51 protein-coding genes, 1 pseudogene and 1 other annotated feature (1 of these 53 running past the window's edge) are annotated in these 57,671 nt (G+C 54.8%); of the genes and pseudogenes, 35 read left to right on the forward strand and 17 right to left on the reverse strand.

All coding sequences use genetic code 11. The annotated features are described in order from the left end of the window. The 12 genes from dnaA to Q1L34_RS00060 all read left to right on the forward strand — a co-directional run bounded on the left by dnaA (position 1) and on the right by Q1L34_RS00060 (position 15,127). Positions 1-1,407: a chromosomal replication initiator protein DnaA gene (dnaA, locus tag Q1L34_RS00005; protein WP_004869176.1), complete on the forward strand. Its 1,407-nt coding sequence runs from the start codon at positions 1-3 to the stop codon at positions 1,405-1,407. A gap of 4 nt (positions 1,408-1,411) precedes the next feature. Continuing rightward, a complete protein-coding gene (gene dnaN, locus Q1L34_RS00010) occupies positions 1,412-2,512 on the forward strand; it encodes a DNA polymerase III subunit beta (RefSeq protein WP_004869173.1) in 1,101 nt (366 codons plus the stop codon). A 138-nt stretch (positions 2,513-2,650) separates the two neighbouring features. Beyond that, entirely contained in the window at positions 2,651-3,724 is a 1,074-nt protein-coding gene (recF, locus tag Q1L34_RS00015) for a DNA replication/repair protein RecF (RefSeq protein ID WP_064357711.1), read from the forward strand. 28 nt (positions 3,725-3,752) lie between these two features. Beyond that, positions 3,753-6,167 carry a DNA topoisomerase (ATP-hydrolyzing) subunit B gene (gene gyrB / locus Q1L34_RS00020; protein WP_004869170.1) on the forward strand — a complete coding sequence of 805 codons (2,415 nt, stop codon included), beginning with the start codon at positions 3,753-3,755 and terminating at the stop codon, positions 6,165-6,167. A gap of 213 nt (positions 6,168-6,380) precedes the next feature. Then, a complete protein-coding gene (gene yidA, locus Q1L34_RS00025) occupies positions 6,381-7,193 on the forward strand; it encodes a sugar-phosphatase (RefSeq protein WP_004869167.1) in 813 nt (270 codons plus the stop codon). 271 nt (positions 7,194-7,464) lie between these two features. Beyond that, the gene (locus Q1L34_RS00030) at positions 7,465-8,595 is read left to right on the forward strand and encodes a BamA/TamA family outer membrane protein (RefSeq protein WP_160873578.1); all 1,131 of its coding nucleotides are present in this window, start codon (positions 7,465-7,467) and stop codon (positions 8,593-8,595) included. A gap of 236 nt (positions 8,596-8,831) precedes the next feature. Next, positions 8,832-9,521 carry a D-galactonate utilization transcriptional regulator DgoR gene (gene dgoR, locus Q1L34_RS00035; RefSeq protein ID WP_004869163.1) on the forward strand — a complete coding sequence of 230 codons (690 nt, stop codon included), beginning with the start codon at positions 8,832-8,834 and terminating at the stop codon, positions 9,519-9,521. After that, the gene (locus Q1L34_RS00040; protein ID WP_327204327.1) at positions 9,518-10,432 is read left to right on the forward strand and encodes a 2-dehydro-3-deoxygalactonokinase; all 915 of its coding nucleotides are present in this window, start codon (positions 9,518-9,520) and stop codon (positions 10,430-10,432) included. The genes dgoR and Q1L34_RS00040 overlap by 4 nt, the downstream gene beginning before the upstream one ends. A 141-nt stretch (positions 10,433-10,573) precedes the next feature. Further along, entirely contained in the window at positions 10,574-11,191 is a 618-nt protein-coding gene (locus Q1L34_RS00045) for a 2-dehydro-3-deoxy-6-phosphogalactonate aldolase (protein WP_004869159.1), read from the forward strand. Continuing rightward, positions 11,188-12,336 carry a galactonate dehydratase gene (gene dgoD, locus Q1L34_RS00050; RefSeq protein WP_004869158.1) on the forward strand — a complete coding sequence of 383 codons (1,149 nt, stop codon included), beginning with the start codon at positions 11,188-11,190 and terminating at the stop codon, positions 12,334-12,336. Before Q1L34_RS00045 ends, dgoD begins: the two co-directional genes overlap by 4 nt. Positions 12,337-12,511: 175 nt before the next feature. After that, positions 12,512-13,849, forward strand: coding sequence for an MFS transporter (locus Q1L34_RS00055; RefSeq protein ID WP_071934242.1), 1,338 nt, complete (start codon positions 12,512-12,514; stop codon positions 13,847-13,849). A 51-nt stretch (positions 13,850-13,900) separates the two neighbouring features. Continuing rightward, positions 13,901-15,127: a YidR family protein gene (locus tag Q1L34_RS00060; protein ID WP_004869154.1), complete on the forward strand. Its 1,227-nt coding sequence runs from the start codon at positions 13,901-13,903 to the stop codon at positions 15,125-15,127. Between the two features lies 1 nt (position 15,128). Here the strand turns inward: Q1L34_RS00060 and Q1L34_RS00065 are convergent, their stop codons facing one another. Next, on the reverse strand, positions 15,129-15,461 hold the full coding sequence (locus Q1L34_RS00065; RefSeq protein ID WP_015585467.1) for a YceK/YidQ family lipoprotein: 333 nt from the start codon (positions 15,459-15,461) through the stop codon (positions 15,129-15,131). Between the two features lie 242 nt (positions 15,462-15,703). Then, positions 15,704-15,777 (forward strand) — a sequence feature (ROSE (Repression Of Heat Shock gene Expression) occurs in the 5'-region of heat shock genes and acts as an RNA thermometer to modulate expression.). Here Q1L34_RS00065 and ibpA point away from each other — a divergent pair. From ibpA to Q1L34_RS00080, 3 genes are all read left to right on the forward strand, one after another. Further along, entirely contained in the window at positions 15,771-16,184 is a 414-nt protein-coding gene (gene ibpA / locus Q1L34_RS00070) for a small heat shock chaperone IbpA (RefSeq protein WP_004869150.1), read from the forward strand. (Overlaps the previous feature by 7 nt.) Positions 16,185-16,299: 115 nt before the next feature. After that, a complete protein-coding gene (gene ibpB / locus Q1L34_RS00075; protein WP_015585468.1) occupies positions 16,300-16,728 on the forward strand; it encodes a small heat shock chaperone IbpB in 429 nt (142 codons plus the stop codon). Positions 16,729-16,906: 178 nt separating this feature from the next. After that, on the forward strand, positions 16,907-18,568 hold the full coding sequence (locus Q1L34_RS00080) for a putative transporter (protein WP_004869146.1): 1,662 nt from the start codon (positions 16,907-16,909) through the stop codon (positions 18,566-18,568). Here Q1L34_RS00080 and Q1L34_RS00085 read toward each other — a convergent pair. Next, on the reverse strand, positions 18,536-19,282 hold the full coding sequence (locus tag Q1L34_RS00085) for a GntR family transcriptional regulator (RefSeq protein ID WP_004869145.1): 747 nt from the start codon (positions 19,280-19,282) through the stop codon (positions 18,536-18,538). The two genes, Q1L34_RS00080 and Q1L34_RS00085, sit on opposite strands and share 33 nt — an antisense overlap. A 298-nt stretch (positions 19,283-19,580) precedes the next feature. Between Q1L34_RS00085 and Q1L34_RS00090 the strand changes: the two genes are divergently transcribed. The 4 genes from Q1L34_RS00090 (at position 19,581) to Q1L34_RS00105 (ending at position 23,330) form a co-directional block, all read left to right on the forward strand. Further along, on the forward strand, positions 19,581-21,203 hold the full coding sequence (locus Q1L34_RS00090; RefSeq protein ID WP_004869143.1) for an alpha-glucoside-specific PTS transporter subunit IIBC: 1,623 nt from the start codon (positions 19,581-19,583) through the stop codon (positions 21,201-21,203). Continuing rightward, positions 21,200-22,522 (forward strand): 6-phospho-alpha-glucosidase, encoded by a 1,323-nt coding sequence (locus Q1L34_RS00095; protein WP_004869142.1) that lies wholly within the window; start codon positions 21,200-21,202, stop codon positions 22,520-22,522. Before Q1L34_RS00090 ends, Q1L34_RS00095 begins: the two co-directional genes overlap by 4 nt. A gap of 108 nt (positions 22,523-22,630) precedes the next feature. Then, positions 22,631-22,978, forward strand: coding sequence for a YidH family protein (locus Q1L34_RS00100; protein WP_004869139.1), 348 nt, complete (start codon positions 22,631-22,633; stop codon positions 22,976-22,978). Beyond that, a complete protein-coding gene (locus Q1L34_RS00105; protein WP_004869136.1) occupies positions 22,968-23,330 on the forward strand; it encodes a DUF202 domain-containing protein in 363 nt (120 codons plus the stop codon). Before Q1L34_RS00100 ends, Q1L34_RS00105 begins: the two co-directional genes overlap by 11 nt. A gap of 47 nt (positions 23,331-23,377) precedes the next feature. Here Q1L34_RS00105 and dsdA read toward each other — a convergent pair whose 3' ends face one another. Beyond that, a complete protein-coding gene (gene dsdA / locus Q1L34_RS00110) occupies positions 23,378-24,706 on the reverse strand; it encodes a D-serine ammonia-lyase (RefSeq protein ID WP_015585469.1) in 1,329 nt (442 codons plus the stop codon). Between the two features lie 17 nt (positions 24,707-24,723). Beyond that, the gene (dsdX, locus tag Q1L34_RS00115) at positions 24,724-26,061 is read right to left on the reverse strand and encodes a D-serine transporter DsdX (RefSeq protein ID WP_015585470.1); all 1,338 of its coding nucleotides are present in this window, start codon (positions 26,059-26,061) and stop codon (positions 24,724-24,726) included. 225 nt (positions 26,062-26,286) lie between these two features. On the opposite strand from dsdX, the gene dsdC reads away from it, so the two are divergent. Further along, positions 26,287-27,213: a DNA-binding transcriptional regulator DsdC gene (dsdC, locus tag Q1L34_RS00120; protein WP_015585471.1), complete on the forward strand. Its 927-nt coding sequence runs from the start codon at positions 26,287-26,289 to the stop codon at positions 27,211-27,213. A 66-nt stretch (positions 27,214-27,279) separates the two neighbouring features. On the opposite strand, the gene emrD is transcribed toward dsdC, so the two are convergent. From emrD to tisB, 4 genes and pseudogenes are all read right to left on the reverse strand, one after another. Continuing rightward, entirely contained in the window at positions 27,280-28,464 is a 1,185-nt protein-coding gene (gene emrD / locus Q1L34_RS00125; protein WP_004869124.1) for a multidrug efflux MFS transporter EmrD, read from the reverse strand. Between the two features lie 175 nt (positions 28,465-28,639). Beyond that, complete coding sequence (locus Q1L34_RS00130; RefSeq protein ID WP_004869121.1) at positions 28,640-29,473, reverse strand: DMT family transporter; 834 nt, start codon at positions 29,471-29,473, stop codon at positions 28,640-28,642. 69 nt (positions 29,474-29,542) lie between these two features. Beyond that, positions 29,543-29,989 (reverse strand): GNAT family N-acetyltransferase, encoded by a 447-nt coding sequence (locus Q1L34_RS00135; RefSeq protein WP_004869119.1) that lies wholly within the window; start codon positions 29,987-29,989, stop codon positions 29,543-29,545. Between the two features lie 90 nt (positions 29,990-30,079). After that, a pseudogene (gene tisB / locus Q1L34_RS00140) lies at positions 30,080-30,194 on the reverse strand (type I toxin-antitoxin system toxin TisB); the annotation flags it as partial. 549 nt (positions 30,195-30,743) lie between these two features. Here tisB and ivbL point away from each other — a divergent pair. From ivbL to ilvN, 3 genes are all read left to right on the forward strand, one after another. After that, positions 30,744-30,839, forward strand: a complete 96-nt coding sequence (gene ivbL / locus Q1L34_RS00145; protein ID WP_004869113.1) for an ilvB operon leader peptide IvbL — start codon at positions 30,744-30,746, stop codon at positions 30,837-30,839. A gap of 101 nt (positions 30,840-30,940) precedes the next feature. Then, positions 30,941-32,629: an acetolactate synthase large subunit gene (gene ilvB / locus Q1L34_RS00150; RefSeq protein ID WP_004869111.1), complete on the forward strand. Its 1,689-nt coding sequence runs from the start codon at positions 30,941-30,943 to the stop codon at positions 32,627-32,629. Between the two features lie 3 nt (positions 32,630-32,632). Next, on the forward strand, positions 32,633-32,923 hold the full coding sequence (ilvN, locus tag Q1L34_RS00155) for an acetolactate synthase small subunit (RefSeq protein ID WP_004869110.1): 291 nt from the start codon (positions 32,633-32,635) through the stop codon (positions 32,921-32,923). Between the two features lie 148 nt (positions 32,924-33,071). Here the strand turns inward: ilvN and Q1L34_RS00160 are convergent, their stop codons facing one another. Next, the gene (locus Q1L34_RS00160; RefSeq protein ID WP_327204328.1) at positions 33,072-33,863 is read right to left on the reverse strand and encodes a DeoR family transcriptional regulator; all 792 of its coding nucleotides are present in this window, start codon (positions 33,861-33,863) and stop codon (positions 33,072-33,074) included. A gap of 336 nt (positions 33,864-34,199) precedes the next feature. Between Q1L34_RS00160 and rbsK the strand changes: the two genes are divergently transcribed. The 7 genes from rbsK to uhpT all read left to right on the forward strand — a co-directional run bounded on the left by rbsK (position 34,200) and on the right by uhpT (position 42,535). Beyond that, a complete protein-coding gene (rbsK, locus tag Q1L34_RS00165) occupies positions 34,200-35,120 on the forward strand; it encodes a ribokinase (RefSeq protein ID WP_004869105.1) in 921 nt (306 codons plus the stop codon). A 27-nt stretch (positions 35,121-35,147) separates the two neighbouring features. Next, positions 35,148-36,464: an L-fucose:H+ symporter permease gene (fucP, locus tag Q1L34_RS00170; protein WP_004869104.1), complete on the forward strand. Its 1,317-nt coding sequence runs from the start codon at positions 35,148-35,150 to the stop codon at positions 36,462-36,464. 11 nt (positions 36,465-36,475) lie between these two features. After that, entirely contained in the window at positions 36,476-37,489 is a 1,014-nt protein-coding gene (locus Q1L34_RS00175) for an aldose 1-epimerase family protein (RefSeq protein ID WP_004869102.1), read from the forward strand. A gap of 82 nt (positions 37,490-37,571) precedes the next feature. Further along, positions 37,572-38,165 carry a response regulator transcription factor UhpA gene (gene uhpA / locus Q1L34_RS00180; protein ID WP_004869100.1) on the forward strand — a complete coding sequence of 198 codons (594 nt, stop codon included), beginning with the start codon at positions 37,572-37,574 and terminating at the stop codon, positions 38,163-38,165. Between the two features lie 17 nt (positions 38,166-38,182). Then, on the forward strand, positions 38,183-39,664 hold the full coding sequence (gene uhpB / locus Q1L34_RS00185; protein ID WP_162098188.1) for a signal transduction histidine-protein kinase/phosphatase UhpB: 1,482 nt from the start codon (positions 38,183-38,185) through the stop codon (positions 39,662-39,664). 9 nt (positions 39,665-39,673) lie between these two features. Further along, a complete protein-coding gene (locus Q1L34_RS00190) occupies positions 39,674-41,002 on the forward strand; it encodes an MFS transporter (RefSeq protein ID WP_004869097.1) in 1,329 nt (442 codons plus the stop codon). A 141-nt stretch (positions 41,003-41,143) separates the two neighbouring features. Continuing rightward, the gene (gene uhpT / locus Q1L34_RS00195; RefSeq protein WP_004869094.1) at positions 41,144-42,535 is read left to right on the forward strand and encodes a hexose-6-phosphate:phosphate antiporter UhpT; all 1,392 of its coding nucleotides are present in this window, start codon (positions 41,144-41,146) and stop codon (positions 42,533-42,535) included. Positions 42,536-42,583: 48 nt separating this feature from the next. Here uhpT and Q1L34_RS00200 read toward each other — a convergent pair whose 3' ends face one another. From Q1L34_RS00200 to Q1L34_RS00225, 6 genes are all read right to left on the reverse strand, one after another. After that, positions 42,584-44,422: an ATP phosphoribosyltransferase regulatory subunit gene (locus Q1L34_RS00200; RefSeq protein ID WP_004869092.1), complete on the reverse strand. Its 1,839-nt coding sequence runs from the start codon at positions 44,420-44,422 to the stop codon at positions 42,584-42,586. Positions 44,423-44,579: 157 nt separating this feature from the next. Continuing rightward, on the reverse strand, positions 44,580-45,848 hold the full coding sequence (hisS, locus tag Q1L34_RS00205; RefSeq protein ID WP_004869089.1) for a histidine--tRNA ligase: 1,269 nt from the start codon (positions 45,846-45,848) through the stop codon (positions 44,580-44,582). Continuing rightward, the gene (locus Q1L34_RS00210; RefSeq protein ID WP_015585474.1) at positions 45,845-47,197 is read right to left on the reverse strand and encodes an amino acid permease; all 1,353 of its coding nucleotides are present in this window, start codon (positions 47,195-47,197) and stop codon (positions 45,845-45,847) included. The genes hisS and Q1L34_RS00210 overlap by 4 nt, the downstream gene beginning before the upstream one ends. 254 nt (positions 47,198-47,451) lie before the next feature. Beyond that, on the reverse strand, positions 47,452-48,588 hold the full coding sequence (locus Q1L34_RS00215) for a histidine decarboxylase (RefSeq protein ID WP_004869084.1): 1,137 nt from the start codon (positions 48,586-48,588) through the stop codon (positions 47,452-47,454). Positions 48,589-48,625: 37 nt separating this feature from the next. Beyond that, complete coding sequence (gene hdcC / locus Q1L34_RS00220) at positions 48,626-49,972, reverse strand: histidine-histamine antiporter (protein ID WP_004869082.1); 1,347 nt, start codon at positions 49,970-49,972, stop codon at positions 48,626-48,628. A gap of 334 nt (positions 49,973-50,306) precedes the next feature. After that, positions 50,307-51,209 (reverse strand): LysR family transcriptional regulator, encoded by a 903-nt coding sequence (locus Q1L34_RS00225; protein WP_099144758.1) that lies wholly within the window; start codon positions 51,207-51,209, stop codon positions 50,307-50,309. A 105-nt stretch (positions 51,210-51,314) separates the two neighbouring features. Between Q1L34_RS00225 and Q1L34_RS00230 the strand changes: the two genes are divergently transcribed. From Q1L34_RS00230 to nepI, 3 genes are all read left to right on the forward strand, one after another. Next, entirely contained in the window at positions 51,315-51,767 is a 453-nt protein-coding gene (locus Q1L34_RS00230) for a DUF1198 family protein (protein WP_004869077.1), read from the forward strand. Positions 51,768-51,881: 114 nt separating this feature from the next. After that, positions 51,882-52,403 carry an SRPBCC family protein gene (locus Q1L34_RS00235; protein ID WP_327204591.1) on the forward strand — a complete coding sequence of 174 codons (522 nt, stop codon included), beginning with the start codon at positions 51,882-51,884 and terminating at the stop codon, positions 52,401-52,403. Between the two features lie 153 nt (positions 52,404-52,556). Continuing rightward, a complete protein-coding gene (gene nepI, locus Q1L34_RS00240) occupies positions 52,557-53,738 on the forward strand; it encodes a purine ribonucleoside efflux pump NepI (RefSeq protein WP_054828988.1) in 1,182 nt (393 codons plus the stop codon). A 74-nt stretch (positions 53,739-53,812) separates the two neighbouring features. Here the strand turns inward: nepI and phnX are convergent, their stop codons facing one another. Then, complete coding sequence (phnX, locus tag Q1L34_RS00245; RefSeq protein WP_015585479.1) at positions 53,813-54,622, reverse strand: phosphonoacetaldehyde hydrolase; 810 nt, start codon at positions 54,620-54,622, stop codon at positions 53,813-53,815. A 9-nt stretch (positions 54,623-54,631) separates the two neighbouring features. Then, a complete protein-coding gene (gene phnW, locus Q1L34_RS00250) occupies positions 54,632-55,735 on the reverse strand; it encodes a 2-aminoethylphosphonate--pyruvate transaminase (RefSeq protein ID WP_032718431.1) in 1,104 nt (367 codons plus the stop codon). Positions 55,736-55,874: 139 nt separating this feature from the next. Here phnW and phnR point away from each other — a divergent pair, with 139 nt between their 5' ends. Further along, entirely contained in the window at positions 55,875-56,594 is a 720-nt protein-coding gene (gene phnR / locus Q1L34_RS00255; protein WP_015585481.1) for a phosphonate utilization transcriptional regulator PhnR, read from the forward strand. 258 nt (positions 56,595-56,852) lie between these two features. Further along, positions 56,853-57,671, forward strand: the 5' portion of a protein-coding gene (gene phnS, locus Q1L34_RS00260) for a 2-aminoethylphosphonate ABC transporter substrate-binding protein (protein WP_015585482.1). 195 nt of this gene lie beyond the right edge of the window; the window shows 819 of its 1,014 coding nt (coding positions 1-819); its start codon is at positions 56,853-56,855; the stop codon falls past the right edge of the window.

Consider the following 57,671-nt stretch of genomic DNA (forward strand, 5'->3'; position numbering starts at 1 on the left):
GTGTCACTTTCGCTTTGGCAGCAGTGTCTTGCCCGATTGCAGGATGAGTTACCAGCCACAGAATTCAGTATGTGGATACGCCCGTTGCAGGCGGAATTGAGCGATAACACGTTGGCACTGTATGCGCCAAACCGTTTTGTGCTCGATTGGGTAAGGGATAAATACCTCAATAATATCAATGGACTCCTCAATGATTTTTGCGGTGCTGATGCCCCACAGCTGCGATTTGAAGTCGGGACCCGCCCGGCGGTGCAGGCGCAACGCGGTGCGGTAAATACGCATGTCGCGACCGCTACACCGGCAGCGCAGGTTCAAACGGCGCGCGTCGCGCCCACGATCGTGCGTCCTGGCTGGGATAACGTCCCGGCCCCGGCGGAGCCGACCTACCGCTCTAACGTCAACGTTAAGCACACCTTCGACAACTTTGTTGAAGGTAAATCTAACCAGCTGGCTCGTGCGGCGGCGCGTCAGGTTGCCGATAACCCGGGCGGTGCATATAACCCTCTATTCCTTTATGGCGGTACCGGTCTGGGTAAAACCCACCTGTTGCACGCGGTTGGTAACGGCATTGTTGCGCGCAAACCCAACGCCAAAGTGGTCTATATGCACTCGGAGCGTTTTGTTCAGGACATGGTTAAAGCGTTACAGAACAACGCTATTGAAGAGTTTAAACGCTACTACCGCTCCGTCGATGCCCTGCTGATCGATGATATTCAGTTCTTTGCCAATAAAGAGCGTTCTCAGGAAGAGTTTTTCCACACCTTTAATGCCCTGCTGGAAGGTAATCAGCAGATCATTCTCACCTCGGATCGCTATCCGAAAGAGATCAATGGTGTTGAGGATCGTCTGAAATCCCGCTTTGGCTGGGGGCTGACGGTGGCGATCGAGCCGCCTGAGCTGGAAACCCGTGTTGCGATCCTGATGAAAAAAGCCGACGAAAATGACATTCGTCTGCCGGGAGAAGTGGCCTTCTTTATCGCCAAGCGTCTACGCTCTAACGTACGTGAGCTGGAAGGGGCGCTGAACCGCGTTATCGCCAATGCCAACTTTACCGGCCGGGCGATCACCATCGATTTCGTGCGCGAAGCGCTGCGCGATCTGCTGGCGCTGCAGGAAAAACTGGTCACCATCGACAATATTCAGAAGACGGTGGCGGAATATTACAAGATTAAGGTAGCGGATCTGTTGTCGAAACGCCGCTCCCGTTCGGTGGCGCGTCCACGCCAGATGGCGATGGCGCTGGCGAAAGAACTGACCAACCACAGTTTGCCGGAAATCGGCGATGCGTTTGGCGGTCGCGACCATACCACCGTGCTACACGCCTGTCGTAAGATTGAGCAGCTGCGTGAAGAAAGCCACGATATCAAAGAAGACTTTTCCAATTTAATCAGAACATTATCCTCGTGACGCTATGAAATTTACCGTAGAACGTGAACATTTATTAAAACCGCTGCAACAGGTGAGCGGTCCCTTAGGGGGTCGTCCGACGCTGCCAATTCTCGGTAACCTGCTGCTTCAGGTCTCGGATGGCGCGCTGTCGCTGACCGGTACGGACCTCGAAATGGAAATGGTGGCGCGCGTTGCGCTGATTCAACCCCATGAGGCGGGTGCAACGACCGTTCCGGCGCGAAAATTCTTTGATATCTGCCGCGGCCTGCCCGAAGGCGCGGAGATTGCCGTTCAGCTGGAAGGCGATCGGATGCTGGTGCGTTCCGGACGCAGCCGTTTTTCGCTGTCGACCCTGCCCGCTGCCGATTTCCCGAATCTTGATGACTGGCAGAGTGAAGTCGAATTTACCCTGCCGCAGGCGACCATGAAGCGCCTGATTGAAGCCACACAGTTTTCGATGGCGCATCAGGATGTGCGTTATTACTTAAACGGCATGCTGTTTGAAACCGAAGGTGACGAACTGCGTACCGTTGCCACCGACGGACACCGTCTGGCGGTCTGTTCAATGCCGCTGGGTGAATCGTTGCCTAACCATTCGGTGATCGTGCCGCGTAAAGGGGTGATTGAGCTGATGCGTATGCTTGATGGCGGCGATACGCCGCTGCGCGTGCAGATTGGCAGCAACAATATTCGCGCCCACGTCGGTGATTTTATCTTCACTTCGAAGCTGGTTGACGGTCGTTTCCCTGATTATCGCCGGGTATTGCCGAAGAATCCGGATAAACATCTGGATGCGGGCTGCGATATTCTTAAGCAGGCCTTTGCCCGCGCGGCGATTCTGTCGAACGAAAAATTCCGCGGCGTGCGTCTCTATGTCAGCGAAAATCAGCTGAAAATCACCGCCAATAACCCGGAACAGGAAGAAGCGGAAGAGATTCTCGACGTTTCCTACTCCGGCAGCGAGATGGAAATCGGCTTTAACGTCAGCTATGTGCTGGATGTGCTTAATGCGCTGAAGTGCGAAAATGTGCGTATTTTGCTGACCGATTCGGTATCGAGCGTGCAGATTGAGGATGCGGCGTCGCAATCGGCAGCCTACGTTGTCATGCCCATGAGGTTGTAGAAAATATCGGGCTATCTTACTTGTTATTCTGGCTCCGGGCAGTGCTCGCAATCCTCACGTACTGTAGTACGCTGCGGTTGCTGCGCGCTGGCCGTAACCAGACTAACTGCGACGATAACGCCCTGGCTATGAGTTGATATGTCGCTATCCCGACTCCTGATTAAAGACTTCCGCAATATTGAAGATGCGGATCTCGCTTTATCTCCTGGCTTTAACTTTCTGGTTGGCGCCAACGGCAGCGGCAAAACCAGCGTGCTCGAGGCCATCTATACGCTCGGCCACGGTCGGGCGTTTCGCAGCCTGCAAATTGGCCGGGTGATTCGCCATGAGCAGGAGTCGTTCGTGCTACACGGGCGACTGCAGGGCCAGGAGCGTGAAATCTCTATCGGCCTGACTAAAGATAAACAGGGCGACAGCAAGGTCCGTATTGACGGTACCGACGGTCACAAAGTGGCTGAACTGGCGCACCTGATGCCGATGCAGCTGATTACGCCGGAGGGGTTTACATTACTCAACGGCGGCCCCAAATACAGAAGAGCGTTCCTCGACTGGGGATGCTTTCACAACGAAGCCGGATTCTTTACTGCCTGGAGCAATCTGAAGCGCTTGTTGAAGCAGCGTAATGCCGCGCTGCGCCAGGTTGGCCGCTATGCGCAGATACGTCCCTGGGATCTGGAACTGATACCGCTGGCGGAACAAATCAGCCGCTGGCGTGCCGAATATAGCGCCGCTATCGTCGAAGACATGGCGGATACCTGTAAACAGTTTTTACCTGAATTCTCTCTGACCTTCTCCTTTCAGCGCGGCTGGGAGAAAGAAACGGATTATTCCGAAGTGCTGGAGAGAAACTTCGAGCGTGACCGCATGCTGACCTATACCGCCCACGGCCCGCACAAAGCGGATTTCCGCATTCGTGCCGATGGTGCGCCGGTCGAAGATACTTTGTCACGTGGGCAGCTTAAACTCCTGATGTGCGCGCTACGACTGGCGCAGGGTGAGTTTTTAACCCGTGAAAGCGGGAGACGCTGTCTGTATCTGATAGATGATTTTGCCTCGGAACTTGATGACGCGCGGCGCGGGCTGCTTGCCAGCCGCTTAAAAGCCACGCAGTCACAGGTTTTCGTCAGCGCGATCGGCGCTGAACACGTAATGGACATGTCGGACAAAAATTCGAAGATGTTCACCGTGGAAAAGGGTAAAATAACGGATTAACCTAAGTTTAAATGAGCGAGAAACGTTGATGTCGAATTCTTATGACTCCTCCAGTATCAAAGTCCTGAAAGGGCTGGATGCGGTGCGTAAGCGCCCGGGTATGTATATCGGCGACACGGATGACGGCACCGGTCTGCACCACATGGTATTCGAGGTTGTGGATAACGCTATCGACGAAGCGCTCGCAGGTTACTGTAAAGACATCGTTGTCACTATCCATAGCGATAACTCTGTCTCCGTACAGGACGATGGCCGCGGTATTCCGACCGGTATTCACCCGGAAGAGGGTGTGTCGGCAGCTGAAGTCATCATGACCGTACTGCACGCAGGCGGTAAATTTGATGATAACTCCTATAAAGTCTCCGGTGGTCTGCACGGCGTGGGCGTCTCTGTCGTTAACGCCCTGTCACAGAAACTGGAGCTGGTGATTCAGCGCGATAACAAGATTCACCGTCAGATCTATGCCCACGGCGTACCGCAGGCACCGCTGGCCGTCACCGGTGATACCGAAAAAACCGGTACCATGGTGCGTTTCTGGCCGAGCTATGAAACCTTCACTAACGTCATCGAATTCGAATACGAAATCCTGGCAAAACGCCTGCGTGAGCTGTCATTCCTGAACTCAGGGGTGTCTATCCGCCTGCGCGACAAGCGTGATGGCAAAGAAGACCATTTCCACTACGAAGGCGGCATCAAGGCGTTCGTTGAGTATCTCAACAAGAACAAAACGCCGATCCACCCGAATATCTTCTACTTCTCCACCGAAAAAGACGGTATTGGCGTAGAAGTCGCGCTGCAGTGGAACGATGGTTTCCAGGAGAACATTTACTGCTTTACCAACAACATTCCACAGCGCGACGGCGGTACGCACCTGGCGGGCTTCCGTGCGGCGATGACCCGTACCCTGAACGCCTATATGGATAAAGAGGGTTACAGCAAAAAAGCGAAGGTCAGCGCCACCGGCGACGATGCGCGTGAAGGCCTGATTGCCGTGGTTTCCGTGAAGGTTCCGGATCCGAAGTTCTCCTCACAGACCAAAGACAAACTGGTCTCCTCCGAGGTGAAGACGGCGGTAGAGCAGCAGATGAACGAACTGCTGAATGAATATCTGCTGGAAAACCCGTCTGACGCCAAAATCGTGGTTGGCAAAATTATTGATGCGGCCCGTGCGCGTGAAGCCGCGCGTCGTGCGCGTGAAATGACCCGCCGTAAAGGTGCGCTGGACCTGGCTGGCCTGCCGGGCAAACTGGCAGACTGCCAGGAACGCGACCCGGCGCTCTCCGAACTGTACCTCGTGGAAGGGGACTCGGCGGGCGGTTCTGCGAAGCAGGGCCGTAACCGTAAGAACCAGGCAATCCTGCCGCTGAAGGGTAAAATCCTCAACGTCGAGAAAGCCCGCTTCGATAAAATGCTCTCTTCTCAGGAAGTGGCGACGCTGATTACCGCGCTTGGCTGCGGCATCGGTCGCGACGAGTACAACCCGGATAAACTGCGTTATCACAGCATCATCATCATGACCGATGCGGACGTCGACGGCTCGCACATTCGTACTCTGCTGTTGACCTTCTTCTATCGTCAGATGCCGGAAATTGTTGAACGTGGCCATGTCTACATTGCACAGCCGCCGCTGTACAAAGTGAAGAAAGGCAAGCAGGAACAGTACATCAAAGACGATGAAGCGATGGATCAATACCAGATCTCTATCGCCCTTGATGGCGCAACGCTGCACACCAATGCCAGCGCCCCGGCCCTGGCGGGTGAACCGCTAGAGAAACTGGTTGCCGAGTTCAATGCGACGCAGAAAATGATTGTTCGCATGGAACGTCGCTTCCCGAAAGCGCTGCTGAAAGAGCTGATTTATCAGCCGACGTTGAACGAAGCCGATCTGTCTGATGAGCAGACCGTGACCCGTTGGGTGAATTCGCTGGTGACCGACCTGAATGAGAAAGAGCAGCACGGCAGCCTGTGGAAATTCGATGTTCACGAAAATGCCGAGCTGCATCTGTTCGAACCGGTTATCCGCGTGCGTACCCACGGGGTGGACACCGACTATCCGCTGGATCACGAGTTTATCACCGGCGGTGAGTATCGTCGTATTTGCACGCTGGGTGAGAAACTGCGTGGGCTTATCGAAGACGACGCGTTTATCGAACGTGGCGAACGCCGCCAGCCGGTGGCCAGCTTCGAGCAGGCGCTGGACTGGTTGGTGAAAGAATCCCGTCGTGGTCTGTCTATCCAGCGCTATAAAGGGCTGGGTGAGATGAACCCGGATCAGCTGTGGGAAACCACCATGGATCCGGATAGCCGCCGTATGCTGCGCGTGACCGTGAAGGATGCGATTGCTGCCGATCAGCTGTTCACCACCCTGATGGGCGATGCCGTAGAACCGCGCCGCGCCTTTATCGAAGAAAACGCCCTGAAAGCGGCGAACATCGATATCTAAGCTTATCTGCTGGTCCCCGGTGGCGCGATGCCGGCCGGGGCGACGGAATATGCTGTCCGGATAGGGTGCCTGGCGCCACTATCCGGGCGTTCCGCTGGCCTAAAAGAGGAATTCCTCGTTTCGATCCTATCCTCGTTTTCCCCTTCTTCTGTTGCTGTTTTTTGAGCGGAATCGCGTTAGCATGGCCCAGGACTCATCTTACCTGGGGATCTCATGGCTATAAAACTGATTGCAATTGATATGGACGGTACGCTGCTGCTGCCTGACCATACCATCTCTCCTGCTGTTAAAACCGCGATTGCCGCGGCGCGCGCGCGTGGCGTCAACGTTGTGCTCACCACCGGCCGTCCGTATGCCGGTGTGCATAGCTATCTGAAAGAGCTGCACATGGAACAGCCGGGAGACTACTGCATCACCTACAACGGCGCATTAGTACAGAAGGCAAGCGACGGCAGCACCGTGGCGCAAACAGCGCTGAGCTATGATGACTACCGCTATCTTGAACAGCTTTCCCGCGATGTCGGCTCCCACTTCCATGCTCTCGATCGCAATACGCTGTATACCGCGAACCGCGATGTGAGCTACTACACGGTGCATGAATCCTACGTGGCGACGATTCCGCTGGTCTTCTGCGAAGCAGAAAATATGGACCCGAATATCCAGCTGCTGAAGGTGATGATGATCGATGAGCCGGCAATCCTTGACCAGGCTATCGCCCGTATCCCGGCGGAAGTCAAAGAGAAGTATACCGTGCTGAAAAGCGCGCCGTACTTCCTCGAAATCCTCGATAAGCGCGTCAATAAAGGAACCGGCGTGAAGTCTCTGGCCGATGCGCTGAATATCAAGCAGGAAGAGATCATGGCGATTGGCGATCAGGAAAACGACATTGCGATGATTGAGTTTGCTGGCGTCGGCGTAGCGATGGATAACGCGATTCCGACCGTGAAGGAAGCCGCTAACTTCATCACCAAATCGAACCTTGAAGATGGTGTAGCCTGGGCGATTGAGAAGTACGTTTTATCCTGACCCGATCTTCAGGCCCGATGATTTCGGGCCTGACTCCACCTTGACGATGCCTAAAATGAACCACTTCGTCATTTTTTGCCTCACTGCACGCCAGTCCGCACAGAAGTCTCCCCTTCATTATTGCAAATTCGATAAGCTTTCCTTCTTAAATTGATGAATCCGTACCGCCCTCGAAAAGTCATGCTGGATGCCAACTATACTCAAACCCGACGCGATTTCGCATTGCGGGCCGTCATCACCTTTATCCCGGAGAGAAACGTTTTTGAGCACGCTGCGTAGCGTCATTCTGTGTTGTACCGCATGCTCTTTTATCGGGCAGGCGCAGGCGCAAGCATTGAGCCGGGAACATATTGATGACTGGTTAAAAAACCTGGGCGCCAGCGACCAGTTCGATGCTTCGAAAGGGATCGACTGGGGCGTAATGCCCGGACCGTTCTACACGCCGGAGCTCGGTCTGGGAATCGGCACCGCGATTGTCGGCATGTATCGTCCCGATCCCGCCGATACCGTTAGTCAAAACTCGACGTTAACGCTCAGCGGTTACGCCAGTTCCACCGGCGCCTTTGGTATTAGCGTAAAAAACTACGCCTTTTTTGCCGACGATCTCTGGCGCATCTTCGTCGAAGGTTCGCTGGCCAATACGCCAACCTATTACTGGGGACAAGGTTTCACTGCTGCCGATAATGACGGTGGCAAAGAGAAATATACCGCGCAGGTACTGACGCTGCGGCCCACCGTGTATCGACAGCTGGTGGACAATGTGTATCTTGGCGTGGGCTGGTCACTGGCCGCCCAGAATGCCGATGAGATGGACCGCGACAATTTGCCCAAAATTGAAAGCACTCCTCAGGGGCCCTCGGTATTCAGCTCTGGCTTCAGCATCGATGTGAACTGGGACGATCGGGATTTTGTTCCGAACCCTCGTCAGGGCCAGTATGCGGACCTCCGCTATACCCACTATGCTCCGGGGCTGGGGAGCGATACCCGATTTGATGAATGGCATCTTCACTACAGCCGCTACACCGCGCTCAGCGAAAAAAGCGTCCTGGCCTGGGAGGCCGACGGAGTATTTACTCAGGGCGATGTCCCCTGGAGCATGCTGCCGCTTCTCGGCAGCGATGAACGCATGCGCGGTTATTATCAGGGGCGCTATCGCGATAAAAATGTGCTGAGCGCCCAGCTGGAGTATCGTCGCCAGCTGACCTGGCGCCATGGCATTGTTGCCTGGGTTGGCGCAGGGACGATGGGACCTTCCGTTGATTCTCTGAATGACGGCCGTTGGCTACCGACGGCGGGCGTTGGCTATCGCTTTGAATTTAAACCTCGGGTGAATATTCGCCTGGACTATGGTATCGGCAAAGGCAGCAGCGGCTTTTACTTCCAGGTTGGTGAAGCCTTCTGATCGTTTTGTACCTCGCCCTCTTATTCTGACTTCCCTTCTGACTGCGGCCTTCCGGTTCGCTTTTTTTATTTTATCAATTGTTCTTTTTGTGATCTAAATTGTAGTACAACATTGTTGTTTGGTACTACTATGTGGCACGGCAGATGGCGAAGAGCATCACGTTTGTACTGCAAAGGTGAGGTAAAAACCGGCAGTCAGGGTAAAGTAAGGCAGAGTGACTTCTTAAAGGACATGCCATGAACCTGACTAAAACCGACCGCATCATAGTGACGCTGGGTCGCCAGATTGTAGGGGGCAAGTACGTTCCCGGATCGGCACTGCCGGCTGAAGCGGAACTGTGTGAAGAGTTTGAAACCTCACGCAATATTATTCGCGAAGTGTTTCGCTCTTTGATGGCGAAGCGGCTGATTGAAATGAAGCGTTATCGTGGTGCTTTCGTCTCGCCGCGTAACCACTGGAATTACCTGGATACCGAGGTGCTGCAGTGGGTGCTTGAGCATGATTACGACCCGCGCCTTATCGGCGCTATGAGCGAAGTCCGTAACCTGGTTGAACCGGCCATCGCCCGTTGGGCTGCAGAGCGCGCAACCTCGAGCGATTTGGCACAAATTGAAGATGCGCTCAACGACATGATCGCCAACAACCAGGACCGGGACGCGTTTAACGAAGCCGACATTCGCTATCACGAAGCGGTGCTGCAGTCGGTCCATAACCCGGTGTTACAGCAGCTGAGCGTGGCAATCAGCTCGCTGCAGAGAGCGGTATTTGAACGAACCTGGATGGGGGATGAAGGCAACATGCCGAAAACCCTCCAGGAACATAAGGCGCTGTTTGATGCCATCCGGCATCAGGATAGCGAAGCGGCGGAGCAGGCGGCGCTCACCATGATCGCCAGCTCAACACGAAGGCTGAAGGAAATCACATGACATCTCGCTACATCGCAATTGACTGGGGATCGACCAATCTGCGCGCCTGGCTTTATCAGGGCGATGAATGCCTGGAGAGCAGGCAATCAGAAGCTGGCGTCACTCGCCTGAACGGCAGGTCCCCGGCGGCGCTGTTTAGCGATATAACCGAAAACTGGAGGGATGGTGCGACTCCGGTAGTGATGGCGGGAATGGTGGGCAGTAACGTGGGATGGAAAACCGCCCCTTATCTGCCGGTTCCCGTCAGTTTTTCGGACATTGGTCAGCAGTTGACGGCCGTTGGCGACAATATCTGGATTGTCCCAGGCCTGTGCGTCTCTCGTGATAATCACCATAACGTGATGCGCGGTGAAGAGACGCAGCTGCTCGGGGCGCAGACCCTTTCATCCACTTCTGTTTATGTTATGCCCGGCACCCATTGTAAATGGGTGCAGGCCGACAGCCAGCAGATCCATGATTTTCGCACCGTCATGACCGGTGAACTGCATCATCTGCTGCTGCGCCATTCTCTGGTCGGCGCAGGGTTACCGGAGCAAATATTCGCACCCGCCGCATTCCGTGCCGGGCTCGATCGCGGGCTGACGTCTCCTGACGTATTGCCACAGCTTTTCGAGGTTCGTGCGGCCCATGTGCTGGGTTCGCTTCCACGTGAGCAGGTCAGTGAGTTTTTATCCGGCCTGCTGATTGGCGCTGAAGTGGCCACGATGAGTGAACAGTTTGCCGGGTCGCAGGCGATAACGCTGGTTTCAGGATCGTCGTTGGCCTCGCGCTACGTTCAGGCATTTCATGCTCTTGGGCGCGACGTGGCGACGGTCGATGGCGATGCGGCATTTCAGGCGGGTATACGCTTCATTATTCAATCTGCCTCCTTGCTAGATCCGGGCGCGATTCGTCCCGCTCCTTATCCCTGACGCGCCCGCTGGGCGCAGTGTTCCAGTCTGTTCCTGAGCGACGGGGCTACCCGATCGCTGAATTGAGTGTACGTCTGAGGATTTTCAGGCGGGCGTCTTGACGCATTCTTAATGGCTTTGTGTAACTAAGGAGCATCGCAAATGCAGTGGCAAACAAAGATTCCACTCATCGCAATTCTGCGCGGCGTGACGCCGGAAGAGGCGCTGGCCCACGTTGGCGCAGTGATTAACGCCGGATTCGACGCCGTCGAAATCCCGTTGAACTCTCCCCGTTGGCAGCAGAGCATTCCGGCGATTGTTGAGGCGTTTGGCGAACAGGCGCTGATTGGCGCAGGTACCGTGCTGCAACCGGAGCAGGTTGATGAACTGGCGAAAATGGGCTGCCGGCTTATTGTGACGCCCAACATTCAGGCAGACGTCATTCGCCGGGCGGTGGGCTACGGCATGACCGTCTGTCCGGGATGCGCTACGGCTACCGAAGCCTTTACCGCGCTTGACGCAGGCGCGCAGGCGCTGAAGGTCTTTCCATCCTCTGCGTTTGGGCCGGACTATATCAAGGCGCTGAAAGCCGTATTACCGCCGGAGATTCCTGTGTTCGCCGTTGGCGGTGTAACGCCGGAGAATTTGTCGCAATGGATTGATGCCGGTTGTGCCGGTGCCGGGCTGGGCAGCGATCTTTATCGCGCCGGACAGTCCGTCGAGCGTACCGCCCAGCAGGCAACCGCATTTGTTAAAGCGTATCGGGAGGCAGTGCAATGAAAATAACCAAACTCACCACCTATCGTTTACCCCCGCGTTGGCTGTTTCTGAAAATTGAAACGGATGAAGGCGTTGTTGGCTGGGGTGAACCGGTGATTGAAGGACGTGCGCGTACCGTGGAAGCGGCCGTTCACGAGCTAGGGGAATATCTGATTGGCGCGGATCCGGCACGCATCAACGATCTGTGGCAGGTGATGTACCGGGCCGGTTTTTATCGCGGTGGCCCCATTCTGATGAGCGCCATTGCCGGTATTGACCAGGCGCTGTGGGATATCAAAGGTAAGGTGCTGAATGCGCCGGTCTGGCAACTGATGGGAGGCCTGGTACGTGACAGCATCAAAGCTTACAGCTGGGTGGGCGGCGACCGTCCTGCTGAAGTCATTGATGGTATTAAAAAGCTGCGTGAAATTGGTTTTGATACCTTTAAATTAAATGGCTGTGAAGAGATGGGCGTGATTGATAATTCACGCGCGGTGGATGCGGCGGTGAATACCGTGGCGCAAATTCGTGAAGCGTTCGGCAACGAAATTGAATTTGGTCTCGATTTTCATGGCCGCGTTAGCGCCCCGATGGCCAAAGTTTTAATTAAAGAGCTGGAACAATATCGCCCGCTGTTTATTGAGGAGCCGGTGCTGGCAGAGCAGGCGGAATATTATCCGAAGCTGGCGGCACAAACGCATATTCCTATTGCGGCCGGTGAGCGGATGTTCTCACGTTTTGAGTTTAAACGTGTGCTGGAGGCGGGGGGGCTGGCTATTCTGCAGCCGGACCTGTCACATGCCGGCGGTATTACCGAATGCTATAAAATCGCCGGGATGGCGGAAGCGTACGATGTGGCGCTGGCGCCGCATTGCCCGCTGGGACCCGTGGCGTTGGCTGCCTGCCTGCATATCGATTTTGTCTCGCGCAATGCGGTATTCCAGGAGCAAAGCATGGGGATTCATTACAACAAGGGTGCCGAGCTGCTTGATTTTGTGAAGAATAAAGAGGACTTCAATATGACCGGCGGTTTCTTTAAACCGTTAATGAAGCCGGGGCTGGGTGTAGAAATTGATGAGGCCCGGGTAATCGAACTCAGCCAAAATGCGCCGGACTGGCGTAACCCGTTGTGGCGGCATGAGGATGGCTCCGTCGCGGAATGGTAAATGCTCTTCATATTTCACGCCACAGGTGCGTTGGCTGCGATTGCGCACCCCGGTCACTTACTAATGTAAGCTCCCGGGGATTTGCAATCTTGCCGCCTTCCTGCAACGTGAACTATTTAGAGCATTCGTAAGCAAAAATATAAATTTTAAATACACCCTCTGTAAACTACAGGGCATGGTGAGCGGCTTCGCTATGCCCAAAATCTGGAGACAGATTGCTATGGATATTTCAGTAACTGCTGCAAAACCTGGGCGTCGTCGTTATCTGACGCTGGTTATGATCTTTATTACCGTCGTCATTTGCTATGTTGACCGCGCCAATCTCGCCGTAGCATCCGCCCATATTCAGGAGGAGTTTGGGATCACTAAAGCGGAAATGGGCTACGTTTTTTCTGCTTTTGCCTGGCTTTATACGCTTTGTCAGATTCCTGGCGGCTGGTTTCTGGACCGGGTTGGCTCGCGTCTGACCTACTTTATTGCGATCTTCGGCTGGTCGGTGGCCACCCTGTTTCAGGGGTTTGCCACCGGACTGATGTCATTGATTGGTCTGCGGGCGATTACCGGAATATTTGAAGCGCCGGCCTTTCCGACCAATAATCGGATGGTGACCAGCTGGTTCCCGGAGCATGAACGTGCTTCCGCGGTGGGGTTTTATACTTCCGGGCAGTTTGTCGGACTGGCTTTCCTCACGCCGCTGCTGATCTGGATTCAGGAAATGCTAAGCTGGCACTGGGTATTTATCGTGACCGGCGGCATCGGTATTGTCTGGTCATTAATCTGGTTCAAGGTCTATCAGCCGCCGCGTCAGACGAAAAGCATCAGCAAAGCGGAGCTGGATTATATTCGCGACGGCGGTGGCCTGGTGGATGGCGATGCGCCCGCGAAAAAAGAGGCGCGACAGCCGCTGACCAAAGCCGACTGGAAGCTGGTCTTTCACCGTAAGCTGATAGGCGTTTATCTGGGGCAGTTTGCCGTGACGTCCACGCTCTGGTTCTTCCTGACCTGGTTCCCGAACTACCTGACGCAAGAGAAAGGTATTACCGCTCTGAAGGCCGGCTTTATGACCACGGTGCCTTTCCTCGCCGCATTCTTTGGGGTTCTGCTCTCCGGCTGGCTGGCCGATCGACTGGTGAAAAAAGGTCTCTCGCTTGGCGTGGCCCGTAAAACGCCGATTATCTGTGGTTTGCTGATTTCAACCTGCATCATGGGTGCGAACTACACCAATGACCCGGTGTGGATCATGGTACTGATGGCGGTGGCGTTTTTCGGTAACGGTTTTGCCTCTATTACCTGGTCGCTGGTCTCTTCGCTGGCACCGATGCGTCTGATTGGCCTGACGGGCGGGGTGTTTAATTTCGTGGGAGGGCTGGGAGGGATTACCGTTCCGCTGGTTATTGGCTATCTGGCTCAGGACTATGGCTTTGGCCCGGCCCTGGTCTATATCGCTGCGGTCGCCTTGATGGGCGCCCTGTCCTATATCCTGCTGGTGGGCGATGTTAAACGTGTAGGCTAATCCTGTCCGATGCTATACCCTGATGTGAACGTTGTGCATCAGGGTATCTCTATGAAACAAGTCACCTTTGCTCCCCGCCATCATCAGCTAACCAACACGCGCACCTGGACTGCGGACAGCCAGTGGCTGGTTTTTGACGTTCGTCCGTCGGGAGCCTCCTTTACCGGGAAGACGATTGAACGGGTCAATGTGCAAACCGGGGCCGTAGAGATCCTCTATGGTGCGCAACACGGGGCTCATGTCGGTGTGGTGACCGTTCATCCTGCGATGGATAAATATGTCTTTATACACGGTCCGGAACATCCGGATGAAAACTGGCAATATGATTTCCACCATCGTCGCGGCGTGGTGACGTATCAAGGCGCGACGCACAACCTTGATGCGATGGATATCACCGCACCGTATACGCCGGGTGCGCTGCGCGGCGGCACTCATGTCCATGTCTATAGCCCAAACGGGCAGTTCGTCAGCTTCACCTATAACGATCATGTCCTGCATCAACGCTCGGCCTCCCTTGACCTGCGAAACGTCGGCGTCGCGACCCCTTATGGCCCGGTCACGCCGCGCGGGCAGCATCCGCGTGAATATGGCGGCAGCCACTGGAGCGTTCTGGTCAGCCGAACAACGCCGACGCCGGTGCCGGGCAGCGATGAGATTAACCGTGCATACGAAGAAGGCTGGGTGGGGAACCACGCGCTGGCCTTTATCGGCGATACGCTGTCGATCAATGGCGCCAGAATCCCTGAGCTGTTTATTGTGACGCTACCGGAGAGCGAGCAGGACTGGAAGCAACAGGGCGATGCACCGCTGGCCGGTACGGAGACCACCATGCCTGCACCGCCGGCCGGAGTAATGCAGAGACGTTTAACCTTTACCCACCATCGACGCTATCCGGGGCTGGTCAATACGCCGCGGCACTGGGTGCGGGCCAACCCGCAGGCAACGCAGATTGCCTTCCTGATGCGCGACGAGGCGGGAGTGGTGCAGCTATGGCTGATTTCACCCCAGGGGCGCGATCTGCGGCAGCTAACCCACAATGTTAATGATATTCAATCGGCTTTTAACTGGCACCCGTCAGGGGAGTGGCTGGGATTTGTGCTGGATAACCGCATGGCTATCTGTCATGCCCGGAGCGGTGAAATTACATTTTTGACTGCCGATCATGAAAACCCACCTTCAGCGGATGCTGTGGTGTTTTCACCGGACGGGAAACACCTTGCCTGGATGCAAGATGTGAATGGCTATCGACAGCTGTGGATAACCGACGTCGAGTTTTAAATCAAGGCGCTGGCATTGCCGCTGGTGGAATCACGGCGTTGGTCGCCAGCGAGTCCTTCTCGCTTTTCTCGACGCGTGATTTTATCGAGCTGTCGGTACGGAACATATCCCACGGCAGCAGCAGCGTGTCCATCACCGCGGTGAAGGGCATATCGAGTGCGACCAGGGATTTTGTTCCCCAGTTGGCATCACTGTTACCCAGCATTTGCGCGCTGGCGCGAGTTCCCGGATAGCTTCCTTCCTTTCCGCCGGTATGTGACATCACGCTGGAGCAACCGCTCAGACCAACCATCCCGCTGAACAGGATCAGCTTTAACAGACCGCTTTTCATCATTCTTCCATCGTTGTTTCGGGCATTGAGGTAACCGTTATATCGGTTATATCGAGCCATTCCATGAATGCCTAGCGTTATTGCACCGCACTGTGGCAGGCATCGCATTTTGCCTTTTGTGCTTTCCACCCAGTCTAAGCAATCGACAGGAAACTGCAAAAAAAAATGGTTTTTGGCGCTTGAAAACGGCGGAATGAGCCACATTTTAGCAATGTGACCCGATGAGGATACGCCTGCGGGGTATTCCGGGTAATAACGACCTGTCCATGATGGAAGGTCATAAATTCTCGCTGATTTCAGGAGCTTTTTATTATGCGTAATTTCGATCTTTCTCCGCTGTATCGTTCTGCTATTGGTTTTGACCGCCTTTTTAATCTGTTAGAAAACAATCAGAGCCAGAGTAATGGCGGCTACCCTCCGTATAACGTTGAGCTGGTAGATGAAAACCATTATCGCATCGCTATTGCCGTGGCCGGTTTTGCCGAGAGCGAACTGGAGATCACCGCGCAGGATAATTTGCTGGTCGTCAAAGGCGCCCATGCAACCGAGCAGAAAGAACGTACCTATCTTTATCAGGGCATTGCGGAACGCAACTTTGAGCGCAAATTCCAGTTGGCGGAAAATATCCATATCCGCGGTGCAAATCTGGTGAACGGCCTGCTGTATATCGATCTGGAACGCGTGATTCCGGAAGCAGACAAACCGCGCCGTATCGAAATTAACTAATTTTATCCGGGTCGCCGTGCGGCCCGATACTGCAAACTTGCTCGCCGTCAGGGGGCAAATGCGAATCCACAGGATTTGCAGAGATTAACTCGCTTCATAGAAGGAGAAATACATTATGCGTAACTACGATTTATCTCCACTGCTGCGTCAATGGATCGGTTTTGACAAACTGGCCAATGCACTGCAAACCACCAGCGAAAGCCAGAGCTTCCCGCCGTATAACATTGAAAAAAGCGACGATAACCACTATCGCATTACCCTTGCGCTGGCCGGTTTCCGTCAGGAAGATCTGGATATTCAGCTGGAAGGGACGCGCCTGAGCGTGAAAGGTACGCCGCAGCAGGCTGACAAAGAGACGAAATGGCTGCACCAGGGGTTAGTCAGTCAGGCCTTTAGCCTGAGCTTTACCCTGGCTGAAAATATGGAAGTCTCCGGCGCTACCTTCAATAACGGGTTGCTGCACATTGATTTAACCCGTAACGAGCCGGAAGTGGTTATCCCGCAGCGTATCGCGATTAGCGAGCGTCCGGCGCTCGACAGCTAAGTCGACACGACAGATAAAGCCCCGATCATCGGGGCTTTTTTTTGGGCCGTTATAAAGGGCGTCCCGCCGTTTTTCGCAGATCCAGGCCCGCCGATTATTGTGCGCCAGGCTGCATACAGGCCCGGAGGCTTAAGCCATAATCCATGATATTGATAATGTTATTCACAGGGAACAGACGATGAGTGATATAGCATTGACCGTCAGCGTTCTGGCGCTGGTGGCGGTAGTCGGATTGTGGATCGGTAATGTCAAAATTCGCGGCGTCGGGTTTGGCATTGGCGGCGTACTGTTTGGCGGCATTATCGTTGGCCACTTTGTGGACCAGGCGGGTATCGCTCTTAGCAGCCCGATGCTGCACTTCATTCAGGAATTTGGCCTGATTCTCTTCGTGTATACCATCGGCATCCAGGTGGGGCCGGGTTTCTTCGCCTCTCTGCGCGTCTCCGGGCTACGGCTCAATCTCTTTGCCATCCTGATTGTCATCCTTGGGGGGCTGGTGACCGCAGTGCTGCATAAGCTCTTTGATATCCCGCTGCCGGTGGTGCTCGGTATTTTCTCCGGTGCAGTCACTAATACGCCAGCGCTGGGGGCCGGGCAGCAAATTCTGCGCGATCTGGGCGTACCGTTTGACGTTGTTGATCAGATGGGGATGAGCTATGCCATGGCCTATCCGTTTGGTATTTGCGGCATTTTGCTGACTATGTGGCTGGTGCGTCTGTTCTTTCGCGTTAACGTCGAAAAAGAGGCTCAGCAGTTTGATGAGAGCAGCGGAAACGGACACGCGGTTCTGCAAACGATTAACGTCCGGGTTGAAAACCCGAACCTGAACAACATGGCGATTCAGGACGTGCCGATGCTCAACAGCGATAAGCTGATTTGCTCCCGTCTTAAACGTGACGAGCTGCTGATGGTGCCGGCTCCGGGGACCTTAATTCAAACCGGCGACCTCCTGCACCTGGTCGGGCGCCCGGAGGATTTGCATAACGCGCAGCTGGTTATCGGCAAGGAAGTTTCCACCTCGCTTTCAACCCGCGGCACGGATTTGAAAGTTGAGCGGGTGGTGGTCACCAATGAGAAGGTATTAGGTAAGCGGATCCGCGACCTGCATTTTAAACAGCGCTATGACGTGGTGATTTCGCGGCTTAATCGCGCCGGGGTTGAGCTGGTAGCCAGCAGCCATGCCAGCCTGCAGTTCGGTGATATTCTTAACCTGGTTGGCCGCCCGGAAGCCATTGATGCGGTTGCCGCCGAGCTGGGTAATGCACAGCAAAAATTGCAGCAGGTTCAGATGCTGCCGGTGTTTATCGGCATTGGCCTCGGGGTTTTACTGGGGTCTGTTCCGCTGTTTGTTCCCGGCTTCCCGGTGGCGTTGAAGCTGGGGCTTGCCGGTGGACCCCTGATTATGGCGCTGATCCTCGGGCGAATCGGCAGTATCGGGAAGCTCTACTGGTTTATGCCGCCGAGCGCCAACCTCGCGCTCCGTGAGCTGGGGATTGTGCTCTTTCTGGCGGTCGTCGGGCTGAAGTCCGGCGGTGATTTTGTCGTCACGCTGACCGCAGGCGACGGGCTGAGCTGGATAGCCTACGGCATTTTTATTACCGCAATTCCGCTGCTAACGGTTGGCATTCTGGCGCGGCTGCTGATGAAGATGAACTACCTGACCCTGTGCGGCATGCTGGCCGGGTCGATGACCGATCCACCGGCGCTGGCGTTCGCCAACAACCTGCATGCCACCAGCGGAGCCGCGGCGCTCTCGTATGCCACGGTCTATCCGCTGGTGATGTTTTTGCGCATCATTACGCCGCAGCTACTGGCCGTGTTGTTCTGGGGGATGAGTTAACGGCGTCTCCAGGTGGACGCGCCGCAGATGGTAGTCCACCTGGTATTCACTGGCGTTGCGGAACATCACCGAATAGTTCAGAAACTCACCGCTGTCGCTGTAGGAAAGCGAGGTAATCCGCAGCAGCGGCGTCTGTTCCGGGACATTCATTGACCGGGCCAGCTGCTTGTCCGCCAGCACCGGCGTCAGGCTTTCATAGTTGCCGCTAATGGTTATCCCGCACTCTTTCTCAATGTAATCGAATTTTGACCCTTCCAGATGCACCAGCGACAGGTTACGGAACAGTTTGACCGGCATATAGCTGTCTTCCAGCATCAGGGGTTTGCCGTCCACGTAACGTACCCGGCGCGAGAAGTAGATCCGTTCATTGATTTGTATTCGTAGCTGGCTGGCAATTGCCGGCGGCGCCGGCATGACTTCGAATATCAGCACCTCGCTTACCACCTCTTTACCCTGCTTGCGTAACACTTCCGCCAGACCGGTGAGGTTAGTGGTCTCGTGATGCACATCTTTGCGGGCAACAAAGGTACCGGATCCGTGGCGGCGAACGACCAGTCCCCAGCTAATCAGCAGTTCGATAGCTTTACGGATTGTCATCCGCGCCACGCCGAACTCTTCCGCCAGTTTTTTCTCTCCCGGCAGCGGGCTGCCGATATTGAAATCGGAGGAATTTAACCGAAGGCGCAATCTGTCTGCGATGGATTTATAGATCACCAGTAGACCTCTGTTCCACTTTTCAAAAGGGAAGGTTAACAATGTATATTGTTAATAATGTCTTTAAATACATAAAGATATGATTTATTCATTCTGCTGTTTTAATCAGCGCAATTCATGATGTCTATTTTTAACTCAAAAAGTAGACAACATTGTGGAAATTAAAACCATGAATGCGATCACGAATCGCAACGCCATCGCATGTTGTCGGACGGGTAAATTCCTATTCTCGCTTTAGGCCGATACTCAAGACAAATAAGGCCTCTTACCCTACTGGTTGTTAAATGAGGATTTTAAAATGCTCAGTCAAATACAACGTTTTGGCGGTGCCATGTTTACCCCGGTTTTACTGTTTCCTTTCGCCGGGATCGTGGTGGGTATTGCCATTATGCTGCGCAACCCGATGTTTGTCGGCGAAGCGCTTACAGCACCTGATAGTTTATTTGCCCAGATTGTTCACATTATTGAAGAAGGCGGCTGGACGGTATTTCGTAACATGCCGCTGATTTTCGCCGTCGGCTTACCGATTGGCCTCGCGAAGCAGGCGCAGGGACGAGCTTGCCTTGCCGTGCTGGTGAGTTTCCTGACGTGGAACTACTTCATCAACGCCATGGGCATGACCTGGGGCCACTTTTTCGGCGTCGATTTTTCGGCCGACCCCACGGCCGGTAGCGGCCTGACGATGATTGCCGGCATTAAAACGCTGGATACCAGTATCATCGGCGCGATTGTGATTTCCGGGATCGTCACCGCGCTACATAACCGCTATTTTGATAAACCGCTGCCGGTGTTTCTCGGTATTTTCCAGGGCTCTTCATTTGTCGTTATCGTTGCCTTCCTGGCGATGATCCCCTGCGCCTGGCTAACGTTACTGGGGTGGCCAAAGGTGCAGATGGGCATTGAATCGCTGCAGGCTTTTTTACGCTCTGCCGGGGCGCTAGGGGTCTGGGTCTATATTTTCCTTGAGCGCATTCTGATTCCCACTGGCCTGCATCACTTTGTCTACGGACCGTTTATTTTTGGCCCGGCGGTGGTGGAAGGCGGTATCCAGGTCTACTGGGCCCAGCATCTGCAGGAGTTCAGCCAGAGTACGGAACCGCTGAAAGCCCTGTTCCCGGAAGGCGGTTTTGCCCTGCATGGCAACTCCAAGGTCTTTGGTTCGGTCGGGATTGCGCTGGCGCTCTATTTCACCGCCGCGCCGGAAAACCGCGTCAAAGTGGCCGGGTTGCTGATTCCGGCGACGCTGACCGCCATGCTGGTGGGGATTACCGAACCGCTGGAGTTCACCTTCCTGTTTATCTCCCCGCTGCTGTTTGCCGTGCACGCGGTGCTGGCGGCCACGATGGCGACGGTGATGTATATGTGCGGGGTCGTCGGCAACTTCGGCGGTGGTCTGCTTGACCAGTTCCTGCCGCAAAACTGGATCCCCATGTTTCACAACCATGCCTCGATGATGTTCATCCAGATAGGGATCGGGGTGTGCTTTACCGCTATCTACTTCGTTATCTTCCGCGCCCTGATCCTGCGTCTGAATCTGAAAACTCCGGGCCGCGAAGAGAGTGAAATCAAACTCTACAGCAAAGCGGATTATCAGGCGGCGCGCGGCAAAACCAGCGCCGCGGGTGCCACAGAGTCCAAATTAGGCCAGGCCGCAGGCTTTCTGCAGGCGCTGGGCGGCGCAAGCAATATCGAATGCGTCAACAACTGCGCCACCCGACTTCGCATCACGCTGGTCGATATGGCGAAAACACAAAGCGACGACGTCTTTAAAGCGCTGGGCGCTCACGGGGTGGTGCGTCGCGGTAACGGGATTCAGGTCATCGTGGGCCTGCATGTTCCCCAGGTTCGCGACCAGCTGGAATCCCTGATGAAAAATTCTCTACAGACCGAACAAACCACCATGACGGAGGCAGTATCATGAAAAAATTCTCAGTTGTTATCGCAGGCGGCGGCAGTACATTCACACCAGGTATCGTATTGATGTTGTTAGCAAACCAGGACCGTTTCCCGCTGCGGGCACTGAAATTTTATGACAACGACGGCGCGCGTCAGGAGACCATCGCCGAAGCGTGTAAAGTGATTCTTAAAGAGCAGGCGCCGGAAATTGAGTTCAGCTATACCACCGACCCGCAGGCGGCCTTTACCGACGTGGATTTTGTTATGGCGCATATTCGCGTTGGCAAATACCCGATGCGTGAAAAAGATGAAAAAATCCCGCTGCGCCACGGCGTGCTGGGTCAGGAAACCTGCGGACCTGGCGGTATCGCCTACGGCATGCGCTCTATCGGTGGCGTGCTGGAACTGGTGGACTATATGGAAAAATACTCGCCGAACGCCTGGATGCTGAACTACTCCAACCCGGCGGCAATTGTCGCGGAAGCCACGCGCCGCCTGCGTCCGAATGCGAAAATCCTGAATATCTGCGATATGCCGATCGGCATTGAAGGGCGCATGGCGCAAATTGTCGGCCTCAAAGATCGTAAACAGATGCGGGTGCGTTACTACGGGCTGAACCACTTCGGCTGGTGGACGTCGATTGAGGATCTGCAGGGTAACGATCTGATGCCGAAACTGCGCGAACATGTGGCGAAATATGGTTATGTGCCGCCTTCTAACGATCCGCATACCGAAGCCAGCTGGAACGATACCTTTGCTAAGGCGAAAGATGTGCAGGCGCTGGATCCGGATACCATGCCAAACACCTACCTGAAGTATTACCTGTTCCCGGATTACGTCGTCGAGCACTCCAACCCGGCGCGTACCCGCGCTAACGAGGTCATGGATCACCGCGAGAAAAATGTCTTTAGCGCCTGTCGGGCAATTATTGCCGCGGGTAAATCTTCTGCCGGCGATCTGGAGATCGACGAGCACGCTTCATACATCGTGGATCTGGCGACCGCCATCGCCTTCAACACCCAGGAGCGCATGCTGCTGATCGTACCGAACAATGGCGCTATCCATAATTTTGACGCCGATGCGATGGTGGAAATTCCGTGCCTGGTCGGCCATAACGGGCCAGAGCCGCTGACGGTCGGCGATATTCCAAACTTCCAGAAAGGGATGATGAGCCAGCAGGTGGCGGTAGAGAAACTGGTGGTGGATGCCTGGGAACATCGTTCTTATCACAAGCTGTGGCAGGCGATTACGCTGTCGAAAACCGTGCCCAGCGCATCTGTCGCGAAAGCGATACTCGACGACCTGATTGAGGCCAACAAAGACTACTGGCCGGAACTGCATTAATCCTCACCTCAACCGGCATCCATCGGGTGCCGGTTCTTGCGCTGCTCCCCTGTTCGTTACAAATTACGCTATGCTGAAGCCTGCTCGCGCTACGAACAAGGAACCCTGATGAAAATTTCTCGCGTCGGCGAAGCGCCGGATTACCGCTTCTCGCTGGCCAACGAACGTACTTTTCTGGCGTGGATCCGCACGGCATTAGGTTTTCTTGCCGCCGGGGTTGGCTTAGATCAGCTGGCGCCGGATTTTGCCACGCCGCTGATTCGCGAAGTGCTGGCGCTATTGCTGTGTCTGTTTGCCGGCGGCCTGGCGATTTATGGCTACCTGCGCTGGTTGAGTAACGAAAAAGCGATGCGCCTGAAGCAGGATCTGCCCTACACCAGAACGCTGCTGGCGATCAGTCTTTTGTTGGTGATTGTGGTGGTGGTGGTGATGGGTCTGGTTATGTATGGCGGATAAGCGCCGGGCGCGGCGGGAAAGCGATCCGGGGCTGCAGCCGGAACGGACATCGCTGGCCTGGTTTCGAACGTTGCTGGGCTACGCGGCGCTGATGGCGCTGGCGATTAAACATAACTGGCATAGCGCGGGGGCGCTGTTCTGGCTATCGATTGGCGTCCTGGCGATAGTGGCTGTTGTGCTGTGGGGCTATACGCGGCGCCGTAATCTGATGGATGTTGACGAGAGTGATTTTGTTCAGCCGCAGGCGATACGTGACAAGTTTTTCATTGCCGTCGCCGTTCTTTCACTGTCGCTGATGTTTGCGGCTACGCATCTGCGGCAGATCGCGTTATTTCTGCAGAGTGTGACATAGCGGAAAGTGGGCCCAACGGCGTATCCTCCGCCGCTGAGCCCGTGGTATTAACGCCCTTTTGCCAGGTACTGCGCCATCTCTTCTTCCGGCACCATACCGCCGCCGGTCGCCCAGACCAGATGCGTAGCGTTGTCCATCTGGCGGGTCGTGAAGCCGTGCATCTGCTGATATGTCTCGCTGGCGCAAACGCGCTGCGGTCCGGCCATGCCGGCCAGCGCGGACGGCTCCAGGCGGATATTTTCAGCTTGCGCCAGCCAGCCCAGCATGTCGTACATCGTCTGGTCGCTGAGGGTATAGAAGCCATCCAGCAGACGCTCCATGGCCCTGCCGACAAACCCGGAAGCCCGACCAACGGCCAGGCCGTCGGCGGCAGTCAGGTTATCAATACCCAGATCCTGGACCGAAATCTCATCATGCAGGCCGGTATGGACGCCGAGCAACATACAAGGAGAGTGCGTGGGTTCAGCGAAGAAACAGTGTACATGGTCGCCGAAAGCCAGCTTCAGACCAAACGCAACCCCGCCAGGGCCACCGCCGACGCCGCACGGTAGATAGACAAACAGCGGATGATCGGCATCGACCACGCGTCCCTGGCGGGCAAACTGCGCTTTCAGGCGCTCGCCTGCGACGGCATAGCCGAGGAACAGCGTGCGTGAGTTCTCATCATCGATAAAGAAGCAGTTGGGGTCCGCTTCGGCGGCTTTACGCCCCTGCTCGACCGCGACGCCGTAATCCTGTTCGTATTCAACCACCGTAACGCCGTGGCTGCGCAGCTTCGCTTTTTTCCATGCCCGGGCATCGGCAGACATATGCACGGTGACGTTAAAACCGATACATGCGCTCATGATGCCAATCGACATCCCCAGGTTGCCGGTGGAACCGACGGCGATGCTGTACTGGCTAAAGAACTGCTTAAATTCCGGGGTCAGTAGCTTGCGATAGTCATCTTCGGTGGCAAGTAACCCCGCTTCCAGCGCCAGCTTTTCAGCGTGGGTCAGCACCTCGTAAATACCGCCGCGGGCCTTGATGGAGCCGGAAATCGGCAGATGACTGTCTTTTTTCAGCAGCAGGTCGCCGCTGACGGGCCGGGCAAACGCCTGCTCCAGCCGTGCTTTCATTGCCGGGATAGCGACCAGTTCGGATTCGATAATCCCACCGGTGACGGCGGTTTCCGGGAATGCCTGCGCCAGATATGGCGCAAAGCGCTCAAGGCGGGCACGGGCGTCCTGGACATCGTCAGCCGTCAGGCCAACGTACGGTAAACCTTCCGCCAGCGAAGTGGTTGCCGGGTTAAACCAGGTGGTTTCTTTCAGGTCAACCAGATCCTTCAGCAGAGGGAACCGGGCAAGTAAAGTGGTCATGTCAGCGTTTTTCATATTACGTCTCTTTGCGCTCAGATGATGAAAGAAAGCAGGAACGTGCAGGCTAGTGCAAGTAAGGATGCGATAAATGTTGCCGTTGTATAGTATTTGAACGTCTCACTCAGGCTCGCACCGCAGTATTGTTTAACCAGCCAGAACAGGGAATCGGTAACGATCGTGCAGCCAATTGCGCCGGAACCAATGGCAATGGCGATGATCTCCGGACTGACGCCAGGGTAGAGCGGCAGCATCGGCGCAACGATGGCCGTGGCCCCCATCATGGCAACGGTGGCAGAACCCACCGCCGCGTGCAGAATCAGCGCCACCAGCCAGGCCAGCAGAATCGGGTGCATATGCAGACCGGAGAGAATAACCGCCAGCGAATCAGCCAGGCCGCTGGTTTTCAGGACCGCGTTGAACGCGCCGCCTGCGCCGATAATCAGCAGGATATTGGCAATAGAACCAAAGCCCTTTTCGGTATGGGTCAGCAGCGTGGCCATGCCCATATTCTGACGGATGCCGAGGACGTAGTAGGCCACGAAGACGGCGATAAACATGGCGGTAATCGGATTACCGATAAACTCCAGCAGCATATACAGCGTGCCGGTTTTGGCCATATTCAGCTCGGCGATGGTCTTCACCAGCATCAGAGCGATCGGCAGCAAAATGGTCAACAGCGTGGCGCCGAGCGACGGCAGCGTCTCTTCTTGACGAACTTCCAGATTGGCAAACTCGGCAGGAACCGCTTTGAACGGCAGGCGGTTGCCCAGCAGCTTCAGGAACAGCGGGCCGCCAACCAGCGAGGCCATCAACCCAACCAGTAAACCGTAGACAATCACGGTACCGATATCGGCACCCAGCTTATTGGCGACGAACAGCGCAGCCGGGTGCGGCGGTACGACGCAGTGTACGGCCATTAACGCGGTACACAGTGGAATCGCCAGCTTCAGCAGGGAGGTGTGGGTCTTTTTGGCAATCGAAAAGGCCAGCGGAATTAGCAGTACCACGCCAACTTCGACAAACAGCGTAATCCCGCAAATCAGGCCAACCAGCACCATGATCACATCGACCGACAGCCAGCGGCAGCGCTGAAGCGTCAGGCCGATACGTTCGGCGGCGCCTGAGATCTCCATCATTTTGCCAAGAATGGTGCCGAGGCCGATCACCGCCGCCAGGAAACCGAGGGTTCCACCGATCCCATTTTCAATGGCGTTGACCATGTCCAGCGGGCTCATCCCCATCATAGCGCCGACGAAGAAACTGGCTAACAGCAGCGCCAGAAAGGGGTGAAATTTCAGTTTTACGATAGTCAAAACAATCAACACAATGCTGATTAGTAACGTGCTCACAACCCAAATCTGAGATTCCATACCCCACCTCGCCCGTGAATAAGATGGGGTTATTGAACAGAAAAACGACACCGGCTGACAAACGATATAAATGGCGCTTCAGGTGAATTAGATTGAATCAAAATGGTGATTAAAGTCTAAAAATGGCTTTTATTTGCGTTATAAGTCACTTTTTTTCATCTTTAAACCCATACACAGCGACCATTTTTCTTACAATCAGCGGTAAAAAATCAGGGGAACCGAACGATGGATGTCGCTAAAGAGATAGGTAACCGGCTGCTCAACGGCTGGCAGCTGTCAAAGCTGTATACCTTTGAGGTCGCCGCACGGCATGAATCTTTCGCATTGGCGGCGGAAGAGCTGTCGCTGACCCCCAGCGCCGTGAGCCACCGGATGAATCAGCTGGAGGAAGAGCTGGGTATTCAGCTTTTTGTGCGCTCTCATCGGAAAGTGGAGTTAACCCATGAAGGGCGGCGGGTGTTCTGGGCGCTGAAATCCTCGCTGGACAGCCTGAACCAGGAGATTCTGGATATCAAAAACCAGGAGCTGTCAGGTACGCTGACCGTCTACTCACGCCCGTCGATCGCCCAGTGCTGGCTGGTACCGGCGCTCGGGGACTTTACTCGCCGCTATCCGTCGATATCGCTTACTGTCCTCACCGGCAACGATAACGTGAATATGCAGCGAGCGGGTATCGATCTGGCGCTCTATTTCGACGATCTGCCTTCATCGCAATTAACCCACCATTATCTGATGGATGAAGCAATCGTACCGGTTTGCACGGCGGACTATGCCCGGCAGCATCAGCTCCAGCAACATCCCGACAATCTGCAACATTGCACCCTGCTGCACGATCGTCAGGCCTGGAGCAATGATTCTGGCACCGACGAATGGTTTAGCTGGGCGCAGCACTTTGGGGTTAACTTGCCGCAATCGTCGGGTATTGGCTTCGATCGTTCAGATTTGGCGGTGATTGCTGCCATGAACCATGTTGGCGTGGCGATGGGGCGTAAGCGGCTGGTTCAAAAGCGTCTGGCGAGCGGAGAGCTGATTGCGCCCTTTGGCGAGATGACGCTGAAATGCCACCAGCACTATTATGTGACCACGTTAGCGGGGCGGCAGTGGCCGAAAATAGACGCGTTTATTCACTGGCTACAAAGCCTGGCGCAATGATTTTCCCCGGACGCGAAGCGGACGCCTGAATCAGGCGCAGGCCGCTATCCGGGGAAATTGCGGCGCTTAAACCGGCTGCTGGTGGCGGCTGAAGCGTGAAGCCAGCGGTAGCCAGCACAGTAGAATCAGCAGTCCCATTAGCATCATCAATAGCCCCAGGCTGCTTTGACCGGTCTGCGGCATCATCGCCGAGAGCCAGGCCAGGACGCCGGAGCCGATATTTTGCAGGCCGCCCACCAGCGCGCCTGCCGTCCCGGCGAGGAACGGGAAGGGTTCCATCGCGCCGCTGGTCGCCAGCGGGAATAGCATGCCGGCGCCGAAGAAAAACAGCGCTGCAGGCACCAGCAGCGTCCAGACGGTCATGATGCCCATCAGGCCAGGGATCCACATCATAATGCCCGCCAGCAGACAACAAATCACCGATTGCCACATCAGGGTCGGGAAACGTTTATGCGGGCGTCCGGCAAACCAGGCACCGAAAAAAGCCGCCGGGATGGGCAGAATAAACAGAATACTCACCGCCATGCTGCTTAAGCCCAGCACGGCGCCCATCAGCACGCCGGAACAGGCTTCGAACACGGCGATTCCGGCGAGACCGCCAATCAGCATCAGCAGATAGCAGTTGAACGCGGTATTGCCGAAAAGCGTTTTGTAACTGGTCGCCAGTCGGGAGCGCGGTGCGCCAGCAGGACGGGTTTCAGGCATCCAGCGCGCCATGCTAAAGGTCACGCCCGCGCACAAAATCAACAGGAAAGCGTAGCAGGCACGCCAGCTCCACAGCGTATTGAGGATACCGCCAATCAGCGGTGCCAGCAGCGGGCTGACCAAAATACCCATATTTAACAGGCTGTTGGCATGTCTGAGCTGGGCACCTTCATACAGATCGCGCGGCAGCGTGCGCGCCATTACACCGCCGACGCCGGTTCCCATACCCTGGATGGCGCTGGCGATAATCAGCACCGTCAGACTGTGAGTGGTGATAGCAACCAACGTCGCCAGCATAAAGATAGACATCCCGATGAGGATCACCGGACGTCTTCCTACGCGGTCAGACAGCGGGCCATAAAAGAGCTGAGAGACGCCATAGGTCAGCAAATAGGCCGCCATTACGCTCTGCACGGCCCCTTCGCGGGCGTTCAGCGAGATAGCCATGTCGGCGATCGCCGGGATATAAATGGTCTGCGCCATCTGGCCAACGGCCACCAGCAGTACCAGCATCAACAACAAAGTGAAGTTCTTATGCCGTTTCATGTCGATGAATACTTCGTGAGTAGAGGTAAATGAAGAATATGTGACTGGCACATCCCTTAAATTCTGGAGGAATCTACCACATAAAAATGACAGTACAACTATATGACGATGATTGAGGAGGGATTTCAGGCAGGTTTTGTAAACAATAATCGGCAACAAATGTTGCCATTCTGCACTAGGAGAGACGCAGCAGAATAGCGCCCGCCGCAATGCCGCAGGCGGCGACGATTCGCAGGGCGATAAGCTTCTCTTTGAGCAGCGCAAACGCGATGACGGCGCCGAATAAAATCGAGGTTTCTCGCAGCGCGGCCACCACGGCCAGCGGTGCCTGGGTCATCGCCCACAGCGCCAGGCCGTACGATCCCATGGTACTCAGGCCGCCGATGGCGCCTTTTTTCCAGTGCTGACGTAGATAGCGGCTGGCTTCCTGGCGTCGATAGACCATAGACCAGCTCAGCAGACAGCAGCCGTTCATAAAAAAGGACCATAGCGTGTAGCCTAGCGCCGTATCCGATAACCGCACGCCGGTACCATCAAGCAACGTATAGCCGGCGATAAAACAGGCGTTGATCAGTGCGAGGGTGATGCCGTAGCCGGAGCTGGCCCGGCCGTTGCAGGCCATGGCGAGGATCGCCAGACAGATTACGCCAATTCCCGTCCATGCCAGCGGCGACAGCGCGTCGCCGAGGAACGCGACGCTAATCACCGCCACCAGCAGCGGCGCGGTGCCGCGCATCAGTGGATAGGTCTGGCTCATGTCGGAGACCTGGTAGGTTTTGGCGACCAGAACGGTGTAGACCACCTGCAATGCGCTGGAAAGTACCAGATACGGCACGCTGGCCAGGGAGGGCTGCGGCGCGAAAGGCAAGGCCGCGAGGGCGATAAGCGCGGCAGAGCCGCTCACGCCAATTGCCGCGTACAGCTTATCTCCACTTGCTTTGACGATAGCATTCCAGCTGGCATGCAGCAGAGCGGCGAACAGCAGAACGCAGAAAACGGTTATCGTCATGACAGGGGTGCGGGTGAGTGGCCGGGTCCTGGAACTGTAACACGGGCGTTTTCACCCGGCCAGCCGCGCTTAAAGCGAACAGAACAGGCGATGAGTGACCCGCGGCTCATCATAAACCGGGCGAAATCCAAGCGATTCATAAAACGGCCACGCCGACGGCGGCGCATGAGTGTTGAGAAAATCAAACCAGGTGCCGGAGTGGGTGATGACGGCCACCAGCAGCTGCTGGCCAATTTTCCGCCGACGAAAGGCGTCGCTGATGTATAAATGGCGGATGCGTCCGGTTCGCAGCTGCGGGCTGAAGGGGTCAACATTCAGCCCGCAAACTCCCACCAGCTGACCGCCGACAAAGGCGCCCAGCAGTTTTTCACCTGGCGCACTGAAGCGGTTTTTCCCGCTTTGCCAGTTCTCCGCCAGGCGGCGCAGCATATTGAAATGTTGGGCGAGGCTTTCACTGCGCAAAGCAAGAAACCCGGGGTCGTCGGGCGTGGTGGCGGCAATCAACAGCGGTGGCATGATTTTCTCCAGCAAGTCAGCATAAGGTTAATGGGAACCGCCTGTAGAGGGGCGGTTTCCCGCCCCTCTCAGGTGCGACTTGAACCTGAATCAGCGCAGCTGTTTCAGGACAGCATCAAGCAGTTGCAACACGGCAACCATGAGTTTCAGGATAAGAACAACAATATCCACGGCACCCATACGCGTCTCCTCTGGTACAGGAGCACGACCGGCTGGCGTACCTTTCCGCCGCCTGTTGCCAGCCAGGGTATACGCCGTCTGCCGGGACACGTTACCGTGACCAGAAGACATTAGCGTATTTGTTGACGTAACACAGTGTGCTCTCTCGGGGTTAAGGCGCTGACGGCACCACCCGTTTCAGCCAGGACTTTATTGCGCCGGTGATACATGCGGCCCCGAATGACACAACGTGAACGTTTTCAGTATAAACAAATACTGTATGTATAAACAGTATTTTCTCGACAAAATTGCGCTCGCCATCCATACTCTACTTTGGCAAAAACCGGGGTGAAAATTGCGTGAACGTCTGCGCGCGCGTATACTTTCAGCGTTGACGTAATACAGTGTACTTGCGGTTACCAGCCGTAAACATACTGAGAAAAACCTCGCTCCGGCGGGGTTTTTTGTTTTTTTCGACCGGTTAGAAATTGTGATCCTTCACACAAATCCTCGTGGATGAAAATAAATCCGTTGTTTAATGGCGGCGGCTGTGTTTGTATAAATTCAGTTAAATTTTCGACACAACAGGTCCCTAATGAACGCTTCCATTCTGACTTCGACTCTACTAAAAACCGCGCCTGCCGCGGTGGTCGTCGTGCGTGTGGTGGTCGTCGTCGGCAATGCGCCGTAGGGTCCGGAACAACACGATTCCAAACCCCGCCGGCGCAAACCGAGCGGGGTTTTTTTTCGACACTCGCCCGGTAAGTCGGCTCAAAATAAAAGGACTGGAGCATGGCAAGTTCGGGCACAACATCAGAAAAAATGCGCTTTACCGGCGCACAGTTAGTTATTCATTTACTGGAACGCCAGGGGATTACGACCGTTGCAGGCATCCCGGGCGGCTCTATCCTTCCCATCTATGACGCATTAAGCCAAAGCACGCAGATTCGCCACGTTCTGGCGCGTCACGAACAGGGCGCGGGCTTTATCGCTCAGGGGATGGCGCGTACAGAGGGCAAACCGGCGGTCTGTATGGCCTGTAGCGGCCCGGGCGCCACCAACCTGATCACCGCCATCGCCGATGCGCGTCTGGACTCGATTCCGTTGGTGTGCATTACCGGCCAGGTTCCGGCATCGATGATTGGGACCGATGCGTTCCAGGAAGTCGACACCTACGGTATCTCTATCCCCATCACCAAACATAACTACCTGGTCCGCGATATTGCTGAACTGCCGCAGGTGATGAGCGACGCCTTTCGCATCGCCCAGTCCGGCCGCCCGGGTCCGGTGTGGATAGATATTCCTAAGGATGTGCAGACGGCGACCATCGAGCTGGAGGTGTTACCGGAGCCGGGTGCGCGCACCGCACCGCCGACATTTGACAGCGCCAGCGTCCACGACGCGGCAGCCATGATCAATGCGGCTAAGCGCCCGGTACTTTATCTGGGCGGCGGCGTGATTAACGCGCCTGAGCAGGTGCGTGCGCTGGCGGAAAAAGCGAACCTGCCTACCACGATGACCCTGATGGCGCTGGGGATGCTGCCGAAGGCGCATCCGCTGTCGCTGGGCATGCTGGGCATGCACGGCGCACGTAGCACTAACTTTATTCTGCAAGAAGCGGATTTACTGATTGTTTTAGGTGCGCGTTTTGATGACCGGGCGATTGGTAAAACCGAGCAGTTCTGCCCGAACGCGAAAATTATTCACGTCGATATCGACCGTTCCGAACTGGGTAAAATCAAGCAGCCGCACGTGGCGATTCAAGGGGATGTGGCCGACGTTCTGGCGCAGCTGACGCCGCAGGTCGCCGCCCAGCCGCGCGACGAGTGGCGCCAGCTGGTGGCGGACCTGCAGCGTGAGTTTCCTTCCCCGATTCCGCAGGAGAGCGACCCGCTCACGCATTATGGCCTGATCAACGCCGTTGCCGCCTGCGTTAACGATGAAGCGATCGTCACCACTGACGTTGGTCAACATCAGATGTGGGTTGCGCAGGCTTATCCGCTGAATCGCCCGCGCCAATGGCTGACTTCCGGTGGGCTGGGAACCATGGGATTCGGTCTGCCGGCAGCGGTCGGTGCGGCGCTGGCGAATCCACAGCGCAAAGTCATCTGCTTCTCCGGCGACGGCAGCCTGATGATGAACATTCAGGAGATGGCCACCGCGGCTGAAAACCAGCTGGATGTGAAAATCATCCTGATGAATAACGAAGCGCTGGGGCTGGTCTATCAGCAACAGAGCCTGTTCTATCAGCAGGGGGTATTTGCTGCGACCTATCCCGGAATGATTAATTTTATGCAGATTGCCGCTGGCTTTGGTCTGCAAACCTGCGATTTAAATCACGAAGCCGACCCGCAGGCAGCGCTGCAGGCGATCATCGATCGTCCCGGTCCGGCGCTGATTCATGTGCGTATTGATGCGGAAGAAAAAGTGTATCCGATGGTTCCGCCGGGAGCGGCAAATACAGAAATGGTGGGGGAATAAACCATGCAACAGCAGACTCATGACAACGTTATTCTGGAACTCACCGTCCGCAACCATCCGGGAGTGATGACCCACGTCTGTGGCCTGTTTGCCCGCCGCGCGTTCAACGTGGAAGGTATTCTCTGTTTACCGATTCAGAACAGCAACCACAGCCGCATCTGGCTCCTGGTGAATGATGACCAGCGGCTGGGGCAGATGATCAGTCAGATTGAAAAACTGGAGGACGTAGAGAAGGTGGCGCGTAACCAGTCCGATCCTTCCATGTTTAATAAAATTGCCGTCTTCTTTGAGTAAGAGCCTGGCCCGGCAGGCTATTTGATGTGCCACTCTGGCCCTGGGCAGTGCGCCAAATCATCACGTACTGCGTGTACGCTCTGGTTTTTCCGCGCTGTCCGTGTCCAGACTGGCTGCAACAATCTACGTCTGGTGGGATGGCGCTAAGTTATTCGCTTTCAGAGTCCGGCGTGATGACTTTTACCGACCCGTTCCGGCAGTGCGTGGCATAGTCTGCCGGTAACGGACGATCGCTGATCAGCACATCAAATGCTGGCAGCGGCGCAATACTGGCAGGCGCAACATCGTCGAACAGCGCATAGCGCGCGAGCAGGATTTTTCGCAGGCCGCGATCCATCGCTTTACGTTTCGTGGCGAGGTCGTCGGGGTTAAACCAGCTGACGCCAAAATGTTCGTGAACGCCGCTGGTGGAGATAAACACTTTCCGCGGATTGAGTGAATCCAGCGCCGAGGGGTTGCCGGTATCGTAGAAGGCATCGCTCTTCGCCCGATAGGTGCCGCCGCATAAGATGGCGGTGGCGTTGGGCTTTTCATTTAAGGCCATAAACACCCGATGTGAATAGCAAATGCCGGTAAAGGTAATGTCATCGGGGATCATATTGATGACCAGCGGCATTTCGCTGCCGTTATCAAAAAAGACCAGGTCGTTTTCGCTGACCAGGCCGGCGGCGAGGATGGCAATGGGCAGATCGTCGCGATGATGGGCCGGTTTTGTCGCCAGCGCTGGCGTAACGGAAGGCGATGAGGGTTTGTTGACCATCACCACGTAGCCGCCTAGCAGCGTGAGCGGCAGCGGTTCGTCGTTTTCCTGGCTGAGATCCCGGCGAATCGTCATCACAGAGACCTCCAGCATACGCGCGGCGTCTTTAAGATGGATTCGGTCGGTTTTCTTCAGCAGTTCCATCAGACGACGTATACGTTCTTTTTGCTTGGTCTCCATTCACACTCTCCGCAATTCATTTGGCAAATGTTCCTTTGGTAACATTTTTGTCCCTGCTGAAACATTATGCATTCACATTACTATACTGCGGCCCCTTGCGAATTAAAAGTCCGTTCGATCTCGTTTTTGTCAAAATAATCTGTTTATTTTCAGTTTGTTATATTGTGTTTTTTGATTTTTATTTTTCTTCCTCTCTCGATTGCCCACATTTTTCTGGATGATAAATAAACACGGAATGATACTGCAATCGCGATCATGGTCACAAATGGTACTAAAGTAACATGATAATGTTACGATAATATCATTGTTGTGTGATTGTTTCTGAGAGGTAGTAAAATGGATATCGCGGTTATTGGCTCCAACATGGTGGATCTCATCACCTACACCAACCAGATGCCGAAAGAGGGGGAAACCCTTGAGGCGCCGGCGTTCAAAATTGGCTGCGGCGGAAAAGGGGCCAACCAGGCCGTTGCGGCCGCGAAGCTCAATTCGAAAGTGCTGATGTTGACCAAGGTAGGGGATGACATCTTTGCGGATAACACGATTCGCAATCTTGAGTCCTGGGGCATCAATACCACCTATGTTGAGAAAGTCCCCTGCACCAGCAGCGGCGTGGCGCCGATCTTTGTGAATGCCAACTCCAGCAACAGCATTCTTATTATTAAAGGCGCCAACAAGTTCCTCTCTCCTGAAGATATCGATCGCGCCGCCGAGGATTTAAAAAAATGCCAGCTGATTGTTTTACAGCTTGAGGTTCAGCTGGAAACGGTATACCACGCTATCGAATTTGGTAAAAAGCACGGCATTGAAGTGTTATTAAATCCGGCGCCGGCTCTGCGCGAATTAGATATGTCTTATGCCTGTAAATGTGATTTCTTTGTTCCCAATGAGACCGAGCTGGAAATATTAACCGGCCTGCCTGTTGATACTTACGATAATATTCGTGCCGCCGCCCGGAGCCTCGTTGAAAAAGGTCTCAACAATATTATTGTGACCATGGGTGAGAAAGGCGCGCTGTGGATGACGCGCACTCAGGAAGTGCATGTCCCGGCATTTAAAGTCAGCGCGGTAGATACCAGCGGCGCAGGCGATGCCTTTATCGGTTGCTTTGCTCACTATTACGTCCAGAGCGGAGATGTTGAATCCGCCATGAAAAAAGCCGCTCTCTTTGCCGCCTTCAGCGTCACCGGCAAAGGCACGCAATCGTCTTATCCCAGTATCGAGCAGTTTAATGAATATCTGTCGTTAAACGAATAATCACCCTGCACTGTAAAAGGTAGCACTATGAACGATAAAAACATCATTCAGATGCCTGACGGCTATCTGAACAAAACGCCTCTGTTCCAGTTTATTTTGTTATCCTGCTTATTCCCGTTATGGGGATGTGCTGCGGCCTTAAATGATATTTTAATTACGCAGTTTAAAAGCGTATTTGCATTAAGTAACTTTGCCTCCGCGTTGGTCCAGAGCGCATTTTATGGCGGTTATTTTTTAATTGCGATTCCGGCGTCGTTAGTGATTAAAAACACCAGCTATAAGGTCGCTATTCTCACGGGGCTGACGCTTTATATCGTCGGCTGTACGCTCTTTTTCCCGGCTTCGCACATGGCAACCTACACCATGTTCCTGGCCGCGATTTTCGCGATCGCCATCGGCCTGAGCTTTCTCGAGACGGCAGCGAACACCTACAGTTCGATGATCGGCCCGAAAAGCCATGCCACGCTGCGCCTGAACATCAGCCAGACCTTTTATCCGATTGGCGCGGCAGCCGGTATTTTGCTGGGTAAATATCTGGTCTTTTCCGATGGCGAAAGTCTGGAAAAACAGATGGCCGGGATGAATGCCGAGCAGATTCATAATTTTAAAGTTCTGATGCTGGAAAACACCCTTGAGCCTTACAAGTACATGATCATGGTACTGGTGGTGGTTATGGTGCTGTTCCTGCTGACGCGCTTCCCGACCTGTAAAGTTGCGCAGACGGCGAACCATAAACGCCCGTCGGCAGCCGACACGCTGCGCTACCTGGCCACCAACGCACGTTTTCGTCGCGGAATTGCCGCCCAGTTCCTGTATGTCGGTATGCAGGTCACCGTCTGGTCGTTCACCATTCGCCTTGCGCTGGAACTGGGTGATATCAACGAGCGCGATGCCTCAACGTTTATGGTCTATAGCTTTGCCTGCTTCTTTATTGGCAAGTTTATCGCCAACATTTTAATGACCCGCTTCACGCCGGAAAAAGTGCTGATTCTCTACTCGGTTATCGGCGCACTGTTCCTTGCGTACGTGGCGCTGGCGCCGAGCTTTAGCGCGGTCTACGTGGCGGTGCTGGTGAGCGTGCTGTTCGGGCCGTGCTGGGCAACCATCTATGCCGGTACGCTTGATACGGTGGATAACGAACATACTGAAATGGCCGGTGCGGTGATTGTGATGGCGATTATTGGTGCCGCCGTCGTCCCAGCGATTCAGGGCTTCGTGGCGGATATGTTCCACTCGCTGCAGGTCTCTTTCCTGGTACCGATGCTGTGCTTCATCTACGTCGGCGTCTATTTCTGGCGTGAATGCAAAGTCCGCCGTGCGCTGACTGAAGCGACGGCATCCTGAGGAGAACGATCATGACGACACGCTTACCTTTATGGCGCCAGCTCTTTAGCGAGCAACCGCGCACGCTGCTGGCGAATGATGACTTCACGGTAACGGCTTTTCGCTATGCCAGCGGCGTAGAGGGGCTGCGGGTGGAAAATGCGCGCGGCTATCTGGTGATTTTGCCCTGGCTTGGGCAAATGATCTGGGATGCCGAGTTTGACGGCCACGATCTGACCATGCGTAATATGTTCAGCGAACCGAAGCCGGCAGCGGAGGTGGTGGCCACCTATGGCTGTTTTGCTTTCCATTCAGGACTGTTGGCGAACGGCTGTCCGTCGCCGCAGGATACCCACCCGCTGCATGGTGAAATGGCCTGCGCGGCCATGGATGAAGCCTGGCTTGAACTGGAGGCCGACTGCCTGCGCGTGGCGGGGCGCTACGAATACGTGATGGGCTTTGGTCATCACTATGAGGCGCGGCCGACGGTGGCCTTACGGCGAGCCAGCGCGCTGTTTGATATCCAGATGACGGTGACCAATCTTGCCTCTGTCGCCATGCCGCTGCAGTACATGTGCCATATGAACTATGCCTACGTAGCCCAGGCGACCTTCAGCCAGAATATCCCGGATGAAGCGCTCTCGCTGCGCGAGTCGGTACCGGCCCATGTACAGCCGACGGAATCGTGGCTGGCGTTCAATCAGCGTCTCCTGCAAGGCGAGGCCTCGCTGACCACGTTATGTGAGCCGCAATATTACGATCCGGAAATCGTCTTTTTTGCCGATAAGCTGGATCGCTACACCGACAGCCCGGAATTTCGCATGATAGCGCCGGATGGCACCACGTTTGTCACGCGGTTCTCCAGCACTGAGTTCAATTATGTTACCCGCTGGATCCTCTATAACGGCGATCAGCAGGTTGCCGCCTTCGCGCTGCCCGCCACCTGTCGGCCCGAGGGATTCCTCGCGGCTCAGCGTAATGGCAGTCTGATTTCGCTGGCGCCGCAGCAAACCCGGAGCTTCACGGTGACCACCGGTATCGCCTGAGGCGGATAATCCTGCGCAAGGCTTGAACAACAACGTGCTTATCGTTAAGGTAAGCGCGTTTTTTAACCCGCCAGGACACGTCATGACCACCATTGCCCTTATCGACGATCATCTTATCGTCCGCTCCGGATTTGCGCAGCTGCTGGGGCTGGAAGCCGATTTCCAGGTGGTTGCCGAATTCGGTTCCGCCCGCGAAGCCTTGACGGGACTCCCCGGGCGCGGCGTACAGGTCTGTATTTGTGATATCTCGATGCCGGATATGTCAGGACTTGAGCTGCTCAGTCAGCTGCCGAAAGGCATGGCGACCATCATGCTCTCTGTTCACGACAGCCCGGCGCTGGTGGAACAGGCGTTGAATGCCGGCGCCCGCGGTTTTCTCTCCAAACGCTGTAGCCCGGATGAGCTGATCGCCGCGGTCAGAACGGTGGCGGCCGGCGGCTGTTACCTGACGCCGGATATCGCCATGAAGCTGGCGGCAGGCCGCCAGGATCCGCTCACCCGCCGCGAACGGCAGGTGGCGGAAAAGCTGGCGCAGGGGATGGCGGTAAAAGAGATCGCCGCCGAGCTGGCATTATCGCCAAAAACCGTACATGTGCATCGCGCGAATCTGCTGGAAAAGCTGGGCGTCAGCAACGATGTTGAGCTGGCGCGGCGTATGTTCGATAGCTGGCAATGAGACCGTTCCTCTCCCGGCTGCTTTCGGTGGCCGGCTGCTTCTGTATTTTCTCCGCCGCGTGGTTCTGCCTGTGGAGCATCAGCCTGCACCTGGTCGAACGACCGGATCTTGCCGTCCTGCTGTTCCCTTTTGGCCTGCGGCTGGGTTTGATGCTTCAGTGTCCGCGCGGCTACTGGCCGGTGTTACTGGGCGCTGAATGGCTGCTGATCTTCTGGCTGGCGCAGGAAGTGGCGCTGGCGCATCCGATAATATTGATGATCGGTAGTGTGCTGGCGCTGCTGCCGGTGGCGCTCATTTCACGCTATCGTCACCAGCGCGACTGGCTCACATTGCTGCGTCAGGGCGGGGCGCTGATTGCCGCCGCGCTGCTGCAATCGCTGCCGTGGATGAGCGAAGGGAGCGACGGACTGAACGCGCTGCTGCTGACGTTAACCGGCGGCCTGACGCTGGCCCCGACCTGCCTGGTTATCTGGCACTATCTCACCAGCACCGTCTGGCGACCGCTGGGGCCATCGCTGGTTTCACAGCCGATCAACTGGCGAGGGCGGCATCTTATCTGGTATCTGCTGCTGTTTACCGTCAGCCTCTGGCTACAGCTGGGACTGCCCGCCGAACTCTCGCGTTTCACCCCTTTCTGCCTGGCGCTGCCGATTATCGCTTTAGCCTGGCATTACGGCTGGCAGGGGGCGCTGATCGCCGCGCTAATGAACGCTATCGCGTTAATCGCCAGCCAGACCTGGCACGATCACCCGGTGGATTTGCTGCTCTCACTGCTGGCGCAGAGCCTGACCGGGCTGCTGTTGGGCGCCGGTATTCAGCGTCTGCGCGAGCTGAACCAGTCGCTGCAAAGCGAACTGGCGCGCAACCGGCGGTTGGCGGAGCGGCTGCTGGAAACGGAAGAGAGCGTGCGCCGGGACGTCGCGCGCGAACTGCATGATGACATCGGCCAGACGATCACCGCGATTCGCACCCAGGCCGGAATTGTGCAGCGTCTGGCGCCGGAAAACGGCGGCGTGAAACAGAGCGGCCAGCTTATTGAGCAGCTCTCGCTGGGGGTTTACGACTCGGTTCGTCGGCTGCTGGGTCGTCTGCGCCCGCGTCAGCTCGACGATCTGACCCTTGAACAGGCGGTACGTTCGCTGATGCGCGAAATGGAGCTGGAAGATCGCGGGATAGTCAGCCATCTCGACTGGCGCATTGATGAGGCCGCCTTAAGCGAAAACCAGCGCGTGACGCTGTTTCGCGTCTGCCAGGAAGGGCTGAATAACATCGTTAAGCATGCCAGCGCCAGCGCGGTGACGCTGCAGGGCTGGCAGCAGGGTCAGCGGTTGATGCTGGTACTTGAAGATGATGGCTGCGGGCTGCCGCCGGGTACCGGGCAGCAGGGCTTTGGCCTGACCGGCATGCGCGAACGTGTGACGGCGCTGGGCGGCACGCTCACTATCTCCTGCACGCACGGCACCCGGGTCTGCGTCAGCCTGCCGCGCCGTTATGTCTGAGGAGTTATGATGCTGAGCTTTCTGAAATCCCCGCCCGATGCGGCGCCGGTTGCCGATAAACAGGCGCTGGATGAACGCTACCGCTACTGGCGGCGTCATATTCTGATGACCATCTGGCTGGGCTATGCCCTGTTTTATTTCACGCGCAAAAGCTTTAACGCCGCGGTACCGGAAATTCTCGCCAGCAACGTCCTGACCCGCAGCGATATTGGCCTGCTGGCGACGCTGTTTTACATCACCTACGGGCTGTCGAAGTTTTTCTCCGGTATCGTCAGCGACCGTTCCAACGCCCGTTATTTTATGGGGCTGGGCCTTATCGCCACCGGCGTGGTCAATATTCTGTTTGGTTTCTCCACCTCGCTATGGGCGTTCGCTCTGCTGTGGGCGCTGAACGCCTTTTTCCAGGGATGGGGGTCACCGGTGTGCGCCCGTCTGCTGACGGCCTGGTATTCGCGAACCGAGCGCGGCGGCTGGTGGGCATTGTGGAATACCGCGCATAACGTCGGCGGGGCGCTGATTCCGATGGTGGTCGGCGCGGCGGCGCTACACTACGGCTGGCGTACCGGGATGATGATTGCCGGGATGCTGGCGATTCTCGCCGGGCTGTTCCTCTGCTGGCGACTGCGCGACCGGCCGCAGGTCGTGGGGCTGCCAGCGGTGGGGGACTGGCGGCATGACGAGCTGGAGATTGCCCAGCAGCAGGAAGGGGCGGGGCTGACGCGCAAAGAGATCCTCACCAAATACGTGCTGCTGAATCCCTATATCTGGCTGCTGTCGCTGTGCTACGTACTGGTATACGTGGTGCGGGCGGCGATTAACGACTGGGGCAACCTGTATATGTCGGAGACGCTGGGCGTCGACCTGGTGACCGCTAATTCGGCGGTGACGATGTTCGAGCTGGGCGGTTTTATTGGCGCGCTGGTCGCAGGCTGGGGATCGGATAAGCTGTTTAACGGCAACCGTGGACCGATGAACCTGATTTTCGCCGCCGGCATTTTGCTCTCGGTCGGCGGTTTGTGGCTGATGCCTTTTGCCAGCTATGTGATGCAGGCGGCCTGCTTCTTTACCACCGGTTTCTTTGTGTTTGGCCCTCAGATGCTGATTGGCATGGCGGCGGCGGAGTGTTCCCACAAAGAAGCGGCGGGCGCGGCAACCGGGTTTGTCGGACTGTTTGCCTATCTCGGGGCATCGCTTTCCGGCTGGCCGCTGGCGCAGGTAATGGAAATCTGGCACTGGAGCGGCTTTTTCGTGGCGATTGCTATTGCTGCCGGCATTTCTGCGCTGCTGCTGCTGCCGTTTTTAAACGCTCAGGCGCCAAGAACCGCCAGCGAAGCGTGACCTGCCTCTCCTTTTTACCCCGAGTGGGGCAAAACTAAGAAATTTTCCCGGTTCCGCCGGGACACTGTCTCAGGCCAGTCTCCGCGCGGCTTTTTACAATGCCTGCCATTCGCAGGTATAAAAATTAGCCCGGAGTGTCCTATGCTGGCCTTTCTAAACCAGGTGCGCAAGCCGACCCTGGATCTGCCGCTCGATGTGCGGCGTAAAATGTGGTTCAAACCGTTCATGCAGTCCTATCTGGTGGTCTTTATCGGCTACCTGACGATGTATCTGATCCGCAAAAACTTTAACATCGCCCAGAACGACATGATCTCCACCTACGGGTTGAGCATGACCCAGCTGGGGATGATTGGCCTGGGCTTCTCGATCACCTACGGCGTGGGTAAAACGCTGGTGTCCTACTACGCGGACGGGAAAAATACCAAGCAGTTCCTGCCGTTTATGCTGATCCTCTCCGCCATCTGTATGCTCGGCTTTAGCGCCAGTATGGGGGCCGGTTCAACCAGTCTGTTCCTGATGATCGCCTTCTATGCGCTGAGCGGTTTCTTCCAGAGCACCGGCGGTTCGTGTAGCTATTCAACCATTACCAAATGGACGCCACGTCGTAAGCGCGGCACCTTCCTCGGCTTCTGGAATATCTCTCACAACCTTGGCGGCGCGGGCGCTGCGGGCGTGGCGCTGTTCGGCGCGAACTATTTGTTCGACGGCCACGTTATCGGCATGTTCATCTTCCCGTCGATTATTGCGCTGATTGTCGGTTTTATCGGTCTGCGTTTTGGTAGCGACTCTCCGGAATCCTACGGCCTCGGCAATGCCGAAGAGCTGTTCGGCGAAGAGATCAGTGAAGAGGACAAAGAGACGGAAGAGAACGCCATGACCAAATGGCAGATTTTCGTCGAGTATGTCCTGAAAAACAAAGTCATCTGGCTGCTGTGCTTCTCCAACATCTTCCTCTATGTGGTGCGCATCGGTATCGATCAGTGGTCGACGGTCTATGCCTTCCAGGAGCTGAAGCTCTCCAAAGAGGTGGCGATTCAGGGCTTTACCCTGTTTGAAGTGGGCGCGCTGGTCGGAACGCTGCTGTGGGGCTGGCTGTCGGATCTGGCGAACGGCCGTCGTGCGCTGGTGGCCTGTATCGCGCTGGCGTTAATTATCGCAACCCTTGGCGTTTACCAGCATGCCAGCAACCAGTATGTCTATTTGATGTCGCTGTTTGCCTTAGGCTTCCTGGTCTTTGGCCCGCAGCTGCTGATCGGCGTTGCGGCGGTAGGGTTCGTCCCGAAAAAAGCTATCGGTGCGGCGGACGGTATCAAAGGCACCTTTGCTTACCTGATCGGCGACAGCTTTGCCAAACTGGGGCTGGGAATGATTGCCGACGGCACGCCGGTCTTTGGCCTGACCGGCTGGGCGGGTACCTTTGCGGCGCTGGATGCGGCAGCTATCGGCTGTATCTGCCTGATGGCTATCGTCGCGGTCTTTGAAGAACGTAAAATTCGTCGCGAGAAAAAGAAACCCGTTTTGCAGAATGCCTGAGTGATACGTATGGGTAACGTTGCCCGGCATTTATGCCGGGCTTTTTTATTACATCATCAGTGAATGACTCAAATGGGCGACGACATCGTTGAGTGAAATTTGTACCCAATCATGATTTTCTTCGTCGTAAAATGTCACTTCGGTCTCATTGCCATCAATAAGTAAAATAAAGCGCGCGCCCTGACGCTGGGCATTTTTTTGTCTGGTTGCGAGCCGTAAAGAAGAACAATCATTCAGAATGCTTAAATGTGGAAAACTGCGGCGTAAGCGCCGGCTCAGGGTCAATGCCACGCTGCGGGCTCTTTCCTGACATGGAATAATCACCAGATCAATATGCTTGCCGGGTAAGTTAACTTTTTTGGTACTGCTGAGCAGATGCATGATGGGTTCCAGCATAAAAGCAAACCCACAGGCGGACACAGGGTGGCCAATCAGCTGGCTGGCAGTATGATCATAGCGTCCTCCCCGGCATAACAATTGATGGCGATACGGGGCGTCAGAGTGCCACTCAAAAATAAGATCATTGTAGTTATTCACGGGGAAAAGTTTGCGGTCGTGAGTAAACGGGATATGCAAGGCCGTCAGGGTGTCACAGAGCCGGGTGAATCGCTGACGTGAGCGGGCTGATATCCATGACTCTAATTGAGGAGCCGGTTCCGCAAGACGCTGCATTAAACTGTCTTTATCCGTTAATAAACGTTCCGGACGGGTGTTGAGCCAGTTAAGTTGTTGGGCGTTCAACAGGGCGGCGAAAGGACGGTAGTATTGTTGTAGGGCATGACGAAAATGCGCAAACTCTTCCTGATTTCCGGTAGTGTTAACTTTGAGGTCGATGAACGGTAATAACTGAAGAGATTTAAAAAAATCGTACTGCAGGGAAATAAGTTCGATTTCAATGCCAATATCGGAATAGCCGAAGGTCTCAACACCCAGCTGGTGAAACTGGCTAATATTTTGCTGATGCTGACGACGAAACATGGTCCCCTGATACCAGACTCTTGTTTCAGTTTGCAAATTTCGATGCTGTGACAGTAGCCGTAAGCACCCCATGGTGCCATCACCGCGAAGTAATGCCTGATGATTTAATAAAAGCTCGCCGGAGTCAGAACAAAAAGACTGAGTTAAATCTTCCTCAAGTTTTTCCAGCAACGGGGTTCGTATTTCGTGATAACAATACTGGCGCAACAGGTATTCTGCTTTTTTTTCTAGCCACTCCCAGGTTGCCGCGGGATTGTGGTCATGTTTCCTGGGGCGGCCTATTTTCCGCGGACGTAAATTCCGTTGGAGTTTTTCCTCAAGTGATTTAGAGTATGCGGTGGTAGCCAGCAGGCAATTTTGGGTTAATGCAGATTCAATCCGCGTTATTATTGCCGGACTCATGCTGCCGAGGCAAAACTGTTGGTAAATATTGCGACGTTGTAATGCATTTTCACCCAGACGTAAATACTCGTCATGAGGTGTAATTCGTTGCTGCGGCGCATCGGCAGAGCTGTGATGGGAAAACTCATCAGTGCAGTGACATTCAATATATTTTTTAACGAGTAAAAAATACGCATTGGGTTCGACCGGGCTGCAATCGTAACGGCTATCCCACAGCGTGCCATGCCGCTGATGTCGGTGGTTGAAATCATGCGCGTAACCTTTCCCAAGGTGCTGCATGAAACGTCCCAGGCTTTCTTTGTCCGGGGCAGAAAGGAGCAATGTTATTTTTTGCAACGACAATGAATATGCATGTAGTTTTATGCTGTAAATAGCTAATGCATTATCAACGCAATGATAAAGATTGCTAATGTCTTCGTCATCTTTAAATATAACCTCATCATTATGCCCTGACAGTTTTACAAGATGAGGGATGCCATCAATGAATAATCTGTTTTTTCGCGGCATAGTTAAATTACTTAATTTAGTGATTGATAATATAAGGAGGGAGGCAGGATGTTTGTTTTATTATGATTGTCTTAATGTTAATCATTCTCACTCCCATATTTGAAGATCTTACAGGAGCTACCAAAAAACGACAAGGGTAGTTTGATAGCTCACTTTTTTATTTGTGACTAATTTCTGAAATCTGTAATTTTACCTGCTCTATACTCATGGATTCTTGCTGATTATTTTGTAAATTCCACAGCCGAAGATTCTCGTCATAATTAATTGTAAGAATGTATTGGCAACCACTTTTAAGCGCATTTTGATGTTGCCGCTTTAATTTCGCGCCGCTGCAATCAGTCAATACGTTTAAACCAGGCAGGTCTCTGCGTAACTGACAAGCCAGCATCTGTGCGCGGATACCACCATCATTTAGCTCGCTGGTAATAGCAATATCAGGTGCCGATTGCCATTGTGGGTTCTGGCCGTCACAAACGGTTTGTAGCAGCAAGAGTAAGCGTTCGATACCGATGGCAAAACCACATGCGGGAAGTTTCTTGCCGCTAAACAGTTCTGCGAGGCCATCGTAGCGGCCACCACCACAAACGGTACCCTGAGACCCTAAATCATCAGTAACCCATTCGAAGACCGTCCGAGAGTAATAATCTAAGCCGCGTACCAGGCGGGGGTTAATTTGATAGGTAATTCCTGCATTATCCAAAATCGTCCGTAGGGTATCAAAATGCTGGCGAGACTCTTCACCTAAAAAATCAAGCAGACGTGGAGCATGTTCAATAACGTTCTGAAGGTCAGGATTTTTACTGTCGAGAATACGTAAGGGGTTGATGGCAAGACGTTTCACGCTATCTTCATCGAGCATAGCGGCATGCTGAGTGAACCATTTGACCAGCTCTTCGCGGTGCGCCTGCCGTTCTGCGGAGGTGCCGAGGGAGTTTATTTCAAGGCGGACGTTCTGAGTAATATTTAAATCTTCAAAGAGATCCCGAACCATAAAAATGAGCTCGGCATCCACGTCGGCGCCGGACATGCCGAATGCTTCGATGCCAAATTGTGTAAACTGGCGCAAGCGGCCTTTTTGCGGACGCTCATAGCGAAACATCGGTCCTTGATACCACAAGCGCTGTGACTTGTTGTAACACATATTGTTTTCCAGCACGGCACGCATACAGCCGCTGGTTCCTTCAGGTCTAAGAGTGATATGTTCACCACTTTTATCTGTGAAATCATACATTTCTTTTGAAACGATATCGGTCGCCTCACCCACCGCTCGTTCGAACAGCGTCACGGGTTCGAGCAGTGGCAACCGCATCTCCTGATATCCGTAACGAAATGCCATATGGTGGAGCTTTCTTTCCAGCCACTGCCACATGGGGGTTTCATCGGGAAGAACGTCTCTCATACCTCGTATAGCCTGGATCTTGTTCATGACAACTCCTTACTTAAATTAGAAAAAGAGGGTTTTGTTGGGCGTGTTTCTGAGACGTCATTTTTTTGACGATGACGCCTGGCAATGTAGAAAAGATAAAGAGGGAGAGTGGCCAGCTGTAAAACGATTCCCCACACCACCGTTGCCGAACTTTCTGTCATAAGGGCTAATGTGATGAAACAAAGCGCAACGAAGCTGAGGCAGCAGTAGCAATAGAAGTTTGTATGTTTCTTCTGGCGATTGATGACCATCATTACCGGGAGTGAAATGGCAGCGAAAGCGTAGGGTAGAAGGCTGGCGGAGATGGCCAGGGTAATAATGGTTTTGAACTGGCTTTGTAAATCGGGTGACAGCGTTAGCAGCAGGAGCAGGGTCATCAAAGATGCAGTGAAAACGAGCCCTGCCCACGGAACACCATGACGGTTTATTCGGGCAAAAAAATCCGGTAAAAGTCCATCCTCTGCGGCGGCTCTGGGGACTTCTGTCTGGAGAATTTGCCAGCCAGGCATTGCGCCAAGACAGGCGATAACCACCATAGCGGAAATCAGAGAGCCGGCGACTTTCCCCCACATCGCGGCAGCGCTGTCGGCAAAGGGGGAGGATGAATTCACCAGAACATCATGTGGCAGTATGCCCATCATGACATTGGTGGATGTGGCATAGCATAACCCCGCAATGGCTAAGCCCAGTAAGGTCGCCAGAGGGACGGTGCGACGGGGATTTTTTACCTGCCCAAAAGAGACTGATGCCGATTCAATACCGAGGAATCCCCATAACGATATCGTGGCGGCGTTGATAATGGCCTGCAGGTCGCTATGGTTACTGACATTCCAGCTCATCTGATAACGCCCGGCATCAAAATGCCACCAGCCCAGCATACCGATGCTCAGGATGACCACCACCATGCACCCACCGGTAAACAGCTGAGCGTATCCCACCAGCTTTGCACCTCTTAATCCCCACAGGACAGAGAGCCATAACAAGATAATACAAGCGCTGGTGCCGTAGAGGGGGTTATGCAGTGCGGGGAAGAAATAGGAGAGATAGCCCACGCCGGCAAGTAGCAAGGCGCAATTGCCAATCCACGTTGAAAGCCAGTAAAACAGGGTCATTTGCAGGCCAACGAAAGGGCCAAAACTCGCCGTTATACTGGCAATAATTCCCCCATTTCGTGGAAATAACTCACTCATTTTGCAAAAGATGAGTGCCAGTGCAGTAATGGCTAAAAAAGCGACCCCCCATCCCCACACGGAAATCGCACCGATACGTGCGAGTGTGGCGGGCAGCATAAAGACCCCGCTTCCCATCATATTTGATGCTGTCATCACGGTCAGGGCAAGCAGGCCCATCTGATTGGTTCTCGCGCAGCATTTACTCATGCCAGTCCCCATTAGGTGGATGATGAAAAACAGTCGCAGCGGAGTCTGATGTCTCCCCGGCGAATGTCTCAGGCACAATTTTGTCGTTACAACATATCGACAAAGCGGTAATCTGAATTAAGGCTCCGTAGAAACAGAGCCTGAAGGACGCACCGATATTGATTGGTCTCGGCATCGGTGACGTCTGTCCTGGAGGGCAGTGAGTGATTATCACTGCCCTTTTACTATGCGGCCTGTTTTTTCAGGTCGGCGATCACGTCATCAATCAGTGCATCAATTTTGCTGGAATCAAGGTGGTGCGCGGTGGCGATGAGGTGGGCAATATCGCCAGATGTAGCAAGACAGTGTTTCTTCCAGACGGCCTCTGATGGGCAAGGGAAGACGACGGTGATGGAGTTTTTGTTGCGCCAGGCATCAATTCCCGCGGACTGAAAACGGTCAACGGCATATTGCGCCATATTCAGGCTGCGTTCGATGCGACGCCGCCACTCCTCCCATGAATGGCTACGAATTGCCTCCCACATCATGAGTGGGGTATGACCGTTACGCGAACCTGAAATGGTTTTATCGTGAGCAGAAATATAATCAATCTCTACAGAGATCCGATCGACATTTTTCTTTTTAGCAACAACAATGCCGCAAGGAATCGGTGAGCCAATCATTTTGTGTCCGGAAACACCAATGGAATCAATGCCATCTGCGAAGTTAAACGGCTGTGGATTATCCACAAAAGGTAAGATCATTCCGCTCAGCGCCGCGTCAGCGTGAAGATAATAATCTTTGCGCTCAATGCCCAGTTCGCTAATTGATTGCTGAATGATGGCAATATTATCAATAGCTCCGCGAACGGTAGTCCCGATATTTGCAAAAATAATGGGGTGCTTTTCATTGTCGCGTTTTATTTTTTTGATTAAATCGGCATAATCCATCTCACCATTGGGCTGCGATTCAACAAGCGTCGATTTTATGCGCAACAGCTTGACGATTTTTGCCACGGAGTAATGGGTATCTTTCGAGTAGTATAGTGTACCGTTGGGGAAAATCTCCCGACCCAGATAGCAGCCAAACATATTGCCTTCGGTACCGCCATTGGTCACATACCCCCAGCTTTCTTCAAATGGGATTTTAAATAGCTGGGCGAAATACTCCATGACCTCTTTTTCAAAATCAAAGGAGTTTAATAAGTAGTTGCAGTATTCCCCCCAGTCACCACAGTTGTTGATTGAGAAGCGCATGAAACGTTCAAGGATGGTGTAATCAAAATCTGCCGATTCAGGATATCCGATATTAAAATATTGGTTTTTTACACAATATGACCAGAAAGAATCAAGTTTATTTTGATCGCTAATGGATAATGTCATTTTAAACTCCTTGGTGTTCTTATTTATATATCTGGATTTACTTGTCTAAATAGAGAGTGGTTTGGCCTTTTTTGCTTTTTCCTGCAGCCACGAAAGAAAATAAAGGAATAGTCACCATCATCATAAGTATTCCCCAGAACATGGAATCGCTACCTGACCCCAGTAAGGCGAAAATACAGTAGATCATGCCAATGACGACAAGCGTGCAGTAAAACATAAAGGTGCTGCCGCGGTTCATTTTCTTTGATACGAGAATGATCGGTAAGGAGATCAATGCATACATATACGGGAGCAAAGAAGCGAATACTGACATTAAGATAATGACTTCAAACTGCTTGGCGAGGTTTGGTGAGGCGGTAAGCAGTAATACAATGCTCATCAGAATACCGGTGAAAATAAGACTTTTCATCGGGACATCCTGTTTATTGGTGTCAGAGAAAAATTTCGGGAACAGGCCTTGCTGAGCACCTGCACGTGGCCCTTCTGACTGCAAAATGAGCCAACCCGAGATTGAGCCGAAGCAGGCAATAATACTCAAGGCGGAGGCAATGTTACCCGCCATATTACCGAACATGTAGCGCGCGGCGTCTGCGAATGGCGCAGCCGAGGTGATCAGAACATGATGCGGAACCAGGCCCATGATGACGGTGCAACTCCCGACATAGCATACAGAGGCGATAAGCAGTCCCATTACCGTCGCACGAGGTACGGTACGCTCAGGATTTTCAACTTGCCCTGTTGAGACGACAGCAGATTCAATTCCTAAGAATCCCCAGAGAGCAATCGAGGATGCAGAAATAATTGCGGAGGAATTACTGCGCCCGGTCGCATTATAAACTTCGGAATACATTTCTGGGTTAAACCAGAACCAACCCACCAGGCCCACGCCTAAAATAACGACAAGGCCACAGGTTGCGGTGAAGGACTGTGCCCGACCGGCGACCCTGGCACCGAAACTCGCAAGGAATACAAATGCCCACAAAATAATAATGGCAGCGATACAGCCATAGACCGGGTTTTTTAATTCAGGGAAAAAGAAACTTAGATATCCAACGCCAGCAACCAGTAAGGCAACATTACCAACCCAGGCGCTTATCCAGTAACAGATGGTAGTTTGAAATCCGATAAATGGCCCAAAAGCATCGCTGGCATAAGCAACGATCCCTCCGGTTCGTGGTGTAATGAGACTGGTTTTAGCAAACACTAATGCGAGGGCAATAACACCGATAATGGTAAATACCCATCCCCATATTGAGATAGAACCAATGCCTGCTAAATTAGTTGGTAACATAAATACACCTGACCCCATCATATTCGATGCGGTCACTAATGTCAGGGCAATGACTCCCATTTTATGAGCAGAGCCTGAGCTAACTGTTCCCATAATGGTTTCCTATTAATTTTGAATTTTACGATAAGTGAAAGTTCGTACTGAAGTCGGGGGTATTTTTATCAACGAGAAGGTGCTTTTTTTGTGATGGGGGTCAAAAATGAGTATTAAGTAGATTATTAAACGCTGAAGATCTGGTGGTTATTTGTTCAATTGTGGCGCAATTGACTCTGTCCCCTTTTATTTAAACTATTTGTGCCGCGGTTTTATAATGCTAAGGCGCCGCTGCGACATGAACAGATAAAAGGGCTGAAGCAACGGTTGTGTTAAATAATATGCGTTCATGTGCCTGTTTGTGGTTTATTTTGTTTCTTTTTAATCTGTTTATTTACTTTTGCTGATTAGTCCTGAACAACAGCTCCCTCAGCCACTGTTGCGCCGGGTCGCGATGGCTACGTTCATGCCAGGCCATGCTTTTGCTAAATCCGGGTATTGTCAGCGGCGGCGGGGCGATGCGCATCCCGTCGGCCATCTTCGCCAGCCGGCGCGGCACCACGGCTATCATGTCGCTGATCGCCAGAATCTCGGGCAGCACCAGAAAACTACTCACCGACAGCCCCACTCGCCGCGAACGTCCCAGCGCCGCCAGCGCCTCATCGGTTACGCCACGAAAGCTATCGCCTTGCCAGGAGACCAGCACATGTTCCAGCGAGCAGAAAAGATCGAGGGTTAACGGCGCGGCGGCCAGCGGATGGTCTGCCCGCATCAGACACACGTACTCTTCCTGATACAGCGTCCGGCTGTGGAGATCGGGCGGCGTGGAATGAGGCGTCAGCAGTGCAATATCGACATCACCCCGCTCGGTCTGGGCAAAGAGCATCTGCGGAGAGTCCGGAATAACGCGAACGCGAATGCACGGCGCCCGTGTTTTCAGCGCGGCGATAAACGGCACGATCGCCGCTTTGAGCGCGTAGTCGGTCGCCGCCATTGTCCAGGTAAAATCCGCCTGTAGAGGGTCGAAGGTGGCCGGATAGAGCAGCGCTTCGGCATCCGCCAGCAGCTGCTTAACCGGCGAAGCCAGCGCCTGCGCGCGCAGAGTCGGCACCATACCGTGTGGGGCGCGGATAAACAGCGGGTCGTTAAAGGCTTCCCGCAGCCGGGTAAGCATGCCGCTGACCGCCGGCTGCGTCAGGGAAAGCCGCGTCGCAGCCCGGGTAACGCTGCGTTCATCGAGCAGGGCATCCAGCGCTTTCAGCAGATTCAGATCGAGGTTTCTGATATCAGATTTCATGATGAAGGTCCGCAGCGGCGATAAGTCACATTATGGTATGCCGGGGAGTCGACAGCGCGCAAATTCCCATTATGATAGTGGGGCTGCGGTAGATTGAGAGGAAGCATGATCTGGTTAGGATTAGCCACGCTGGTGGTTGTATTTGTTGTCGGTTTTCGGGTGCTTACCTCTGATTCACGCCGTGCTATTCGCCGCTTGAGCGAACGGTTAGCCATTACCCCGGTGCCGCTGGAGTCAATGATCGATCAGCTGGGAAAAACCGCCGGAAATGAGTACCTTCATTACCTTGAGCGCCCCAATGAGGCGCATCTGCAAAACGCCGCCCAGGTCCTGTTGATCTGGCAGGTGGGAATCGTGGATAGCGGTGAACAGAACCTGCACTACTGGTATCGTCTGATGCAAAAGGCCCGCCTGGCCGCGCCAATTACCGATGCGCAGATCCGTCTGGCACAAGGATTTCTGCGCGAGCTGGACCCGGATCTGAGCGAGATTGTCGCCCTCCAGCAGCGCTATAACGCGCTGTTTTTACCCGAAGACGGCGTGCACTGGCTGCATTGATATCACGGTACGTGATATTCACCATCAATGATGGTGATTAGATTTATATCACTTCCGGACAGATGATAGATCTCGTGAAATCACATAGTTACGAGGTCTTTTATGACACAGTCAATGCAACAAAGCGCCATCGTCTGGCCGGAAGCATACCTGCCCGGTACCACCGATAACTTCGCCTCCAACGAAATCATTGTCAGCGGCCTGACGGCGGCAGATGTCTGGGCGCAGCTCAACGACACCACGCTGTGGCCAACCTATTACAGTAACGTGGCCGATATCCATTTTCATGATGGTAGCGGACCGATGCTGAGCGCCAACGCCCGCTTCCGGTTCGCCACTTTTGGCTTCCCGATTGAAGCGCAGGTCACCGAATATGTTCCGCCGGTGGCCGGGCAGGCGGCGCGCATCGCCTGGCACGGCTGGGCAGAAGGCGATGAAACCACGCGTCTGGACGTGATTCATGCCTGGCTGTTCGAAGACTTACCCGGCAATCGCGTGCGCATTCTGACTCAGGAGTCGCAAAAAGGCGTACCGGCACGGACCCTGGCGCAGACGCTACCGAACCCGATGATCAATGGTCACCAGGAGTGGATTTGCGGCCTGGCCACGGCGGCGAGAAAAGCGCTGCGCGCTTGATGCTGCTGTCTGAGCGTTGGCGAGCCTCGTCTGACCGGCTCGCCACCTCATCAGCCACAATAATCAAGTTTGAAGTTGTCAAAACGTTAAATTAGTCACACACAAAATGTTACACTGCGCAGCTTTTCCGCCATTCAACCTTGCAGGTAACTGATGACTCCTCTGAATGAAGCCAAACAACATGCCAGCGAACACGCGCGGCCAAACTGGTCGGCGGTCTTCGCGGTGGCCTTCTGCGTGGCCTGCCTGATTACCGTTGAGTTTTTACCGGTGAGTTTGCTGACGCCGATGGCCCAGGATCTGGGGATCTCTGAAGGGCTGGCCGGCCAGTCGGTCACCACCACGGCGTTTGTGGCGATGTTCGCCAGCCTGTTTATCACCTCCATGATTCGCAGTACCGATCGCCGCTATGTGGTGATTCTCTTCTCGGTTCTGCTGACGGTATCCTGTCTGCTGGTCTCTTTCGCCAATAGCTTTGCGCTGCTGCTGGTGGGCCGAGCCTGTCTCGGGCTGGCGCTGGGCGGCTTCTGGGCGATGTCCGCCTCGCTGACGATGCGCCTTGTCCCGATGCGAGTGGTGCCAAAAGCGCTATCGGTTATCTTTGGCGCGGTGTCGATTGCGCTGGTGATTGCCGCGCCGCTGGGTAGCTTTCTGGGCGGCGTTATCGGCTGGCGTAACGTCTTTAATGCGGCGGCGGTGATGGGCGTACTCTGTACGCTTTGGGTACTGAAGGTGCTGCCCTCTTTACCCGGCGAAGCGCCGCATCAACAGCAAAATATGTTCGGCCTGCTGAAACGCCCCGGTGTGATGGCCGGGATGTGCGCCATCTTTATGGCCTTTGCCGGGCAGTTTGCCTTCTTTACCTATATTCGTCCGGTCTATATGACCCTCGCCGGTTTTGATGTTGATGGCCTGACGTTAGTCTTGCTGAGCTTCGGTATTGCCAGCTTTATCGGTACCTCGCTGTCGTCGGTCATCCTCAGGCGCTCGGTGAAGGCGGCCTTAACGGCTGCTCCGCTGGTACTGGCGACAAGTGCGACGGTGCTGGTGCTGTGGGGGGAAAGTCAGGTGGTGGCATCGGCGGTGGCGATAATCTGGGGCTTTGCTTTTGCATTGATTCCGGTTGGGTGGTCAACGTGGATCACCCGCTCGCTCTCCGACCAGGCGGAGAAGGCCGGATCGATCCAGGTGGCGGTCATTCAGCTGGCCAATACCTGCGGTGCGGCGGTAGGTGGCGTGGCGCTGGATCATCTTGGCCTGCTATCGCCGCTGGTAATTTCCGGCGCGTTGATGCTGTTGACCGGCCTGCTGGTGGCTGTCAAAGTCCGGGTGTAGTCGGGACTGCGTTTCACGGACGAGGCAACCCGGGCAGGATGCGTATGACGCCGCCCGGGAACAGGCAGTGAAATCTATGGGCGTTCGCCTTTTGCCAGACGGGCGTTAATATCGGCAATTACTTCCGGCAGGTCGGCCAGCGTATCAACCACATAATGCGCTCCCGCGGCATACAGCTTGCTTGCTGCACTCTCGCGGCGGGTGGCGATCTCTGCCGTCGTCATTGCCTGATATTCTTCCCAGGTGGCGCCAAACTCGTTGCCGGACACCGCCAGGCCGACGCTCCACATGCCGGCGTTCAGCCCTTCGGTAATCCCTGGAGCAGCATCGTCCACCTTCACACAGTGAGCGACGGCATCAATACCCAGAGCAATGACGTTTTGCAACGCCATCCACGGGCCTGGACGGCCGCCGGCGGCGAGGTCGTCGGTGGCGACCCAGTAGTCCGGCGCATAGCCCTGGGCGGCGGCGGCGGGCACCAGCTTCTCCATCACCGGGCGCGGGTAGCCTGAACAGGAACCCACTTTCAGCCCTTCAGCACGCAGTGCGGAAATCGTCTCAACAACCCCGGCAATCGGTGCAGAAAAGTCGACAACTTTGGCGATTTGCAGCGGCATAAACGCGGCGTAAATCGCATCAATATCAGCCGCGGTCATCGCCCGGCCAAATTTCGCCTGCCAGCGGGCATCCACGGAAGGTAATTTACCCAGCGCTTCAATATGTTGCCACTTGCCGAGCCCCATCGGTACGCGGGCTTCTGCCAGGGTGATATCAACATCAAATGCCTGATGAAAGGCCTCGACGAAAATTTGCGTCGGCGCAAATGAGCCGAAATCCACGGTGGTGCCAGCCCAGTCAAGGATCAGTGCGGTAATACGGTTCATGGCGGTTCCTTAGTGAGTCCAGTACATGGCGTTGTCGATAGCGGTCAGCAGGGCGGTAATGTCGGCGGCATACACCTCGCCAATATTGCCAATACGGAAACAGTCGCTCTGAGAGACTTTGCCCGGGTAGATAACGAAGCCCTGCTCTTTCAGCTTCTGATAGAACGCGTTGAAGCGGTACTGCGGCGCGTCCGGAGAGTAAAACGCGGTAATGATCGGTGAGTGCAGGCTGTCGTCCAGCAGCGGCTGGAAGCCCAGCGCACGCATCCCGGCGACCAGACGGCGCTGGTTGGCGCTATAGCGCTGGTGGCGTGCGACCACGCCGCCCTCTTCGGCCAGCTCTTTCAGCGCCTGGGCAAAAGCCAGCACGGTGTGGGTGGGGGAGGTAAAGCGCCATTTTCCATGGTTATCTTCCATGCATCGCCACTGGGCATACAGATCCAGAGACAGCGAGCGCGAGCGGCCTTTACAGGTCTCCAGTTCGCTCACGCGGGCAATGACGAAAGCGAATCCCGGCACGCCCTGAATGCATTTGTTGGCAGAGCTAATCAGGTAATCGATGTTCAGCGCGGCGATATCCAGCGGAATACCGCCGAAGCTGCTCATGGCATCCACGATGTAGCGTTTACCATAGCGCTGCGCCAGTACCGCCACCTCTTCGATGGGGTTAAGCATCCCGGTCGTGGTTTCGCTATGAACCATGGCAATATGGGTGATCGCCGGGTCCGTCTGGAGGATCCGTTCGATCGCTGCGACGTCTGGACGGGCGACTTCGCCGCAGTCATACGGGTGACAGGCAACGCCCATCATTTCCGCCATTTCAATCATCCGCGCCCCGTAGGCCCCGTTGCTGATGATCAGCACTTTGCCCTGCGGGCCGATTGCGCTCCCGAGTACCGCTTCGACCGCGTAACTGCCGCTGCCCTGCAGCAGAACCGAGGTGTAGCCTTCGGCCGGGGTAGCCAGCCGTACCAACTGCTGGCGAATGGTTTGTACTACGCCGAGATTGTAATCATCATCCCAGGTACAGCTATCGAACAGCATGGCCTCTTTTACCGTACGGGAGGTGGTCAGCGGGCCGGGGGTCAGCAGCAGGTAATTGCGTGAAGTCATTTATCTCACCATTGGTCTATACCAGATTGATATTATGATGCTGATAAGAGATGCCAAAGGTCAAAGAAAAGATCGTGCTGCAACAAAAAATTCATCTCCATGGGTATAATGGCGCTATCAAATCTGTTTGCGAGTCAACATGAAATCACCCTCTGGCGAAACGCCGCAATACCTGCTGATTAAGGCGCAATTACAGGCTCGTATCGAAAACGGGGCGTTAAAAAGCGGCGATAAACTGCCCTCAGAACGCGAGCTGTGCGCTATTTTCAATACCACGCGGATTACGGTGCGCGAGAGCCTGGCGCAGCTGGAAGCCAGCGGCGTGATTTATCGTGCAGATCGCCGCGGTTGGTTTGTGACCCCCGAGCGCCTGTGGCTGGATCCGACGCAAAACACCAACTTCCATAAGCTATGCCTGGAGCAGGGGCGAGAGCCGAAAACGGTTTTGCTAAACGGTCGGTTGGCCGCGGTGCCGCTTGATGTGATGGCGCCGCTGGCGCTACAGCCGTTCGATCAGGTTTATCTGCTGACGCGCCTGCGGTATGCCGACGGACGGGCGATTTGCTACAGCGAAAACCACTGCCTGCCGGCGCGAGTGCCGGAGCTGCTGCGTCACGATCTGAACGGCAGCCTGACCGAGATTTATCAGGCTCATTACGACCTGATATATACCAGTATGCATTTGTCATTCTATCCAACCTCCATGCCACCGCAGGCGGCGGAGGCGCTGGGGGTGATGGAAGGGCGTCCGGCACTGCTGCTGCGCCGTCTGAATTACGATCAGCACGGGCGTATCCTGGATTACGATATCGAGTACTGGCGTCACGATAGCCTGCGCATCGAAGTCGATACCCACTAATTTTGTTGTTCCTGTGAGGCGCTCCCCGGCGGCATTACGCTGACCGGGGCTCCGGTTCACCACCGTCAGGCCGGCCTGACAAGGCGCGGCTGGCGCCGCCTCCAGGGGAAATGCCTGCATCGGTTTTACCCCGTCGCTCTCCTTCCGCCTTTCATCTTTTTGACACCGCGCATTCATCGTTTTGTCATAAATCCCCGGTAGCGTGACAATCAATCTGGTATAGACCATTTAAAATCACCATCCGATGAGGCTTACACGATGAAACTTTCCCGACTTGCTCTGCTGTCCGTTTTCGCGCTGACCAGTTCCCCGGTTTGGGCCGATGGGGTGGTCACCGTTTATTCCGCTGATGGCCTGCATGACGGCGATAACAGCTGGTATCAGAACCAGTTCGACGCCTTTACCAAAGCGACGGGCATCAAAGTGCAGTATGTGGAAGGCGGCTCTGGCGCAATCGTTGAGCGGCTGGCGAAGGAGCGTACCAACCCGCAGGCCGACGTGCTGGTAACCGTTCCGCCGTTTATCCAGCGTGCCAGCAAAGAAAATCTGTTGGCTGAGTTTACGCCGCAGGGCAGCGAACACATTCCCGGCGCCAATGCCCGTTACTCGCCGCTGGTGAATAACTACCTGACTTTTATCTACAACAGCCAACTGCTGAAAACCGCCCCGGCCAGCTGGCAGGAACTGCTGGACAGTCGCTACAAAAACAAATTGCAGTATTCGACGCCGGGCCAGGCCGGTGACGGTACTGCGGTAATGCTGCAGGCCTTTCACAGCCTCGGCGGCAAAGAGGCCGGGTTTGCCTATCTCGGGAAACTGCAGGCCAATAACGTCGGCCCGTCCGCCTCTACCGGCAAGCTGACCGCGTTAGTGAATAAAGGTGAACTGTTTGTGGCGAACGGCGACCTGCAGATGAACCTGTCGCAAATTGCGCGAAACCCGAATGTGAAAATCTTCTGGCCGGCGGACGATAAGGGCGAGCGCAGCGCGCTGGCCCTGCCGTATACCATTGGTCTGGTCCAGAACGGGCCGCAGAGTGAAAACGGTAAAAAGCTGATTAACTTCCTGCTTGATAAG

This window comes from Klebsiella ornithinolytica, from assembly GCF_030505655.1.
Lineage (GTDB): Bacteria > Pseudomonadota > Gammaproteobacteria > Enterobacterales > Enterobacteriaceae > Klebsiella > Klebsiella ornithinolytica.

Excerpts from the sequence above, each read along its gene's own strand:
- dnaN (WP_004869173.1), top strand. The coding sequence starts at position 1,412 with ATGAAATTTACCGTAGAACGTGAACATTTATTAAAACCGCTGCAACAG.
- recF (WP_064357711.1), top strand. The coding sequence starts at position 2,651 with ATGTCGCTATCCCGACTCCTGATTAAAGACTTCCGCAATATTGAAGAT.
- gyrB (WP_004869170.1), top strand. The coding sequence starts at position 3,753 with ATGTCGAATTCTTATGACTCCTCCAGTATCAAAGTCCTGAAAGGGCTG.
- yidA (WP_004869167.1), top strand. The coding sequence starts at position 6,381 with ATGGCTATAAAACTGATTGCAATTGATATGGACGGTACGCTGCTGCTG.
- dgoR (WP_004869163.1), top strand. The coding sequence starts at position 8,832 with ATGAACCTGACTAAAACCGACCGCATCATAGTGACGCTGGGTCGCCAG.
- Q1L34_RS00040 (WP_327204327.1), top strand. The coding sequence starts at position 9,518 with ATGACATCTCGCTACATCGCAATTGACTGGGGATCGACCAATCTGCGC.
- Q1L34_RS00045 (WP_004869159.1), top strand. The coding sequence starts at position 10,574 with ATGCAGTGGCAAACAAAGATTCCACTCATCGCAATTCTGCGCGGCGTG.
- dgoD (WP_004869158.1), top strand. The coding sequence starts at position 11,188 with ATGAAAATAACCAAACTCACCACCTATCGTTTACCCCCGCGTTGGCTG.
- Q1L34_RS00055 (WP_071934242.1), top strand. The coding sequence starts at position 12,512 with ATGGTGAGCGGCTTCGCTATGCCCAAAATCTGGAGACAGATTGCTATG.
- Q1L34_RS00060 (WP_004869154.1), top strand. The coding sequence starts at position 13,901 with ATGAAACAAGTCACCTTTGCTCCCCGCCATCATCAGCTAACCAACACG.
- Q1L34_RS00065 (WP_015585467.1), bottom strand. The coding sequence starts at position 15,461 with ATGATGAAAAGCGGTCTGTTAAAGCTGATCCTGTTCAGCGGGATGGTT.
- ibpA (WP_004869150.1), top strand. The coding sequence starts at position 15,771 with ATGCGTAATTTCGATCTTTCTCCGCTGTATCGTTCTGCTATTGGTTTT.
- ibpB (WP_015585468.1), top strand. The coding sequence starts at position 16,300 with ATGCGTAACTACGATTTATCTCCACTGCTGCGTCAATGGATCGGTTTT.
- Q1L34_RS00080 (WP_004869146.1), top strand. The coding sequence starts at position 16,907 with ATGAGTGATATAGCATTGACCGTCAGCGTTCTGGCGCTGGTGGCGGTA.
- Q1L34_RS00090 (WP_004869143.1), top strand. The coding sequence starts at position 19,581 with ATGCTCAGTCAAATACAACGTTTTGGCGGTGCCATGTTTACCCCGGTT.
- Q1L34_RS00095 (WP_004869142.1), top strand. The coding sequence starts at position 21,200 with ATGAAAAAATTCTCAGTTGTTATCGCAGGCGGCGGCAGTACATTCACA.
- Q1L34_RS00100 (WP_004869139.1), top strand. The coding sequence starts at position 22,631 with ATGAAAATTTCTCGCGTCGGCGAAGCGCCGGATTACCGCTTCTCGCTG.
- Q1L34_RS00105 (WP_004869136.1), top strand. The coding sequence starts at position 22,968 with ATGGCGGATAAGCGCCGGGCGCGGCGGGAAAGCGATCCGGGGCTGCAG.
- dsdA (WP_015585469.1), bottom strand. The coding sequence starts at position 24,706 with ATGAAAAACGCTGACATGACCACTTTACTTGCCCGGTTCCCTCTGCTG.
- dsdX (WP_015585470.1), bottom strand. The coding sequence starts at position 26,061 with ATGGAATCTCAGATTTGGGTTGTGAGCACGTTACTAATCAGCATTGTG.
- dsdC (WP_015585471.1), top strand. The coding sequence starts at position 26,287 with ATGGATGTCGCTAAAGAGATAGGTAACCGGCTGCTCAACGGCTGGCAG.
- emrD (WP_004869124.1), bottom strand. The coding sequence starts at position 28,464 with ATGAAACGGCATAAGAACTTCACTTTGTTGTTGATGCTGGTACTGCTG.
- Q1L34_RS00130 (WP_004869121.1), bottom strand. The coding sequence starts at position 29,473 with ATGACGATAACCGTTTTCTGCGTTCTGCTGTTCGCCGCTCTGCTGCAT.
- Q1L34_RS00135 (WP_004869119.1), bottom strand. The coding sequence starts at position 29,989 with ATGCCACCGCTGTTGATTGCCGCCACCACGCCCGACGACCCCGGGTTT.
- ivbL (WP_004869113.1), top strand. The coding sequence starts at position 30,744 with ATGAACGCTTCCATTCTGACTTCGACTCTACTAAAAACCGCGCCTGCC.
- ilvB (WP_004869111.1), top strand. The coding sequence starts at position 30,941 with ATGGCAAGTTCGGGCACAACATCAGAAAAAATGCGCTTTACCGGCGCA.
- ilvN (WP_004869110.1), top strand. The coding sequence starts at position 32,633 with ATGCAACAGCAGACTCATGACAACGTTATTCTGGAACTCACCGTCCGC.
- Q1L34_RS00160 (WP_327204328.1), bottom strand. The coding sequence starts at position 33,863 with ATGGAGACCAAGCAAAAAGAACGTATACGTCGTCTGATGGAACTGCTG.
- rbsK (WP_004869105.1), top strand. The coding sequence starts at position 34,200 with ATGGATATCGCGGTTATTGGCTCCAACATGGTGGATCTCATCACCTAC.
- fucP (WP_004869104.1), top strand. The coding sequence starts at position 35,148 with ATGAACGATAAAAACATCATTCAGATGCCTGACGGCTATCTGAACAAA.
- Q1L34_RS00175 (WP_004869102.1), top strand. The coding sequence starts at position 36,476 with ATGACGACACGCTTACCTTTATGGCGCCAGCTCTTTAGCGAGCAACCG.
- uhpA (WP_004869100.1), top strand. The coding sequence starts at position 37,572 with ATGACCACCATTGCCCTTATCGACGATCATCTTATCGTCCGCTCCGGA.
- Q1L34_RS00190 (WP_004869097.1), top strand. The coding sequence starts at position 39,674 with ATGCTGAGCTTTCTGAAATCCCCGCCCGATGCGGCGCCGGTTGCCGAT.
- uhpT (WP_004869094.1), top strand. The coding sequence starts at position 41,144 with ATGCTGGCCTTTCTAAACCAGGTGCGCAAGCCGACCCTGGATCTGCCG.
- Q1L34_RS00200 (WP_004869092.1), bottom strand. The coding sequence starts at position 44,422 with ATGCCGCGAAAAAACAGATTATTCATTGATGGCATCCCTCATCTTGTA.
- hisS (WP_004869089.1), bottom strand. The coding sequence starts at position 45,848 with ATGAACAAGATCCAGGCTATACGAGGTATGAGAGACGTTCTTCCCGAT.
- Q1L34_RS00210 (WP_015585474.1), bottom strand. The coding sequence starts at position 47,197 with ATGGGCCTGCTTGCCCTGACCGTGATGACAGCATCAAATATGATGGGA.
- Q1L34_RS00215 (WP_004869084.1), bottom strand. The coding sequence starts at position 48,588 with ATGACATTATCCATTAGCGATCAAAATAAACTTGATTCTTTCTGGTCA.
- hdcC (WP_004869082.1), bottom strand. The coding sequence starts at position 49,972 with ATGGGAACAGTTAGCTCAGGCTCTGCTCATAAAATGGGAGTCATTGCC.
- Q1L34_RS00225 (WP_099144758.1), bottom strand. The coding sequence starts at position 51,209 with ATGAAATCTGATATCAGAAACCTCGATCTGAATCTGCTGAAAGCGCTG.
- Q1L34_RS00230 (WP_004869077.1), top strand. The coding sequence starts at position 51,315 with ATGATCTGGTTAGGATTAGCCACGCTGGTGGTTGTATTTGTTGTCGGT.
- Q1L34_RS00235 (WP_327204591.1), top strand. The coding sequence starts at position 51,882 with ATGCAACAAAGCGCCATCGTCTGGCCGGAAGCATACCTGCCCGGTACC.
- nepI (WP_054828988.1), top strand. The coding sequence starts at position 52,557 with ATGACTCCTCTGAATGAAGCCAAACAACATGCCAGCGAACACGCGCGG.
- phnX (WP_015585479.1), bottom strand. The coding sequence starts at position 54,622 with ATGAACCGTATTACCGCACTGATCCTTGACTGGGCTGGCACCACCGTG.
- phnW (WP_032718431.1), bottom strand. The coding sequence starts at position 55,735 with ATGACTTCACGCAATTACCTGCTGCTGACCCCCGGCCCGCTGACCACC.
- phnR (WP_015585481.1), top strand. The coding sequence starts at position 55,875 with ATGAAATCACCCTCTGGCGAAACGCCGCAATACCTGCTGATTAAGGCG.